We start from the raw sequence: 57,671 nt of genomic DNA, 5'->3' as shown, positions 1-57,671 counted from the left end.
GGCCCGATCACTCCGGCCAGCGCCTGACCGGACGAAGCGCCGTAGGTGGCGATCGCGACCGCGATCGCAAGTTCGAAGTTGTTGCCCGCGGCGGTGAACGCCAATGTGGTGGTGCGCGCATAGCCCAGGCCCATCACCGCGCCGAGGACGAAACCGCCGCCCCACATCACCGCGAAGTAGATCAACAACGGCACCGCGATTCGCACCACATCCCACGGCTGGGAGGTGATCTGTTCGCCCTGCAATGCGAACAGGATGACGATCGTGAACAGCAGTCCGTACAGTGCCCACGGTCCCAGTCGCGGCAGGAACGTGCTCTCGTACCATTCCCGGCCCTTGGCGCGTTCCCCTAGACGGCGGGTCACGAAGCCGGCGAGCAGCGGGATGCCGAGGAAGATCAGTACCGATTTGGCGATCTGCCAAGGGGAGGTATCGATCGTGGTCTGCTCCAGTCCGAGCCATCCGGGCAGCACCGAGAGATAGAACCAGCCGAGGACGGCGAACATGATGACCTGGAAGATCGAGTTCAACGCGACGAGGACGGCGGCCGCCTCGCGATCGCCGCAGGCGAGGTCGTTCCAGATGATGACCATCGCGATACATCTCGCGAGCCCCACGATGATCAAACCCGTGCGGTACTCCGGGAGATCCGGTAACAGCAGCCACGCCAACGTGAACATCAGCGCCGGGCCGATTACCCAGTTCAACACCAGAGAGCCGATCAGAAGGCGCCGGTCTCCGGTCACCGAGTCCAGTCGGTCGTACCGGACCTTGGCCAGGACCGGGTACATCATGATCAGCAAGCCGAGGGCGATCGGCAGTGATATTCCGTCGATCTCCACCGCTGCGAGCGCGTCGCCGAGACCGGGGACGCCCCGACCGAGCAGCAGGCCGGCCACCATCGCCGCCCCGATCCAGACCGGCAGAAATCGATCCACGACCGACAACCGTCCGGCGACTGCGGTGTCTGTCGCGCTCACTCGGCAACCTCACACGATGTCGGCTCTCCCACCACGGCCGCGAGGTCGCTCAGCACGGCGGCGAGCTGTGCCAAAGCGTCGGAGTTGACGCGGTAGTACACCCACGTGGCGCGTCGTTCGCTGGTCACCAGTCCGGCTTCCCGCAGCACCTTGAGGTGATGTGAGATCGTCGGCTGCGACAGATCGAAAGGACCCGAGATGTCACAGACGCACGCTTCGCCACCGGGCGAGGCGGCGACCTCGCCGAGGAGGCGCAGCCGCACGGGATCCCCGAGCGCCTTCAGCGCCGGCGCCCACGACCCCGCCCGTTCCGGGGTCATACCGCCCCCGATGGCGGTCAGGACAAGCTCTTGATTCGACATGCGTCAATATTCACATACGTCGAAGTAAGGGGTCAATGTGCTGAACCCAAAGTTCATCATGACGTCATTCGCGCAGCTGCGGTCACCCCCATTGAGTAGCCGTCGTAGTGGGCGGCCCGCCCGGTAGGACGCGCGGGCCGAGAAAATGGACGATGTCGAGCGCGGTCATGACCGCCAATCGGCGTTCGCCGGGCGGGTGCCCGAGCAATTCGGTCGCCTTGCCGACGCGTTGCAAGATGGTGTTGCGATGCGTGTGCAGGCGTTCCGCCGTTGTCGACGCGTTGTCGGCCTCGGACAGATACACCCGCAGCGTTGTGCGCAGACGGTCGGCACGCTCGCCGTCGGCGGCGAGTGCACCCAGCGTGTCGGAGACGAGCTGACTGGCGGCCCGTTCGTCACGCGCCAGAGCCGCGATGGGTGCGATGTCACCGAAGGTGACCAGACGGTCGCCACCCGCATTCTCGGCGACCAGTTGCTCGACGACCAGGGCGTCCGCGTGCGACGACCGGAATCCCGCTAGCCCCCAGCGGGTGGGCCCGACGGCAACTCGTACGCCCGTGGGTGCCGCATTTGCCGCATCGCGGAGGCGATCGACGGTTGCGTCGCCTTCCCTCGGTAACCACGCCCACATCGTGCGAACGCCTGCGGAGATGTTCAGCGGTGGTCGAGCCCCCAAGGCACGGGCCAGAGATGCCGCAACCGATTCCAGGGTGCCGTCATCTCCGACCGGATCGTCGAGCCACAACACCACTGCGGTGTGGTCACGTGCGACCTCGTAGCCCAGCCGTCCCGTCGCGACCCGCTCGTCGATCGGTGCGCCGTCCAAGATCAGCCGGACGGTCTCGGTCCGCCGGGCGAGTGCGCCCCCGAGCATCTCTTCGCGCAGTCGTTGCGCCTCGGCCACCAGATCGAGCAGGACCCGGTCGACATAGGTGAACATCGCCTCGGCGAATCGCTCGATGACGGCGACGAGTTCCGGGCCCGGGGGCACGACCATCGGCGCGATCTGCATGAAACGCTGCCACACCGCGGTCTGTCCACGCCGGTACGACTGAAACATCACATCGAGCTCCAGCCCACGGCGCACAACTGTGCGCAGGATCTCGCGAGCCTCGGTCGGCGGTGTGTCCGGCAGTGGGCCGCTCGGGTCGTCACGCAGGTTTCGCAGTACATTCTCGATGTTGGCCCGATTGCTCGCAGACATCTCCTCGGTGATGGCACGATCTGCGGCGAGACTGGGCACGATCTCGGAAACGGACTCATTCATCGCGTCGACCAGATCGTCGAGTTCCTCGAGCATGCGCCCGGCGATGTCGCTGATCAGTGAGACGTCGACATCAGCCATCAACCCAGCATATGTCGGATCTTCCATAGAGGGACGCAATCAATGTGTGAACCACCATAGATCGCGGTCCTTGGTTCCCATACCGTGATGACGGTCACGATCGACGGAGATCACAAAGGAGCCTTGCGATGGTCCCCACCACACCGCCCACCGACACCGACTTTGACGTCGTCATCATCGGCGCCGGTATCTCCGGCATCGGAGCCGCCTACCATCTCAAGACAAAGCGTCCGTCCACGTCGTTTGCGATCCTCGAGGGTCGTTCGGCACTCGGTGGTACCTGGGACCTCTTCCGGTACCCCGGCATCCGCTCCGATTCGGACATGCCATCCTTCGGATTCGGTTTCAAGCCGTGGACACACCGACAGTCCATCGCCGACGCGCACGTCATTCTCGATTACCTGAACGAGGCCGTCGACGAGAACGGCATCCGCGCGCACATCCGCTACAACGCCAAGGTTGACGGCGCCGACTTCGACTCGGCCACCGGACGTTGGACGATCCGCACCACCGACGCCGAGACCGGCGACCCCATAACGTACACAGCGCGATTCATCTACTCCGGGACCGGTTACTACAACTACGAGGCGGGCTACACACCTGAGTTCCCGGGCCGTGACACCTTCCGCGGCCAGGTCATCCACCCCCAGCACTGGCCCGACGATCTCGATTACACAGGTAAGAAGGTGGTGGTGATCGGCAGCGGCGCCACCGCGGTCACCCTGATCCCGGCGATGGCCGCACAGGCCGCCCACGTCACGATGTTGCAGCGCTCCCCGAGTTATGTCCTGTCCCTGCCCGGCGAAGACGTGATCGCGAACACGATGAACAAGCTGGTCGGGCCCGACAAGGCCTACCGAATCATCCGGCGCAAGAACATCGCACTCAACCGGGGCATCTTCAAGGCGAGCAAGCGCGCGCCGAAGGTCGTTCGCAAGCTGCTGATGGCCGACGTGAAGCGGCGCCTACCCAAGGGCTACGACGTCGACACACATTTCAACCCGAGCTACGACCCGTGGGATCAGCGCCTGTGCATGGTGCCCAACGGTGATCTGTTCACTGCGATCTCATCCGGTAAGGCCTCGGTGGTCACCGACCACATCGATGCCTTCACCGAGACCGGCATCGCGCTGACATCGGGACAGCACCTCGACGCCGACATCATCGTCACCGCCACCGGTCTCGACATCATGCCGTTCGGCGGCATCGACCTGAGCGTCGACGGCGAGCAGGTCGATGTGTCCGACACGGTCGTGTACAAGGCGATGATGCTCAGTGGTGTCCCCAATTTCGTGTTCGCGATCGGATACACCAACATCGCCTGGACCTTGAAGGTGGACCTCATCTGCACCCATATGATGCGGCTCCTCGCTCACATGGACGAGCACGGTATGGACGTCGTGACCCCCGTGCTGACCGACTCGACGATGGAGCGTACTCCGCTGCTCGACATGAGCTCGGGATACGTGCAGCGGCGTATCGGGACGTTTCCGAAGGCCGGAACCGCCGGACCGTGGACCGTCAAGATGGCTTACGAGGCCGACATCGAGCGTCTCGAGCACGGCCCGGTCGCCGACCCCGCGCTGAAGTTCGAGTCGACTCGGCTCGAGACCGCCGCTGTCGCATCATGAGTGCCCTGCGTTCCGACATCACGTTCACCAGCCATGGGGTGCGCTGTGCCGCATGGCATGTGCGAGCCACCTCCGATGGCCTCGCCAGGAAAGGGAGGCGGCCGTGTGTGGTGATCGGACACGGCTTCGGCGGAACGCGTGACACCGCCTTGCTCGATTTCGCGGAGGGTTTCGCCGACGCCGGCATCGACTCGCTCGTATTCGACTACCGCGGCTTCGGCGCGTCCGACGGCACATCTCGCCAAGCCGTGTCCTACCGGAGGCAGCGTCAGGACTACCACGCCGCCGTCGACGCGGCCCGCCGGCTGCGGAGTGTCGACCCCGACCGGATCGCGCTCTGGGGCACCTCCTACTCAGGTGGCCACGTCCTTGCCGTCGCGGCAGTCGACCCGCGGGTCGCCGCGGTGGTGTCACTCGTGCCTGCACCTGACGGCGCGGCGGCGGTGTGGCAGATCGCTCGCTGCGCCGGACCGGTTGCGCCGCTCAAGCTGATCGGCCACGGACTGCGGGACGTGCTTCAGACGCTGACCGGCGGCTCGCCGCATCAGATCCCGCTGGCTGCGCAGCCGGGCTCGCTCGCTGTGCTCGCCGCTCCCGGCGCGCTGGAGGGTTATGAGGCCATCGGTGGCCCCACTTGGCGCAATGAGGTGTGTGCGCGAACCTCGCTGGAGGTTGCGTTCAACCGGCCGGTCACACACGCGCCGAAGATCACCTGTCCGACGCTCGTGCAGATCGGCAGCGAGGACCGAGTGGCTCCCCCACACGCCGCCCGCAGGGCGGCCCGTCGCGCCGGCGGCCCAACCACCGTGCTGGAGTATCCCGTCGACCACTTCGATGTGTATCTCGGTCCGTGGCAGCAGAAGGCGCTCGCAGACGAAGTCGATTTCTTGGTCGGTGCATTGGCGTGACGCCGGCGATCGCGCTTGACAGTGATGCTGCAACAAGTGATAAGCGACGCGTGCGAAGTCGCAGACGCCTTGGGGTTCATGCGAGAAGCTGGAGCTGGCGGCCCACCTGCTCATCGAGTTCACACATCGGCAGCCGCACCGGCGCACGACCCGGGAGGTGCGGTCAGGCGTTGATCGGCTCTACCCGAGACACTCGGCGTGTGCCGTGCGTCGACATAGTGAAGGACATACACTCACCGCAGCGGAGCCGCCCGGCGTAACGAACCAGCCGACCGGATCAGGTCTCTGGGTTCGACGAAAGGTGGCGCAGGGTGTCGGTGGCGGCGCGCATCGACGGCTTCCAGCGTCGCTACCCCAAGACGGGGTATCCCCTCGCTGTCGCGTACAAATTCTTCGACGATCAGGGCGGCTACCTTGCCGCACTGATCACCTACTACGGTTTCATCTCGCTGTTCCCGCTGATGCTGGTGTTCACCTCGGTGCTCGGTTTTGTCCTCGAGGGCAATCCTGAACTCCAGAGGCAGATTGTCGATTCGGCGCTCTCGCAGATCCCGGTGGTCGGTGAACAGTTGGGCGAGCAGGGCCAACTCAGCGGGTCGGCGACCGCGGTGACCATCGGTGTGGTGAGTGCGATCTATGGCGCGCTCGGGGTGTCCGTCGCCATCCAGAATGCGATGAACATCGTGTGGGCGGTGCCGCGCAACGAACGACCCAATCCGATCCAGGCGCGACTCAAAGGTGCGATGTTGCTGTCGACGGTGGGGCTGGCAGTCATCGGACTGACCGTCCTCAACGGTGTCATTGCCTCCATCGACCTCGTCGGTAACGGTCGTGTGCTGGCGATCGTGGGGCCAGTGATCCTGTATGCGGGGGTCTTCGTGGTCGGATTCCGGTTCGGCACCGCCCGCGACGTGAGTGTTCGTGACGTGCTGCCCGGCGCGATCGTCGCCGCGATCGGATGGCAGGCGTTGCAGACCTTTGGCAGCGTGTTCGTCCAACGCGTCATCGCAAACGCCAGCGCCACCAACGGGGTGTTCGCCGTTGTGCTGGGTCTGCTCGCCTTTCTGTACCTGGCATCGGTGATGGCCGTGGTGTGCATGGAGATCAACGCAGTGCGCGTGGATCGCCTGTACCCGCGGTCGCTGTTGACGCCGTTCACCGACAACGTGGTACTGACCCGGGGTGATCGAGCCGCGTATCAGGCACAAGCGCAGGCGCAGCGCCACAAAGGATTCCAGGAGATCGATGTGAAGTTCGGTCGGCACGAGCGTGACGACGCGCGATCCCACGACGACTCGCCGCCGGAGGAACCGTGACGTGAGTTCGGCGCGGCGGAGACGACTCGACCCGGTTACGCCGCACTGTGGTGTGGCACGCTGTGACATTCTGGGAATGTGACGACATCTGACGACATCGGCGGCGTACGGTACGACACTTTCCACGGGCTCGACGCGGTCGTGGTGGAGACACCGCAGGCGGTCGCCGTGATCTCCCTGTTCGGTGGGCAGGTCGTGTCATTCCTCCCGGCGGACGCTACCGCCGACGTCATCTGGCTGTCTCCCCTGCTCGCCGCACCGCCCACCCCGATTCGAGGCGGCGTGCCACTGTGTTGGCCGTACTTCGCGCGCGAGGGACAGCCCGACGATGCGCCGTCACACGGATACGCCCGCACCGCGCGGTGGGATGTGATCGGTGGGCGGGCAAACGGATCCGAGGGTGTCGAGCTCGTATTGGCACCGCAGGAGATCCCCGAAACACTTCTGCAGGCGCAGCTGACCGTGCGAGTGGGTGCCGCCCTGGAGCACGAACTACGCACGCACAATCCGAGTTCCGAACCGGTGACGATGACCGAGGCCTTCCACAACTACTTCCGGGTGGCAGACGTCGGGTCGGTACGGGTCGGCGGCCTGGACGGGCTGAGCTACCTCGACAAGTTCGATGGTATGAGATCGCATGCTCAGCAAGGCGATTGGGTGCTACCTGGCGATGACCCGCGTAGCGACCGGGTTTACCCCGCAGCGGGCGGGCGGTACCGGCTCATAGATCCCGGGCTGGGACGGGTGATCGAGGTGACCGTACGCGGTGGTCGGAGCGCGGTGGTGTGGAACCCCGGTGAGTACGGCGCTGCGGGTATGACCGACGTCGGTCCGCACTGGCATGAGTTTCTGTGTGTCGAGGCGGCCAACGCCGGTCCGGACTCGATCGTCGTGCCGGCCGGCGGCACCCACACACTGAGCCAGACGATCTCGGTCAGTGCCCGATGACGCCGCGGCTACTGCGGGACATCACACTCCTTGGTGTAGGACACGTCGATGATCACCTGGACCTCGTCGGCGACCTTGAGTGAACCCATCATCAGAGAGTATGGGCGCACGCCGAAGTCGGTCTGCGCGAGGATGGTCTCCGACCTGATGTCCCATCGATCATCGGTCTCCGTGACCAGCAGTTCGACGGCCTGGGCGCGGCGTCTTCCGTGGACGGTTAGGGTCCCGTGGGCACGGAAACCCTCATCGGTCGCGGTGATCGCCTCCGCGACAAAATTGATCTCGCCGAACTTGTCCGCTTCCAACGACTTCAGCGCATTGACCCGGGCCACCGCTCGCTCGGCGCCCGTCATTGGCGTCAGTCCGCCGGTGCCGGAGACGACCGTGAGCGAGTCGACCAGCACGACCGCCTCGAGCCCGACCGGCACCCCGGCCGCCCAGGTGACGTCGGCCGACCACTCGCGCATCTCGATGATCAGGCGGTGGCCGGCACGGGCCGCACGACCGGCGACATCGGTGTACACGGTTACCGAACCCGAGGACGCGGTCAGATGCCAGGTCGTGTCCGTCACGGGTGCCAGCCTACGGGTCGACCATGGGTCTGCGGGGCCACAAACCTGCGCACCCGGCCAATATGGGCGTCTGGCCACACGCGCCTCGGCGGGCCCCGTAGCATCGCGCCGATGAATGAAGACAGGATCACGCTCTCCATCGATGATGCCGGCGTCGCGCAGGTCACCCTGAATCGGGCGGACAAGCACAATGCGCTCGACGGGGCGATGTTCGACGCCCTGCTGGAGGTCACGTCCACTCTGCGCGACGAGCGGCGGGTGCGTGCGGTCGTTGTGCACGGAGCCGGCAAGAGCTTTTGTTCGGGACTCGACATCACCAGTCTCGGTCAGGGCGGTGGTGCGTCGTCATTGCTGGACCGCGACGACGACAGCATCGCCAATCGGGCACAGCGCGTGTCCGTCGACTGGGCGTCGGTACCCGCCCCGGTCATCGCGGCGATCACCGGCAACTGTTTCGGTGGTGGGCTGCAGATCGCGCTCGGTGCCGACATCCGGTACTCGGCCCCCGACGCCCGGCTGTCGATCATGGAGATCAAGTGGGGGCTGGTCCCCGACATGGGTATCACCCAGGCCCTCCCGCGGCTTCTCCCGGCGGATGTTGCGAAGGAGCTGACCTTCACCGGTCGGATCGTCTCGGGAACCGAGGCGCAGGCGATGGGGCTGGTGACGCGCGCTGTCTCCGATCCGCTGACCGTGGCACTCGAACTCGCCCACGAGATCGCGGCGAAGTCGCCCCACGCGATCCGTGCCGCGAAGAACCTCTACGACCGCACGTGGTCGGGGGCTGATTCGGCGGCCGCACTGAGACTCGAGAGCGAGCTGCAAGTGGGTCTGATGGGTTCGCCCAATCAGCTCGAAGCGGTGCATGCCGGTATGGCGCGGCACGCGCCGGTCTTTGCCGACCCGGACTGACGGATCCGTTGTGGCCGAAGACGGCTCGTCACGCCGATCCGCCACCCAGCCGTGCCAGACGATCCAGGCCGTCCGGTGAGCACTCGGCGAGCAGGGCGAGTGCCGCACGGATCTCCGGGGTGTCGCGCACCGACGGGTCGATGCGCGACGGGTTCAACGCGCATCGGTCGGCCCACGCGGCGATATCGGTTTCGGCGGTGAAGGTCCGGCTGGCGATGCTGCCGCGTGACTGCATGTGAATCCAGTCACGCGGGTTGTCGGACAGGCGATTCGGCGGACACAGTCGGTTGCGTTCGCGGTCGTCGTCGCGGGTGGCCGCGACATAGCCGGCGAGGGCCGCGTTGAAGCACGGGAAACCGGCCCGGATCGGTTGCAGTCGGATCCGGTCGGTGCCGAAGATCGGAACGAGTGGCGGATAACGCAGGCCCGACGCCGCGCAGTGCACCACCACGGAATCCGGCGGCAGGTTCACCGACCCACGCTCCAGAACGATCTCGTGCGCGGTGACCGCGCGGATGTGTCCGAGCCGCACCACCCGTTCGATGGTCCGCAGCAGGTCCAGTTCCCATTCGGCGAGCGTCGGAGCCTTCGCCATCGTCGGGATCACTCCCTGGTCGATCCGAAGCATCACACCGGCGTCCTCGAGCCGCGCAAACAGGTCGTCGCTGGAGGCGGCCTGCGCGGCAGCTGTCATCATGTCCGTGGCCAAGCGCAGTGCCACCAGCGGATCGGGCTGCACCACAGACCGATTCAACATCCACGGTTCGCGCGGGCGGACCCACATGATGCGGTCGGGATCGACATCGTGGCCGAGCAACCACACGATGGCGTCGGTGGCCGTCTTCCCCGCACCCGCGATGACGAAGTGACCGGGCGCCTCGGACAGTCGTGCCAGTTCGCCGACCGGGATGACCGGCACATCGTCGGCGACGGTGAACGGGGCCGCAGTGGTGGCCGGGATCGTCGGCGCGGAGTACGTCGCATCCACCACCCGGCGGCGGACATCGATCGAGCACGTGCGACCGGAGACCCGCGACGTGACCAGTTGGGTGCCGTCAGCACAGTGATGGTCACTGGTCGGGAGAAAGGTGACCTGCCCCGAAGCGACCAGTCGTCGCACGACGTCGTCGAAGTAGGCGACTATTTCGGACTGTCGAGCGCGTTCGCCGAGGCCCCGCTCCGGACCGCCCTGCTGGACGGCGCCGGTGCCCAATACCGTGGATGCCACCCCGTAGAAGACCGACGCCTGATGCACTTGCACGAAGGGGTAAGCGTCGAGCCAATGCCCGCCGGCCGTGTGCCGGCGATCGACGAGGGTGACGTGTACGTCGGAATGAGCCACCAGCGCGTCGGTGAACGCCATCCCCATCGCGCCCGCACCGACGACCAGGTAGTCGGTGCTCAGTGTTGCGTCCACCATGGTGTGCCTTCCTGCCACCCGACACGAGCGCTGGTCTGTGCGGATCGTATCCGAGAACGTCCATGTGACGCCGACGCTTGACCTTGACACCGTGACAACCTGTTGGATGGTCGGTGAAGGAGGTGATCGTGATGATCACGAACGACCAGTACCACCAGGTGAGCGGCGCGTTTGACGCTGCGAGCGCGTCCACGCGGCTGAAGGCTGCGCTGACGGCGGGAACGAGTGCCGACGAGCGATTTCTGGACATCCTCGTGGCGCGCAGCGGGGTGGAGCCGGATTTCTTTGTCCGCGACATGATGACGTGGGCGTTGTGCAGGTTGCCATCCGGACCGGTGCGCGTCCGGCTTGTCGGCGAGCTGACCTCCGACAATCCGCGCGCACGCGCTCAGGCCCTGCATACGCTGTCCAAGATCGGTGATCCACAGGTGTTCTCGAACGTCGCCGCGATGATCCACGACCGCGACGACGAGGTGGCACGGACCGCCTGGCGGGCCGCGGTCTCGTTGGTCGACCACGGTCACGATGACGACGACGCACGCGCACTCGCCGCGCAGCTGGGCATCGAGTTGGGGCGGGGAGATGACCAACTGCAACTGAGTCTGTCGAGGGCGTTGTTGGCCCTGGGCGAGGCCGCGCAGCAGGTCGTGGCCGACGCCGCATCCCACGCGGACGAGCACGTCCGCGCGCACGCTGCGGCAACCGAACGCCTGATCCGTGATCCGGATTCGGCATTCGTTCTGTCGGTCGACGCAGCCCGGCGGGTGTCGGTGGGTGCGCAAGCGTAGGCTGCGCAGATGCTGATCGGCGAGGTGGCGCAGCGCTGCGGTGTCAGTGCGCGGATGCTGCGCCACTATCACCGGTTGGGGCTGGTGACCCCCACCGGCCGCACGACTGGCGGCTACCGCCAGTACTCGGCGGACGACGTGCGCCGGCTCTTCCACGTGGAGAGTCTGCGCACGCTGGGGCTGACGCTCGAGGAGGTGAAAGAGGCTCTCGCCGAACCCGATTTCTCCCCGGACGACCTCATTGACGACGTGATCTCCCGGACGCGCGAGCGGATCGAGGCCGAACGCCAGTTGCTGGCCCGCCTGGAACGGGTGCAACACCATGCACCGAACGACTGGGCGGACGTCGTACGTGTCGTCACCCAGGCCCGCGCATTGGAGTCCGACTCCGGTGCCCGACGTCAGCAGGCCGTGCTCGCACCCACCGACGACATCGCGATCGCGGTCGACGATCTGGTGGCCGCGGTCCTCGCCGAGGCAGACGTGAATGTCTCCGGTGCTCTTCGTTGGGCCCTGGCGCGCACCGGTGTTCGTGCCCTCGACGGGTTGGTCACCGGCCTCCGATCGACCGAGGTGACCATCCGACGCCGTGCGGTCCTGGCCATCTCGGGCATCGACGTCGCGGAAGCGACGGCACCATTGCGCAGCGCTCTCGACGACGTCGATGTCGACGTTCGCGACCGCGCGGCTATCGCGCTGGCCCAGCGCGGCGATCCCGCCGGGGCGTCAGTGTTGGTCGCGATGGTGAACGCCGGGCGACGCGATGTCGAAGCGGCCGAGGCGCTGGGCCGTCTCAGCGCTCACGGTTGCACCAACGCCGCCCGGCTCCTCGGAGATGCCCTGGCGGCGGCGGACGCCGGATCACGACTGCGGATCACTCAGGCGCTCGGTGAGATTGACTCCCCGACGGCCGACGGGCTGCTCGTCGCGTTGACCACGGACCCGGACCGAACCGTCAGGGCGACCGCTGCGGTGATCCTCGACGCGCGCCCGCGTCGGTGACTACCTGTCTGCGCCGGCCACGAATGCGTCGATCTGGTTGATCGCGCTGGATGCACCTTCGACCATTCCCATCTCGAGGACTTTCTGCAGTCCCTCGGCGGTTTCGTAGGTGCTGGTGTAGGTGGCCACCGTACGACCGTCCTCGTCGCGGAATCGATAGACGTTTCGCGAGACCGGCAATGACTCGACCGGATTGAATTCGTCGTCGGCGAACCCGTCGTCGAAGGTCAGCTCGGTGGGTTCGTCGACGGTCCGGATCACCCAATAACCGGCGAACTTCTCCCCTTCCGGACTGGTCATGTAGTAGGTGACGCGGGCTCCGGGTTGCAGGCTGTGCTCGACGAAGGTCGCCGGATACGACGGCGGACCCCAGATCTTCTCCAACTGACGAGGATCGGCATAGATCTGCCAGATCCGCTCGACCGGAGCGGCGAACTCCGCCGTGATGGTCAGGGTGCGGGTGTCGATGTCGTGAGACACATTGGTGACAGGCATGATTCAGTCCTTCGATGGTGTTTCGGTTTCGATCAGTTCGTCGATTCGCGCCACTCGGCCCCGCCATACCTGTTCGAGGTCGGTCAACAGGTCCGATACCGCGCGCACCGCTGACACGTCGCCGGATGCCAACTGTTCCCGGCCACTGCGCCGTTTGACCAGCAGGCCTGCTCGTTCGAGCACGGCGACGTGCTTCTGCACCGCGGCGAAACTCATGTCGTACTTCGCCGCGAGCACCGAGACCGAATGCTCTCCTGCCAGCACCCGACGCATGATGTCGCGACGGGTGCGGTCGGAGAGCGCATGGAAGAGGGCGTCTGCTCGTTCCTCGTCCTCGTCGGTCACCTCTCAAACATACAACCAATTGGTTGTATGTCAAGGGTGGAACGGGACGATTGCACACGCTGAGAGCCCCTCCACATGTCGGAGGGGCCGGCCCTGGGCGCTTGGTGCCGCGCGGTGAGGCGCTGCGGAGTCAGGAAACCGTCGTCGAGACCCGTTCGGCCTCGAGCGATGTCGCCGCCGGCGTGGCGGTCCGATGTGCGGCGATCCGCAGGAGCCACACGGTCAGACCGAGTTCACCGACCACTGACGGCACCGCGACGATCACCAGGAAGGTGTCGGCATAGGACGCGTAGTCGGCCAGCAGGATGTGTGCACCGGTGTCGACGATGTAGGCGACACCGGCCACTGTGAGCGCAACGGTCAGCCACCGGGGTGCGCCGGCGGAAACCGACATCAGACGGGCCAACACGATCAGGTGGACACCGAACGCGGTCAACCCGATCAGCCACGTCATCTCGAACGAGCGCATTGCGAGCTGCACGTCCGCGGCCGTCGCTTCGGTGGAGTTCTCCGCTATCAGCAGGGCGGCCACCGCGAAGACCAGTCCGACACCGAGAAACACGGTGTAGGTGAGCCGCGCCCATGCGGCGAGGAGGGACAGATCTCGGTGGACCGGGCGGAACAGCACGTACAAAGCCCACGCAACGACGATGTCGACGAGGAACACGGCCGCAAACGCGATGATCCCCCACCTCAGCAGGCCTCCGTTCGCAGCGACTCCGTCGAGTGTCGCCTGCGCATCGGCGGGATCGAACACGCGCTCTAGCACGAAGAAGTTGGCGAACATGGCCAGGGCGAAGATGGCCAGATACCCCAGACCGGCCCAGCGGGCCGCCGAACGTACGGAGGTTTCGTGGCGAGGTGTGCTCGGTGCGGTCATGGCGTGACTCCGATCGATGGGCGGCGAATCAACCTTACGGTGTATGGCTGAAGTCTGGATGACTGTACCCTTACGTTGTAAGTCTCGTCAAGGGTGAACTATACGAACCAGTGCCGGGTCGGAGGATTTCCCCTGACCCGGCACTGGTTCGTTGTGGCCGCGATAGCCACGCACCTATTGAATTATGTTGGAGCCCTTTGTGACACTCGGCTAGCGCCTCGTTCCTCAGGGGGCAGGTGGCACACCTCAGGACATCGCGGCGTGCGCTCCCCGCGCCGACCAGTTCGGGCTGGCCTCGATGGCGCCGATGATGCGCGGGCGTAACTCGTCGGCGCGGATCACCGCATCCACCGAACCGACCTCGACGGCACGGCGGATGCTGTGCACCTTGTCGAATTCGGCCGCGATCTCACTGATCTTCTCCGCCCGCACCGATTGCCGAATGTCGGCCACTTCGGCGTTGAGCGCGGAGCGGTCGGGACCGGTGGCCTCGGCTGCCCGTGACTCCAGATCGCGCACCCGTGGATCGGCGCCCACTCGTTTGGCGACCTCGCCGGCGAACACCACAGCCGCCGCCGGGGCGCCACCGAGCACTGACGCGAAGGAGCCGTCGATGGCCAGGACGGTCATGTTCGGATTGAGTGCCTTGGAGAACACCACGAAGGCACCACCGTGATAGCGCGAGATAACGCAGAACACGATCGGGCCGCGGAAGTTGACGATGGCCCGCCCGATCTCGGCGCCGTACTCCAACTGCAGTTTGCGCATCGACTCCGGTGACCCGTCGAATCCGGACAGGTTGGCCAGCACCACCAGCGGCCGATTGCCGCTGGCCACGTTGATGGCCCTCGCCGCCTTCTTCGACGACTGTGGGAACAGCGTTCCGGCAGTGTAGGTGTCGGGACCGTCGGTGGGCTTGTACCCGCGACGCTGCACCTCACGCGACTCGATACCCAACAGGCACACCGGGATGCCGCCCAGATGCACGTCGCAGACCACGGCGGTCTCGGCGTCGGCCATGCCTGCCCAGCGTTCGAGTACCGGATGGTCCTGGTCGGCGAGGGCGCGCATGACGGTTCGGATGTCGAAGGGCTTCTTGCGATCCGGGTTGCTCTCGGCCGAGAAGATCTGTCCGACCGTGGTGAAGTCGCTGCCGGCCAATACATGCGGGAAGTCGGAAACGTCGCGGTCGCTGGGGTCGCTGGTGACAGCGCGCCGCGGCGACTGCTCGCCCGGTGCGACGTAGGTGTGGTCGTAATGCGACATCAACACATCGCGCGCTGCGCCGAGGTTCGGTGCCCAGTACTGCGCCTGCCCGTTGGGGCCCATCACGCGGTCGTAGCCACCGATGCCGAAGTTGTCCTCGGCCGAAACACCGCCGGAGAAGTCCAACGACTGCTTGCCGGTCAGCACCATCGCCGAGTCCGGGGTCATCACCAGAATGCCCTTGGTGTGCATGAGCATCGTCGCCTCGGCATTCCAGTACGGCTGCGCACCGACGTTGATACCGGCGACGACGATGTTGATCTCCCCACCTGCCTGGGTGTATTCAACGACACGTTTGAGTGCCCGCGCCACCCAGTCCATGTTCTCGGTGCCCGAGTCCATCGAAATACGCGCGCCCGACGACAGCGCGTACCACTCGAGCGGGACCTGCATCTGCTCAGCCAGATCCAGTGCGGCGATGACCCGCGCACACTCCGGCTCCGACAGCGCACCCAGGGATTTCGTCGGGTCGCCGAGCAACACCACCCGCGTCACGCCGTCCGGATGCTTCTCGGTGGCGGTGGTGACCACACCCGCCACCATCGCTGCGCTGTTGCGCCCGCGCGGACGATCCACGGGCACCAGTCGCTGCTCTGCGTCGAGGTCGTATTCGGCGAAGTCACCGAGCAGACCGGCCAACTCGTACGGGTAGACGGTGTTGCGTTTGGCTGCCCGCAGCACCTTCTGCCGGTACTCGTCGACCGGTTCGATCGGTTCGTCGGCCGGCTCGCCGACCGCGACGTCGAATCCACCGGTGGCGTTGACCGAGAAGCGGATGGCGACCTTGGTCAGCTCGCCTGTGTCGCGCTCGCGCCGCCGTGCAATGAGCAGCACCTCTTCGAGCCCGACTCCGGTGGCCGCGCCTCGGAAGTAGTCGGCGATCGTGTTCAGGTCGTCGTCGAGTGCGTCGATCGGCGGCCACACGTACATGACGATCCGATTGGTGGACGACGTCAAACGCGACCCACGCTGGGCCCGCCGGATCGAATCGACACACGAGGCCAGCGTGGTCTCCGCGGTCGGCAGGGTCAGCAGCCGCCCGTCGTGCTCGCGCATGGCGGTCAGGTCACGCACCTGAGCGAAGGCGATCAGCCGCTCGTCGGCGGGGTTCTCCTTGGCCACACACCGGAACAGGTAGACCTCTTCATCATCGGAGGACGGCAACTGGGTGAGGTCGAACTTGCGTAGCCGTTCCATCTGCATGCGCTGCGCGATGTACGGGTGCAGTCCCCGAATGAGGCGTTCCTCCGACATGCCGGTTGCCGACGGTCGGAAGGTGAAGTGGTTGTGCATCCGAGCGTCGCCGCTGCCCGCGACAGTCACCGTGATCCGGTGGACCTGGGTGGGCATCGCCGTGGCGGAGATGATCTCGTGCAGCGTGGCGGCCATCGCATCGAAGGCGTCCGGCTGCTGTTCCCAGCTCAGGTAAATGTCGGCGTCGACCGACGCGGTGTCGCGGGCGAGCTCGGCGAGACCGTCCATGGTTGCGGGCAAATCGTCGAACCCGACCGCCGCCGACACGAGATTCGCGCCGTGGCGTTCGGCGACCACGAAGCTCGCGCCACCGGAGGGCTGGATGCGGATGTCGCTGAGCCCCTTGTTGCCGTAGTAGCGCCGCGTCAGCACCTCGAGCATCACCGAATTGTCGAGGTTGCCCCGCACGATGCGCTGACCGAGCAGCCGGACCAGCGGCTCGGTGCTGCGCACCATGTCCGCGATCCGCTCGGCGCGGTCGGTCGCCGTCGGGTTCTCATCGAGGTAGCGCAACTGCTTGCGCACGTTGTTGTACACCCGGGCCCTATCCCGGCGCAGCAACGGTTGGCCGTACCAGGCGTAGATGACACCGCGGGCCAGATCGGCGATGGCCGGGAAGCGTACCTGCGTCGCTGCGACCAGACGGTCCAGCGCGCTGCCAACAGCGTCCTGGAGTTCGTCGCGCGGTGTGGGTTCGCGCAGCCACTCGCGCAGGAGTGTGCTGATCACGGTGACCGAGTCGGCCGGGTTCTGCAGCGCCAGGAAGATCCGGAAGACCGCGGCCTCCAACTCCGGGCTGCGCTCGAGATCGGGCACCCCGTAGTGGCCAAGTGCCCGACCGAGCTGGGTGTGGAAGGTCTCCGGGAGCCCGTCCCGTTCGACGTCGAGGCTCTGCAGGTACGTGTGGAAGTTCTCGCGGGCGCTGTGGACGTGTTCGACACCCAGCACCTCGCCGGACGGACGATTCTGGCTGAGCTCGGCCAGATCGGCGAACACGGTGATCAGTTCCAGCTCGTCGGCCAGCGGGCGGCGGCCGCTCTCCATCGCGTCGTGGCGGACGGCGAGGTAATCGTTGAGCAGGCGCGTCCGATCGTGCGGGTCGACGTCGAAGCCCAGCAGTTGACTGCGGAGATCCTCCTGCGTGCGAGTGGTGCGCTCGTGCGCCTGCACATCGGTGCGCTGCGCGGGCAGTTCGAGGTCGACCGCTTCGGTGGTCTCCTCGGCCGCCTCGGCGTCGTCGTCGTCGGCGAGTGGCTCCAGACGCAACAGGGTCGCGCCGGTCTCGACCTGGGTGCCGACCGAGACCATGGACTCCTTGAGTCGGGAGCGCACCGGGGCACGTAGCACCGTCTCCATCTTCATGCTCTCCAGCACCAGCACCGGCGCGCCGGCCTCGACCTCGGCTCCGACCTCCAGCGGTGTGGCCACCACCAGGGCCGGCGCCGGTGATCGCAGGACACCGCCTTCGTCGCGACTCACCCGGTGGGTGACGCCGTCGACGTCGACGAGGTGGATGGGGCCGTGAGTGTCGGTGACCAAGCGGTACCGGACATGGTTGACCACCATCTGGGCGGTGTGATCGTCGAAGCGTTCGAGGTCGACATCGGCGGTGTGGGTCTCGACGCCTGCCTCGATCCCGACCCGGAAGCGGTGTGCACCGATGCGGGCGACGCGCACCCGGTAGCCGACACCACGCAGTTTGAGATCCAGCGGACGACCACTGTCGTGCTGTACCTGCGGGCGCCCACCCGACGCGGTCGACAGCAAGCGCTGCCGCTCGACGAGTTCCTCCTCCTCGTAGGCATCGATGGCGGCGGCGGCCAGTGCGATGGCCGAGTGCCGGTTGGCCACCAGCCCGCCGTCGGCGCGAACGCGGTCGATCCAGCCGGTGTCGGCGCTGCCGTCGATCACCTCGGGTCGACTGAGCAGTTCGAGGACGAAACTCTTGTTGGTGGCGCCGCCGGCGATGATGACGCGGGTTTCACGCATGGCGCGGCGCAATCGGCCGAGCGCCTCCTCGCGGTCACGTCCGTAGGCGATGATCTTGGCGATCATCGAATCGAAGTCCGCCGGAATCGTGTCGCCCTCGCTGACGCCGGTGTCGACACGGATGCCGGGGCCGGCCGGCAGTTCGAGCAGCGCGATGCGGCCGGGTGCCGGCGCGAAGTCGCGGTCGGGATCTTCGGCGTTGAGCCGGGCCTCGATGGCGTGGCCCCGTTCGGCCGGCGGCTCGCCCTCCAGGCGGCCACCGGAGGCCACGTGCAGTTGGGCGCGGACCAGGTCGAAACCGGTGGTGGTCTCGGTGATCGGGTGCTCGACCTGCAGTCGGGTGTTGACCTCGAGGAAGGCCAGCAGGTTCTCGCCCGGGTGGTAGAGGAACTCCACGGTGGCCGCGCCGCGATAGCCGACGGCGACGGCGAGACGCTCAGCGGAGGCCTTGAGATTGGCGACCTGGTCGGCGGGCAGCACCGGTGACGCCGATTCCTCGATGATCTTCTGGTTGCGTCGCTGCACCGAACAGTCACGCACGCCCAACGCCCACGCCGTGCCCTGGCCGTCGGCGATCACCTGGACCTCGACGTGGCGTGCACCGGTGACCAGGCGTTCCAAGAACACCACACCGCTGCCGAAGGCGCGCTCGGCCTCGTCACGGGTGCGGGTGTAGGCATCGCGGAGTTCGGCATCGCTGGTCACCTTACGAATACCACGGCCGCCACCGCCGGCTGTGGCCTTCAGCATCAGCGGGTAGCCGATATCGGCCGCCGCGGCCACCGCATCGTCGAGGGTGTCGACGCCACCACGGCTCCATGCCGCGACGGGCACACCCACCTCTTCGGCGATGAGCTTGGCGCCGATCTTGTCGCCGAGTTTGCGCATCGCCTCGGCCGACGGTCCGACGAAGGTCACGCCGATGCGTTCGCAGAGTTCGGCGAACAACGGGTCCTCGGCGACGAAGCCCCACCCGACCCAGGCGGCTTCGGCGCCGGTCTCGAGTAGCGCACGTTCGAGGATCTTGAGATTGAGATAGGGGCGCGACGCGGCCGGGCCCAAATCGTAGGTGACGTCAGCTGCCCGCACGAATGAGGCGTTGCGGTCGACGTCGGTATGCAGGGCGATCACCTCGATCGGCTGTCCGGTCTCGGCGGACAGTCCGCGCACGGCGTGGATGAGCCGCATCGCGGACTCTCCCCGGTTCACGATGGCAATGCGAGTGAACATCACCGACTCCCTTCTCTGTGGTCGTGTCGGTCGGTCCGCGCGGGTGTCGCGCTCCCCGCCGAGCGGGTCGTGACGATTACCAGGTCGGGTGGCTCCGGCCGACGTTTCGGGTACATCGGCGACGGACACCGCTCGATTGTTGCGAATCGATTCCCTACGCGCGAGTACGTTGCGTGAGTCCGCGTGGCAGACCGCGCGAACACGTCGCCCGTGGGACGCCGAACCGGACCGCCGCCGCACCGAAAACAGGCCCGCAGCGGCGGGAATCCCGGCGAACGTGAACTCGTTGAGCGTCGGATCAATGCCAAAGATGAGGGATTGCTCACATTTCTTGCCGGGTGGTCGGTTGATCGCCGATGTGGTCGTCCCGGTCGCCACGTCTATCCTGACCACGACCCGTCCTCGAGATCTGGAGAGAATGCATGACACAGCTGGGAGTGGTCGGCGGCGGCACCATGGGCGCCGGGATCGCCGAGGTCGCGATCCGCGCCGGTGATGACGTCCTCGTCCTCGAACGCGACGACGCCGCGGCCGACGCCGCCCGTGCGCGCATCGACAAGTCGCTCGCACGTGGCGTGGCAAAGGGCAAGATCAGCGAAGACGACGCGCAGCAGGCCCTCGACCGGCTACGTCTCACCACGGCGGTCAAGGACTTCGGTGATCGCGAACTCGTCATCGAGGCTCTACCGGAGGTCGAATCGCTCAAGGTCGGGTTCTTCGCCGAACTCGACAAGGTGACCGCACCCGAGGCGATCCTGGCGACCAACACCTCGTCGATCCCGATCATCCGGGTCGCCAAGGACGTCGCCGATCCCTCGCGCGTGGTCGGTGTGCACTTCTTCAACCCGGTCCCCGTGATGCCACTGGTGGAGATCATCAGCAGCCTCGCGAGTTCATCGGAGGCCGTCGAGACCGTCACCGCCTACGCCCGCGACCACCTCGGCAAGAAGACCATCCAGGCCGGTGACCGCGGCGGTTTCGTCGTCAACGCGCTGCTCGTCCCCTACCTGGTGAGTGCCATCCGAATGTACGAGAGCGGTTATGCGTCCAAGGAGGACATCGACACCGGCATGATCAACGGTTGTGCCCACCCGATGGGGCCGTTGACCCTGACCGACACCATCGGCCTCGACGTGATCCTCGACGTCACCGAGTCGCTCTATCAGGAATTCCGCGAGCCGCACCTCGCGCCGCCGCCGCTGCTGCAGCGCATGGTGGAGGCCGGCTACCTCGGCAAGAAGAGCGGTAAGGGCTTCTACGACTACGCGAAGTAGACCCCCCTTCGTGACGCTCGCAAGCTCGCTCCTCAGGGGTCGGGCCGCTGGTCCCTGAGGAGGCCGGAGCTTGCGGAGGCCGTCACGAAGGGCAGTCGCCGCGACGATCATCCGCTCAGTGCGCGAGACCTTCGTCCTTGCTGCCATAGGCATCGCGCAGCTTCGGCTTGACCACCTTGCCGCCGGCGTTGCGTGGCAGTTCGTCGATGATGACGAGGTCCTTGGGCTGTTTGAAGCGGGCCAGGTTCTCGTTGAGAAACGGCTCGAGTTCGGCCAACGTCAGGTCGTCGACGCCTTCGGCGAGCACCACCACTGCGACCGGCACCTCTCCCCACTTCTCGTGGGCGCGCCCGATCACCGCGGCCTCGGTGATCTTGGGATGGGAGAACAACACGTTCTCCACCTCGGCGCAGTAGACGTTCTCACCGCCGGAGATGATCATGTCCTTCGCACGGTCGACGACGTAGAGGAAGCCCTCCTCGTCCTCGCGCACCAGGTCGCCGGAGTGGAACCAACCACCGCGGAACGCATCCGCGGTGCCCTGCGGATTCTGCCAGTACCCCTTCATCATGTTGGGTCCGCGGTAGACGATCTCACCGACCTCGCCGCGCTTGACGTCATTCATCATGGGATCGACGATGCGTGCGGTCACCGCCGGCACAACCTTGCCGACCGAACCGATCTTGCGCAGCGCGTCCTTGCCTTCGAGGATGCAGGTGATCGGCGACATCTCTGTCTGTCCGAAAGCGGTCATGTTCATCGCTTGTGGGAAGTTCTCGTTCATCGCGTTGAGGACCGTGTCCGACGCAGGCGCGGCGCCCCAACTGATGGTCCGCAGTTTGAGATCGCGCGGACGCGCCTGCTGCGCGGCACATACCGCCTGCCACTGGGCGGGCACCATGAACACCGAGGTCGTCCCCTCGCGTTCCAGCGTGTCCAGCATGTCGTCGGGATCGAAGGCGCCCAACGGGTGGATCACCGATCGGACACCGCGATAGAAGACCGGCGCGAACGCCGCGACTCCCGCGATGTGGAAGATGGGCGGCACCACGGATGCGACGTCATCCGCGCCGCTCTCCCCCGACGTGGCGATCACCGTCATCGCCTGCGCCTGGAGGTTCTGGTGAGTCAACATGGCGCCCTTGGGTTTACCGGTTGTGCCAGAGGTGTACATGATGAGGGCCACGGCATCCTCGGGTACATCGATCTCGGGCAGATCCGACGGGTCCTCGGTCAGCAGCGCCGCATAGTCGAGGTGGTCGGAGTCGGCCGGCCGATCGACCACGATGATGCCCTCGACGCCCCCGGCCGACGCGACGGCAGCGTCGATCAGCGGCGCCAGCATCGCCTCGGTCACCACCATCTTCGAACCGCTGTCGGTCAGCAAGAACGCGACCTCGGCCGGGCTCATCCGGATGTTCACCGGTACCGGGATCGCGCCGATCAGGTTGGCACCGAGAACAGCCTCGATGTACTCCGTGCGATTCAGCATCGCCATGAGCACGCGATCCCCGAATCGGACGCCGCGCCGGTGCAGGGCGGCCGCAAACGCGTGGGTTCGTTCCTCGAGTTGCCGCCACGTGGTCGCCCGGTCGAGGTACTTCACCGCGACCTGATCGGGCACCATGAACGAGTGTCGGCGGATCTGGTTGTTCCAATGGTTACGCCGTGAACGCATCGGCTCGGTGGTCAGTTCGCTGGTCTGTCCGCTGGCGGTGGCAGTCATCCTCGTCTGTTCCCCTGTCGTGAAAGTGTGGGGCCATCGGGCACCCCGGCATTGTGGCCTCGACCACACAGTAGGTCGGGCTGCCGGTGTTCCGAGGGCGAATCGGCGATTCGCCGGGCGCCCGAAGCCCCATGGTCGTCAGCCTTGGATCGACTTCACTTCCAAAAACTCCTCAAGCCCGAATTGTCCTGCCTCGCGGCCGATTCCGGACTGCTTGTACCCGCCGAAAGGCGCGTCGAGATTCATCCCGGCGTCGTTGACGGCGATCTGGCCGGCGCGGATCTTGCGCGCGACCTGCTGGGCGCGCTCCGTCGAGCCCGACCACACCCCACCGGCCAGTCCGTAGATCGTGTCGTTGGCGATCGCGACGGCCTCCTCCTCGGTGTCGTATGGCTCGATCGCCAATACCGGGCCGAAGATCTCCTCGCGGTGGATCGTCATCTCCGGTGTGACATCGGAGAACACCGTCGGCGACACGTAGGCACCCCCGCCCTCCGCGGGCTCGGTCTGGCCGCCGGTCACCACCCGGGCGCCCTCGTCGATGCCCTTGCGGATGTAGCCGAGCACGCGTTCCTGCTGGGTGCGCGAGGACAACGGGCCCAGGACGGTGGTCTCGTCCGTCGGGTCACCCACCGTGATCGATTCGGTGACCGCCTTGGCGATGCCCTCGACCTCGGCCAGCTTGGCGCGGGGCACCAGCAGGCGGGTCAACGCCGAACACGTCTGGCCGGAGTTGATCATCGCCGCCTGCACTGCGGCCGGCACTGCGGCGTTCAGGTCGGCATCGTCGAGTAGGATGTTGGGGCTCTTGCCGCCGAGCTCGAGGGAGACCCGCTTCACGGTCCCCGATGCCAGTTCGCTGACTCGCCGTCCGGCGCGGGTGGATCCGGTGAAGCTCACCAGGTCGACGTCGGGATGAGACGCGATCGCCTCCCCCACCTCGGGTCCGGTGCCGAACACGACGTTGAAGACACCGGCCGGAAGGCCAGCCGCCTCGACGATCTCGGCGAGAATGATCGCGTTGAGCGGAGTGTTCTCACTCGGTTTCACGACGACGGTGTTGCCCGCGGCCATGCCGTAGGCGGCTTTGAGGGCGATCTGATGCAGCGGGTAGTTCCACGGCGTGATCGCTCCGATGACGCCGTAGGGTTCGCGGACGATCGTCGAGCCCCGGTAGCTCTGTTCGAATTCGAACTCGGTGACGATCGTGGCCGATTGGGCAAAGCTGTTGATCGGCAACGGAACCTGAGCGGCCCGAGCGAACGAGAGGGGTGAGCCCATCTCGCTGGAGATCACTTCTGCCAGTTCATCGGCCCGCTCGGTGAGTCCTTGTGCGATGGCACCGAGGTAGCGGGCGCGCTCGGACACCGGCGTGGCCGCCCAGCTGTCGAATGCCGCACGCGCGGCGGCGACGGCGCGGTCGACGTCGTCGGCGGAGCCGGCCCCGACCTCAGCGATGATCTCGTCGGTCGCGGGGTTGGTCACCGGCAGCAACGAACTTCCCGTCGCGGGAACCCATTGTCCGTTGATGTAGTGGTCCTTGTGTGTCCGCATGTGGTTCTCCTCAGTAGTCCTGATCGGTGTAGACGACGACTCCGCGCAGGTTCTTGCCCTCGGCCATGTCGCGATAGCCCTGATTGATGTCCTCGAGCCGATACGTCGTGGTCACGAGCTCGTCGAGCTTGAGGTGTCCGGTCCGATACAGGTGCAACAGCTTGGGGATCTGCGTGCGCGGACCGACCCCGCCGAAGATGGCCCCCTGCACCCGCTTCTGCAGCAAGGTCAACTCGAACAGATTGAGATCGACCTGCCCGTCCTGGAAATCGCCCATGCCGGTGACCACGACCTGCCCGCCCTTGGCGGTCAGTCCCAGGGCCTGCTGGACGTGCTCACCGGAGATCACCCCGACGGTGATGATCACGACGTCGGCCATGTGCCCCCAGGTGAGGTCCGGCAACTCGGCGATCGCCTCGTCCACCGTGGAGTAGGTGTGTGTCGCACCGAACTCCATGGCCTTCTTCTGCTTGAACTCGACCGGATCGATGGCGATGACGTAGCGGGCACCGGCGAACGCTGCGCCCTGGACGGCGTTGATCCCGACGCCGCCCACGCCCATCACCACGACGACGTCGCCGGGACGGGTGTCACCGATCTCGGTCGCCGACCCCCAGCCGGTCGAGACGCCGCAGCCGAGCAGCGCAGCCTTGTCGAGCGGGATGTCCTGCTCGATCTTGACCACTGAGGCCTGGTGGACGGTGACATAGGGCGCGAAGGTGCCCAGCAGGCACATCTGTAGCACCGGCTGCCCGTTGCGGCTGACCCGGTAGCTCTTGTCCGAGATGGCCTGACCCGACAGCAGTCCCGCGCCTTCGTCGCACAGGTTCTGCCGACCGGTGGCACACGCCGGACACGTGCCACAGGCGGGGATGAACGCCAAAACGACGTGATCGCCCTCCTCCAGCCCGGTGACACCCGGCCCGACCTTGGTGATGACCCCCGCTCCTTCGTGGCCGCCTAGGACGGGCATGAACGGCACTGGGCTCGAGCCGCTCTGCAGATGTGCGTCAGAGTGGCAGAGGCCAGACGCTGCCAGTTTGACCTGTACCTCCCCCGCAACCGGCTCGCCCAGCTCGACGTCGTCGATCTTCCATTCGGCGCCGACATCCTCGAGGATCGCTGCCTTGGTCTTCATTTGTCTGCTCCTTAGAACTCGGTGGGAACTCGGGCAAAAGCTCCGGCGCACGCACAGGTGCGCAGGACAGACGCACCGGTGACCCGCTTCGCACCGAAACCCAGCGTGTGACACCTGTCACTTCGGTCGTGGATGAGCGTATGGTCGGACTCTCGGGTGACAACAGGCCATCCGCGGCCAGAACCACTGCAATTGCGGCCATCTTCGAGCTGGACACTTGTCCCACAAAGGTGCAGGTCACAACGGTGGGGTCGTTGCCGTGATCTGGATGAGGCGTGATACTGCTCACAGGGCAGGGTGTGCGTCTGAGGAGAGGATGACAGCGTGACGATGATCGTCGAAGCCGGCGGGGGGCTGGACGACTCCGATCCTGCGGACCCCGTGTTCGCCCGCATGCCGGATCCGTGGGACCACCCCCGCACGACGGCCGGCGTGGCCATCATCTGCGACTGGGCACAGCGGCACGGGAGTGCGATCGAGCGTCTACTCGACGGCAGTGGGCTGACCCGCGCATCGCTGGGTGACGCCACCGTCCTGATCGAGGCGCAGCAGGAGATCGTCGTCATCCGAAACCTGCTCGATGCCCTCGGGCACCGACCGGCAATCGGGGCGCAGATCGGTCGGGAGTATCACCTGACGTCCTACGGTTACTACGGCTACCTGCTCCAGGCATGTGAGATCGTCGCCGACATGGTGCGCTGCGGGCTGCGGTACTCGCCGCTGACGTTCGCTTTCGCCACCATGACCGGTGAGTTACTCGCCGGCGAGCGGTGGTCGCTCGCCGCGCACACCGACGGTGTGCCCGACGACATCGCCGCATTCGTGATCGAACGCGATCTGAGCGCCAGCGTGCAAATGCAACGTGAACTGTTCGCCGGGACCGGCGTCACGCCGCTGCAGGAAGTGCGGTTCGCCCATCGCGTCGAGGATGCTGCGGTGCGTCGGGCCTACACCGAGGTCTTCAACGCTCCGGTTCGATTCGGTTGTACGCGTGACGAATTGATTTTCGAGCGGTCCTACCTGGACCTTCCGTTGCCGATGGCCAACCCGCACACCGCTGCGGTGATCATCGAGCAGTGCGAGCGGATTCGAGCAGAAAGGCTGCATGCCAACGGGATCGCCGGACGCGTGCGTGCCTACCTGCTCGATAGGCCGTCGCTGGACTGCACTCTCGAAGAGTGCGCTGCCGACCTGCACTACTCCGCACGGACCCTGCGTCGCGGCCTGACGCGTGAGGGCACGTCGTACCGCGCCATCCATGACGATGTGCGTCGAAGCCTCGCCCATGACCTCATGCGGGACACGAATCTGCCGCGTACGCAGATCGCCGAACGTTTGGGATATCGCGATTGGTCGAGTTTCTCGCGTGCGATGCGCCGGTGGGCGGGCACGGCACACGCACAATGACGTCGACGTCGGTTCCCCGCAGGAGCACCCACGGGGAACCGACGTCGCGCAGGGCCGGCCTCAGACCAGTTCGAACCCATGGTACCCGGTCACTGCGATCCCGTCGAGGATCTGCTGGTAAGTGCCCACCCCACCGACGAACGGCAACGCGGCACGAGGTTTTCCGGGCACGTTGGCGCCCATGTACCACGACGGAGCCTGCTTGAGCAGCGTCATGTCGGCGGCGTCATTGGTCGTGTTGACCCAGTTGTCCTCGGCCGCCACGTCCGGCTCGATGCGTGTCAGGCCGTGTTCGCGCAGGTGGCTCAACGCGGCACTGATCCACTCCACGTGGGTCTCGATGGACGTCACCATGTTCGACAGCACCGACGGGCTCTGCGGTCCGGTCACGGTGAACAGGTTCGGGAAACCGGCCGACATCAGTCCGAGGTACGTCCGCGGTCCGTCGGACCACTTGTCGCGCAGCGTTTGTGCGCCGTGGCGGATGTCGATCGCCGCCAGCGCCCCGGTCATCGCGTCGAAACCGGTGGCCAGGATGATCACGTCGAACTCGTGGTCGGTCCCCCCGGCCCGGATCCCGTGTTCGGTGATGCGTTCGATCGGTTGTTCGTTGACGTCGACCAGCGTCACATTGGGTTGGTTGTAGACCTCGTAGTAGCCGGTGTCCACGCACATCCGTTTGGCCGCGATCGGGTACGACCGAGGAGTCAGCTTCTCGGCCACCGCCGGATCGTGCACCTTGTCCTTGATGCGGTTGCGCACATACTCGGCGGCCCGGGCATTCGCCTCCTCGTTCTGCAGGAGATCGCGGAAGGACTGCTGGAAGCACAGGCCACCATCGTCGTAGCGCATATGCAGTTCCGAACGGATGCGCCCATCGTCGAGGTCGTCGAAGAACGGCGGAAGTTCATCGCCACAAGGTATTCCGCCGACCGAGAGTCGGCTCTCCGCCCGGAAGTCGTCGTAGTGGGTCTTCAGTTCCGCCAGTTCTTCGGCGATGAGCCGGTTCTGCGCGGGGACGGCGTAGGTTGGGGTCCGTTGGAACACCGTCAGCGAACCAACCGTGGGTGCGATGGCCGTGATTGTCTGAATTCCCGACGATCCGGTGCCGATGACCGCGACCCGTTTGTCGGCGAAATCCACCTCGTCGGTGGGCCAGTCCCAGGTCCAGTACACGTCTCCGGCGAAGTCGTCGAGGCCGGGGAACTCGGGAAGCAGCGGTTTGGACAGACATCCGGTCGCGGCGACGACGTAGCGCGCGGTGATCGTCGCCCCGCTGTCGGTGGTTGCGGTCCACATGTCCTGCGGATCGTCGAAATCGAGTGATACGACCCGAGTGTCGAATGAGATGTCCGTGCGAAGGTTGAGCTTGTCCGCAACGTGTTCGAGGTAGGCGAGAATCTCGGGTTGCGCCGCATAGCGCTCGGTCCAGTTCCACTCCTGCTGCAATTCGGGATCGAAAGAGTAGGAGTAACCGATCGATTCGATGTCGCATCGCGCGCCGGGATATCGATTCCAGTACCAGGTGCCGCCCACCTGCGGCCCGGCCTCGACGACATGGGCATCGAATCCCAGTTCGCGGAGTTTGTGAAGTTGATACAGGCCGGAGAAACCGGCGCCGATGATCAGTACGTCCCGGTCAGGCATCGCTGGTGGCCTCTTCCTGTGGCGCGCTGGTGTGCGCGTGATTACTGATGAAGGTGGTGATGTGGTCGGCGACGAGCGCTATGCCGGTCTGATAGCCCGGCAAGATGTTCGCCATCTGGAAGTAGATGTGCATCTGTCCTTCTGCCTCGGCGAGGGTGACCGGTACACCGGCCTTCTCCAGCGCCCGGGCGTAGGCCACCCCCTCGTCATGCAGCGGGTCGTATTGGCAGACATAGACCAACGCGGGTGGCAGGCCCGACAGGTCGGCGGCGCGCAGTGGTGATGCGTCGGGGTGGGTTCGGGCCGCGACGTCGGGCAAATAGTGGTCCCAGAACCAGATCATCGTGTCCCGGCTGAGCATCAGTTGGTTCTCGGGGTCCACGTAGGACGGCGTGTCGACATCGCAGTCGGTGACCGGATACACCAGGGCCTGATAGTCGATCTGTGGGCCACGGCGGTCGCGCGCCCAGTGGGTCATCACCGCGGCGATGTTGCCGCCGGCGCTGTCGCCCGCGACGATCAGCGGCGCGCCGGTTGTGGCGAGTTCGGCGAGATGTTCGGCAGCCCAGCACAAGCCGAGGTAGCTGTCCTCGATCGCGGTCGGGAACCGATGCTCCGGCGCCTTCCGATAATTGACGAGGACGACCGTCGACCGCGTGCGGTTCGCCAGATCGCGCCCGACATGGTCGTACTGCAGATCGATGTCACCCAGCACCCAACCGCCGCCGTGGAAGTAGACGATCACCGCTTCGGGTTCTCCCTCGGGAATGAGTGCGCGCACCCGGAACAGGCCGCCGTCAGCACCCTTGAGCTTGACGTTGCGGACCGCACCGACCTCCGGTCCCCGACCACTCATGCCGGCGAAGATGGGTCCGGTCATCCTGGCCAGTGCCGGTGTCTGTTCGCTGATCGGTGGCTGGCGTTCCTCGGCGAGTTGCTGCAACAGCCCCTGTGATACCGGTTCGAGCGGCATTCTTGTCCCCTTCTGCCTCGGCGGGGGTCGGATGACTCCCGCAGCCGAACTGTGATGTCGATCACCATCAACATAGAGCGCCGTTGGGTGCCGACAACAGCACCATTCGGGCCAACACTCGGCAATTCGGGCCACTCGGCACACCCCGGTAGGGTCGGGTCATGGAACTGAACGGGGTTGGTATCTGGAGTTCACCGCTGCGTTATGGCGATTCCGCGGAGGCCGCCGAGGCGGCGGCCGAGCTCGACGAGCTCGGGTTCACCGCGCTGTGGGTGCCCGATGTCGGTGGGCCGCTGATGGATTCGGTGGAGAACCTACTTGGGGCGACCACCAAGGCGGTCATCGCCACCGGCATCCTGAACATGTGGATGCATGAGCCGGCAGACGTCGCAGCGGCGCACGCGCGCCTCACCGCAGAACACGGACCTCGGTTCCTGGTGGGACTGGGGATCAGCCACGCGCCGTTGATCGATGCCCAGGAGGCCGGTCGGTACCGGAAGCCGTTGGCCACCACCAAAGCCTTTCTCGACGGTCTTGACGCGGCGGCCGATCCGGTTCCGGTCGACAGTCGCGTCCTTGCCGCGTTGGGTCCCAAGATGCTCGCGTTGGCATCTGAACGCAGCCGCGGAGCGCACCCGTATCTGGTGGCACCTGAGCACACCGCGATTGCGCGTGCGGCCGTGGGCGAGGGACCGTTGGTCGCTCCCGAGCAGACGGCGATCCTGGCGTCGGACCGCGATGAGGCGCGCGCTATCGGCACCAAGTGGCTCACCGGCTACCTCGCAATGCCCAACTACGCCAACAACCTCCTGCGCCTGGGCTTTTCCGAAGACGATCTGCAGACGGTCAGCGACCGACTGTTCGACGCACTGATCGCCTGGGGTGACGAAGCGGTCGTGCTCGACCGGATCGAGGCACATCGTGCGGCGGGCGCCGATCATGTCTGCGTCCAGGTCCTCCAGGCCGACCATCGCGCGATGCCCCGCGAGCAGTGGCGGAGATTGGCTGCCGCCCTGAGGTAGCGGGCGTCGGATGGAGCATTGCACGGAATGTGCGTAGCGTGGAACGCGGACTGCACCCGAGGAATATACCCGTAGGGGTATGCATTGGAAGTGTCATGAGCACTCGTGAGATCACCATCGACAATCTGCAAGAGACCATCGGCCAGGACGGCATCGTCCTGCTGGACTTCTGGGCGGGATGGTGCGGACCGTGCCGCCAGTTCGCGCCAGTGTTCGAGAAGGCGTCCGAGACGAACGACGACATCGTGTTCGGCAAGGTCGACACCGAGGCAGAGCAGCAGCTCGCCGGCGGGTTCGGCATCCGATCGATTCCCACCCTGATGGCCTTCCGAGATGGTGTCCTGGTTTTCAACCAGCCGGGAGCACTGCCTGCTGCGCAGCTCGACGAATTGATCGGCGCGGTCCGCGACCTCGACATGGATCAGGTGCGCGCCGAGATCGCCGCCGCCGAGAAGGAACAAACCAACAGCTGAGCGCTGGGGCGGGCCAGCCCGACGACGTGTGAGGTGAACGTGCCGATTGTCGGCACGTTCACCTCACTTTCGACGTCGAGTCGAAACGCGACCGTGGTCTGTCGGGCGAATCCGTAGGGTGGAGTCGTGGACGACTCTCGACGGTGTCTGGTGACCGGAGCCACGGGCTACGTCGGTGGCCGCTTGGCGCCCCGCCTGCTGGCCCGCGGACATCGGGTGCGGGCGCTGGCCCGCACCCCGGCCAAGATCGCCGATGCGCCCTGGGCCGCCAACTCCCGTGCAGAGGTGGTGCGTGGCGACCTGTCCGACCGTGATTCCCTGCTCGAAGCTTTCGTCGACATCGACGTTGTCTATCACCTGGTGCATTCAATGAGCACCGACGCCGACTTCGCCGACGAGGAGCGGCGGTCCGCACAGAACGTGGTGGCCGCGGCGTCTGCCTGTGGGGTGTCGCGCATCGTGTATCTGGGCGGTCTGCATCCCGAGGGTGTGGAGTTGTCCGAGCATCTGGCATCACGCGCCGAGGTCGGCGAGATCCTGATCGATTCGGGGATCGAGACGGTCGCGCTGCAGGCGGGCACCCTGATCGGATCGGGGTCGGCATCCTTCGAGCTGATCCGGCACCTCACCGAGCGATTGCCGGTGATGACCACACCACGGTGGGTGCACAACAAGATCCAGCCGATCGCCGTCGGCGACGCGTTGCACTATCTGGTCGAGGCAGCCACCGCTGACGTGCCGACGTCACGGACGTGGGATCTCGGCGGACCGGATGTCCTGGAATACGGCGACATGATGCAGCGATACGCCGAGGTCGCCGGCCTGCCCCCACGACGGATGATCGTCCTGCCCTACCTCACCCCCACCATCGCGAGTCGCTGGGTGCGCCTGGTGACCCCGATCAGGGGCAAGATCGCCCGCCCACTGATCGAGTCACTGGAATGCGATGCGATCTGCCACGAACACGACATCGACGATGTGATCGCCCCGCCGACCGGCGGACTCATGACCTATCGCGCGGCGCTGGCCGCGACGCTGCAGCGGGTGGCCCGCGGCGACAACTCGGTGGAGTGGTCGAACGCGACCGCCGACACATGCGCTGCCGAACCTCTACCCACCGACCCGCCATGGGCCGGAGAGGTTTCGTTCGGCACCGTCGATCGACGCGTCGAGGACCGGTCAGCCCCCGATCTGTGGCGGCGCCTGCGATCGCGCACGGGCACGCGCTGGGAGGTCGTGGCGGCCACCGAGCCGACGCATCTGCGGATGGGGACCGAGCGCGGACAGCCCGGCCGCGCGTTCGTCGATCATGCGATCACCGACAGATCCGCCGACGGACACGTCGGCGCCGAACTCGTCACGACCTCGACGTTCTTTCCACGGGGACTCGGCGGTCTCCTCTACTGGCGGATCGGCGTAGCGTTACGAGCGCTCGGGGCTTCGCGCTGGGACCCGTTCCGATGACAGGTTGTGCTCTGCCAACAGGCGGGGGTGAACCGGTCGGTGCACACAACGCCCGCTCCGACGTGATACTGGTAACGCCGAGACAAAATCTCGCACCACTTGCATACGCGACCAAGAACTGGAGTTGAGAAGAGAACATGAGCGCGGAGAAGCCGACCATCATCTACACGCTGACCGACGAGGCGCCGATGCTCGCGACCTACGCCTTCTTGCCGGTGATACGCGCGTTCGCCGATGCCGCCGACATCAACATCGAGACCAGTGACATCTCGGTCGCCGCGCGCATCCTCGCCGAGTTCTCCGATCTGCTTCCCGAGGACCAGAAGGTGCCCGACAACCTCGGCGAGTTGGGCCGGCTGACCCAGCTTCCCGAGACCAACATCATCAAGCTGCCCAACATCAGTGCGTCGGTCCCCCAATTGCTGGCGGCCATCAAGGAGTTGCAGGAGAAGGGCTACGACCTGCCGGAGTTCCCGGGCAATCCCAAGACCGACGAAGAGAAGGCGATCCGCGACCGCTACACCAAGTGCCTGGGCAGCGCGGTCAACCCGGTTCTGCGTGAGGGCAACTCCGACCGGCGAGCCCCCAAGGCCGTCAAGGAATACGCCCGCAAGCACCCGCACAGCATGGGTGAGTGGTCGATGGCGTCGCGGACCCACGTCGCGCACATGACCGAGGGCGACTTCTATCACGGCGAGAAATCGATGACCGTCTCCGGCGACCGCGAGGTCAAGATGGAGCTCATCACCTCCGACGGCGAGACCCTCGTTCTCAAGCCGAAGGTGTCGCTGACCGACGGCGACGTCATCGACAGCATGTACATGTCCAAGAAGGCGCTCGTCGAATTCTACGAAGAGCAGATCGAGGACGCCTACAAGACCGGCGTGATGTTCTCGCTGCACGTCAAGGCCACGATGATGCGGGTGTCGCACCCGATCGTGTTCGGACACGCGGTCAAGGTGTTCTACAAGGATGCATTTGCCAAGCACGGCGAACTGTTCGACGAACTCGGCGTGAACGTCAACAACGGTCTGTCCGACCTCTACAGCAAGATCGAGTCGTTGCCGAGCGCGCAGCGCGAGGAGATCATCGACGACCTGCACAAGTGCCACGAACACCGGCCCGAACTGGCGATGGTCGATTCGGCCCGCGGCATTTCGAACTTCCACTCCCCCAGCGATGTCATCGTCGATGCGTCTATGCCGGCGATGATCCGTGCCGGCGGCAAGATGTATGGCGCCGACGGGCGGCTCAAGGACACCAAGGCCGTCAACCCGGAGTCGACCTTCTCGCGGATCTACCAGGAGATGATCAACTTCTGTAAGACCAACGGGCAGTTCGATCCGACCACCATGGGCACCGTGCCCAACGTCGGGCTGATGGCGCAGAAAGCCGAAGAGTACGGATCGCACGACAAGACGTTCGAGGTGCCGGCCGCGGGGGTAGCCAACATCACCGACCTGGCCACCGGCGAGGTGCTGCTGACCCAGAACGTCGAGGAGGGCGACATCTGGCGGTTGTGCATCGTCAAGGACGCCCCGATCCAGGATTGGGTGAAGCTGGCCGTCACGCGTTGCCGCGATTCCGGGATGCCGGTGCTGTTCTGGCTGGATCCGTACCGCCCGCACGAAAACGAGCTGATCAAGAAGGTGCACAAGTACCTGCCCGATCACGACACCGAGGGTCTCGACATCCAGATCATGTCGCAGGTCCGAGCGATGCGGTACACGCTGGAGCGGGTCATCCGCGGGATGGACACCATCGCTGCGACCGGCAACATCCTGCGTGACTACCTCACCGACCTGTTCCCCATCCTCGAACTCGGCACCAGCGCCAAGATGCTGTCCATCGTGCCGCTGATGGCCGGGGGTGGTCTGTACGAGACCGGTGCGGGTGGATCGGCACCCAAGCACGTCAAGCAGCTCATCGAAGAGAACCACTTGCGGTGGGACTCGCTCGGCGAATTCCTGGCGCTCGCGGTGAGCCTCGAGGAACTGGGCAAGAAGACCGACGACAAGCGTGCGGTGCTGCTGGCCAAGGCGCTCGACGCGGCGACCGGCAAGCTGTTGGAGAACGACAAGGGACCGTCGCGGGCCGCCGGTGAGCTCGACAACCGGGGCAGCCAGTTCTATCTGGCGATGTACTGGGCTCAGGAACTCGCCGAGCAGACCGAGGATCCCGACCTCGCCAAGCGTTTCACGTCGCTCGCGCAAGCCCTCGCCCAGAATGAGGACGCGATCGTCGGCGAACTGAACGGAGCGCAGGGAGATCACGTCGACCTCGGCGGCTATTACTACCCGGACCCGGAGATGACCGCCTCGGTGATGCGCCCGAGCAAGACGTTCAACGACGCGCTGGCCGCCGCGCGAGACTGAGCCGAACGGGAACCACAAGCAGAACTGACATCCGCGGCGGTTACGACCGCCGTGGATGTCAGTTCTCGATGTGGTTGGAGACCGGGCGGGCCGTTCGACGCTGAGCGTTCGGCCCAACGTCAGACGGGCAGCTGCCCGCCGCTCGAGCGCCGCAGGTCCGAGAATGCCCGGATCGTCGTCGACAGTGCGGTGGCCACCGGCCGGGTGTCTGCGCTCCCCTCCTGGCCGACCTCGGACTTCGACACCATGACCACGTTGTCGATGTACGGCTGGATAGTGCTGGTGTTCTGCACGGTCGCGACGATGATGAGCTGGAAGCCGAACTTGCGGAACGCCGAGAGCGCCTGTTGCGCGAACTGCGGATCGGACTTCGAGAACGCCTCGTCGAGCATGAGCTGCGCGAAGATCGGGCGGTTGTCGGTACCGTCCGGACTCGCCAGGTTGAAGCTGAGCGCGCCGGCCAGGCAGAACGCCATCAGCTTCTCCTGTTCGCCGCCGGAGTTGTCGCCCGCGTTGCTGTAGGTGCGGATGGTCTCGCCGGTCACCGCGTCGTGTTCCTCGCAGTAGAAGTCAAAGCGGTTGCGCACGTCGAGGGCGTCGCGGGTCCACTGACGATCCTCCGGCGTCACCCCGGCCAGCCGCTCGCGCAGCAGCAGGATGTCCGCATACTGCTCCAGGATCGCCTGTTCGTCGCCGAAACTCACCGCAGTGGTGCGCTGAGAGATCTGCCTGGCCCGCTCGCTGAGATCGGCCACCGCAGCCAGATGCTTGCGTCCCGGGTGCAATCGCAGCCGGGTCCCGCGGTTGAACGCCACCGCGCCCAGGCCGGTGTTGACACGCTCGATCTGTTCGACGATGCGACGCTCCTCGGCGTCGGCGGCCATGTGCAGGTTGAGAATTGCGCCCGGGGCCTGTTCGGTGATCAGGCGACGCATCCGTTCATAGGCGGCCGGCAGTTCACGCTCGTCGATCCGGCGGCTCACCGCGACGTAATCATGGATGCGTTCGTCGAAGTCGTCGCTGTCGTTCGGGACCGCGTCGGGGAACTCCTCGTCGTAGGTGTCGAGGATGCGGGCCAGTTCGTCGCGGGACCGTCGCGCGTCTGCGCGCATCCGATCGCGGTCCTTGGCCACCAGCTTCAGCAGGTCTTGCCGATACGGCTCCGGCGCCAGCACATCGAGGCTCGCCCCGGATTCTTCGCGGAAGCCGTCCAGCGTCTGCTCGGCCTGGGTGGAGATGTCCTCGATGTCGAGCCGGTCGACGAGGTCGAGCAGCTGGGTGCGCCGTCGATCATGTCCGGCGATCTTGTCGCGCACCAACGCCGCCTGCGAGATCGCCCCGCGTACCTGGTCCCAGATGTCATCGGCCTTGCGCTGCAAGGCTTCCACATCGGGGTGCTCGTCCATCAACAACTCGTACTGTTCGGTGAGCTGCTCCACCCGTTCATCGGCCGAGTCGGTGTCGATCTCACTCCACTGGGTGAACTGTTCGCACACCCGGCGGTAGGAGTCGCGCCGGTGTTGCTTCTCGGTACGTTCGCGGTCGAGCGCCGAACTGGCCTCCCGCGCAGCGTTGTACGCGCGTTGTTCGTCGTCGAACTCGGCCTGCAGCGCGGCGATCTTCGCGTCGACGTCCCCGACGAAGATGTGCTGGGACGGACGCAGCGACTGCCGGTCGTCCTTGACCGCGAGCTTGGCCGAATCCTTGCGCAGACCGCGGTCGGTGACGGCCTTGGCGTGCTCGGTGAATTCCGTCGGCGATTCGACACACACGTAGTTGCCGAGTCGGGTGAGGATGGCCATCGCCTCGGCCGCACACGGGTGGCCCGGGTCCACCGACCGCAACGTTGCACCGAGCGTGCCGGGTTCGGGCGCCGGTGCAGTGCGATTCTCCGCGTGGTGCAGCTGGATCCGACCACGCATGTCGTGGGTGTTGACGAAACGCAACGCGGCTCGGAAATGCTCCGCGGGAACCAGGAGTCGTAACCCGGCCGAGCGCAGCACCTTCTCGACCGCCAGACGCCAGCGTTCGTGCTCGGGTCGGAGTTCGACGAGTTCGGCGACATAACGGAGTTCGGCTTCGTCGACCTGCAGGGCCTGGGCGATCACCCGGCGCATCTCGTGCTCGGCCCGCGGAAGCGCCGAACCGGCCTGCGTCACCCGTTGCAGTTCGTCGTGGGCGGCGTCGCGCTGGGATCGAGCGGCGACTTCGCGTGCCAGGGCATCGGCGTAGTGAGCCTTGCCGGCGTCGAGCTGCCCGTCGATCCGGGTGGCCTCCTCCATCAGATGCTCGCGCAGCGTCCAGAACTCCTCGGCATCGTCGGGGAGGTCGAAATCGAGCGCCGAGACCTTGGTGTCATACGAACTGCGCCGCGCCGCGACGTCGTTGCCGGCGCGCTGCGCGGTGGTCAGTTGTTCCTGTAGCGGTGCGAGGTCACCGGTCGATGTGGCGATCCGCGACAGCAGATGACTGTGGTCCTGGCGGAGCTGATCGTGTTGCGCGGTCAACGCGGCCAGATCGGTGTCGAGGCGGGCTATCTGGTCGTCGAGATCGGAGATCTCGGGCTCCGCGGTCCGACGTCGCAGGTTGTTGAGATACGCGCGGATCGACGCAGTGTCGATCGTGTCGAGCACCGAAAACGTGGCCGATTCGGCGGCGTAACGTTCGTGCACGGTCTCGATGCTGCCGAGGATGGTGCGCTTGCGCCGCGCTACGTCGAGTAGCTCACGAGCTTCGACCAAGGGGTCGATCTGTTCGAGGGCGTCGGTGATACCCACGATGCTGCTCGGTTCGTCAAGCATGAATTCCCGCACGAATTGCGCGAGGCCGCCGACGCTCTTGAGTGATTTGGCCTTTCCCAACAATTGTTGCGCGGCATCCGAACCGCGGATACCGATCAGCGAGTAGAGCGAGGACAGGTACTTGCCCTCTCCCGGCCCGCCTCGCCAGCCGAGATCCCGGAAGATGGCGGAATTGTGGTTGGCCCGGGCCCACTCGTTGCACACGTCGACGATGTCGATGTCGCCGTCATGGATGAAGTAGGTGCTCGAGGCGTCGGTCATCTTGCCCGCCGCCAGCCATTTCAGGACCAGGCCGGTGATGGCCTCGCCCGAGGTCGAGGTGTACGTCACCGCGATCGCGGCCCATGCCGGTCCCGAGCCACGCAGGTACATGATCTCGCGCTGCCCGCCGGCGCCGCTGCGGCGTTCACCCCACGCACCGCGGATGTATTTGCCGACTGTCCGGCGGCCACTGGACGAGCCGGCCGCGGTCGCGTCGCCGGATGCGTTGAAGTTGCGTCGGTGATCGGGTAGGAACGCCAATGAAATAGCATCCAGCAGTGAGGATTTGCCGCTCCCCGACGATCCGGTGATGAGGGATCCGCCGGCGCTGAACGGAATCGAGTGATAGCCGTCGAACACCCCCCAGTTGATCAGCTGTAGTCGCGACAGGTGGTACTGGTCCACAGCTCCGTTCACCACTCGTCTCCTTCGTCGTCCCCGTCGTGAATGTCCTCGCCGTGAATGTCCTCGCCGTGAACGTCCCTCTCATCGCCGGTGTACGCACTCCGGATGGCCGCATCGGCCTGATCCGGCGATTCGCCGATGTCGTCGCCGAGGTCGCCGGCACCGATGAACTGTTCGAACTGCCGCTGCAGGTCGGTGATCACCGACGCGGTCATCACCGCCGAGATGACCGGGCTCACCGTGAAGGTGTCCGGGTCGTCGCGGTGCTTGCGCAGGAAGTCCATCTCCTCGAGCTTGTCGATCGCACGCCCGATCCGCTTGTCGAACAACGCCAGATCGCGATCGATGGTGTTGGTGACGCCGGCGAAGAGCTCGTGGATCTCCTCCCGGGTGATCAGTACATGTTCGTCGCGGGATGCCCGCACGTACTTGGCCAGGTGCAACGCGAGGATGGCGTCGTAGGTGTGGATGGTCTCACGTTTGAGGATTTTTCGTCCCCACCGCGAGTCGTAACCGGCCTGTTCCACGAAGGCCACCTCGACTTCGTCGACGACCCGTAGCCGCAGGTCGAGTTCGGAGAGCCGAACTCGCAGTGCGTCTTGGTATTCGATCACCCATGCCCACAGCTGGGGCTGACGGTCGCCGCTCACGTAGCGACGGGTCAGCAGGTTCTGCAGCGCCCAGCAGGCCCGGTCCGGTAGGGCGCTGACGTCGCCTTCGAAACGCGGGGCGCCGGGTGTGTCGTCCGGTCGACTTTTTTCGACGGCGGGCAATTCGTCGAATCCGGTGTAGTCCTCGGACCGCTGGTCGCCGCGGTCGTCCCGAATGTCGGTGCTGTTACTCACGATGCTGCGTCGACCTCCGCGGTGGGGATGGGTTCGGTGAACGACAATGCGGGAACCTCGATGGCCTGATCCTCGCCTTCCAATGATCGGAACCGGATGATGGTCGACTCGGGACCCGCTGTGCCGGGCTGACGCAGTGCCCAGGACCACAGCACGATCACATGTGCCAGATAGGGTTCGTCGAGCCGGGCGAGGACGTCGGACAGTGTCGCGGGGCCGTCGGCGAGGGCCGCGTTGACGGTCTCGGTCAGCTCGACGGTGTCGACCTGCCCGGCGAGCGACGCAAACGAACTCAGATCGGCGCCGGCGGTGGCCGGGGTGGCCTGCGCCGGTGGCGTCCGATCGCGGATCTCGAAAGCGAGCCGGCCGATCGAGGTGACCGATGGTGTCGCCAACGGCAGCTCGTACGCGATGCGGCGGTCGGCCAGTGATGACTTGAGCAACTCATGCGCCGATGCGAGCGCGTCGTTGAGTTGTCGGGCGACGCCACGGCTCTGCTCCAGCGTGCCGGCGGCGACGAAGCGACGGATACGGCGGGCGCACCGCTGCCGGGTCCGGCCGACCTCCCCCATCTGTTGGGTCACCAATTCGAAGAAGTTGTCCATCACCGATCGGAGCCCGGGTTCGATGTCGGGCAGCTGGTCGGTCACCGTGGAGATATCGGCGACGAGTCGTTCGCGCTGGGTCGGATCCTGGATCATCTGGGTGAACGCGTGATACGAGGTGCTCTGCGACGACTCGAGCAGGGCCTCGTAGTCGTCGAACAGCCGGCGTTGCCGATCGCGATAGGCCAGGTCGGAGTCGTGCGGGTCATCGAGGAGCTGGGTCGTGATGCGGTCGAGCATGGCGCCGTACTGTCCGATGTCGGAGACGATCTGCTCCATCTGGTAGGCGATCGCACGAGCCTCGTCCTCGGCGCTACGCAGATCGGGTCGGCGTCGGCGACCGGCATCGAGGTCGGCGAGCTCGGCGTCGAGTTCACTGATCTGGTGTTCGATTTCCTCGCGGATCTGGCCCGGATCGTCGGAGACCTGGCCCGCCACGCGTCGTAGTCCCGCCGCGATGCCGTTGATGGACCCACCCGTGGCGACACTGTCGGCTCGCCGCAGGCGTCGCATGTAGTCGAGGACCGAACGCGCTTCGGCGGTCAGGTGGCAGATGTTGTGTCCCGTCGCCGCTGCCGGCTCGGTGACCCGGTGCACCCATCCTTGTTTGGCCCACAGTTTGATCAGCTCGAGACCGTCGGGCTGATCACTGACCCCGAGTTCGGCGAGATCGCGTTCGAGGCGCACCGTGAGTTCGGGTTCCGTGCGCCGGGCGCCGAAGTCGAGGTGACGTTCCATCAGCGTCACATACAGCGCCGAGTTGGTCGCGGAGAACAGTCGCACCGCCGCCGATCGCTGAATCGAGCGGTTGGCGTCCCACGCCTGCGCCAACGTCGGCTGCTCTGAGTTGTCCATCGCCGCCTCACCGGGTCGCAGGGAAAGAGGGCCCGAGGTAGTGTGCCACGTCCGCGCTCGGCACTCGCACGGTGCAGGGGGCTGTATGGCCATCGGCCGAGGTTGTCAGTGTGGTGCCGATGACCATTCGGACCGTCACCAGCTGTCTCGCAGGATGGCGGGTGCCCAGTCGGGCCAGCGCGCGTCGCCGACCAGCGTGCCGCCGGTGAACTCGGCCACGATGGCCGGCGCAACGCCGCTCGCGTTGTCGTAGACCGTCGCCTCGTCGGTGCACCCGATGGCCTCAACGGCCAACGGCCACACCCGTCGGTGGCGCGCGCGGATCTTGTCCTCGGGAACCGCGTGGCCACCCGCATCGACCCGATGTCGCACGCGCAGGACCGAGATGGTCTCCGGCACCAGGAGAACGTGCAGGACGACGACGTATCCCGCCGCGTGGGCGCGGCCGATGAGATCGAGCTTCGCGGGATGGGAGAACACCGTCTCGGCGATGAATGACCGCCCGTCGGTGATCAACCGATCGCGAGTGGCCGCCGCGACCTCGGCCGCCTCATACGATCGCGCCGCGGAGTCGCCGGGCCAGCGCTGCCGCGCGATCAGATCGGCATTGACGAAGACACTGCGCGCCAACAGTGGCGCGAGCGTGAGTTCGACGAAGGTCGATTTACCGGCCCCGTTGGGGCCGATGACCAGGTCGAGACGTCTCACTCGTCGGCCACGTGGTGCACACTGCCGTCCGGACGGTATTCGACGATGCGGCCGGCGTCGTCGAGGGCCACCGTCGTGACACCGCGGGCCACCTGCGTGGCGCGATAGTCTGCGTTCGCGAGATCTTCAGCGACCCGCGCCCGGATCTCGGCGTTGAACACCCGACCCTCATCGACCGTGAGGTCATCGACCGGGTGCGCCCCGCGTAGTGCTGCGCGCACCCTACTCAGTGCAGCCGACTCGTAGGCGGTCACCGCGCGTCCGACCCGCGCCCAGTGTTCGAGCTGTTGTCTGCCGGTTCGTTGTTGTCGGCGGCCCTCGCTGATCGCGCTGTCGATCAACTCGGCGTCAAACCGGGTCACCTTGTCGGCGGAGCGAGGCATGTGTGTACTCCCGTGTATCTGCGCTGGGCCGTCGCGGCTTTGACCATCGTGAGCCGAGCCGTTCGTGAGCCGCCCTCGCGCGGTAGCAATATGAAACAAGTGTAGCCAATGGCTACCGCGAGCGTCTCGCGTCGGGAGTACCGCCGCTGCACACGCACACCGCTGCGGTACGTACAGATCTCACTACGATGAGCGTCATGGTGATGGCAGATCGTCGCGAGGTGCAGACGGCGGCAGGTCCGATCACGGCGCTGACGGTCGTGGGGCTCGCCGAGAGTCTGGTCAACGGTCTGGCGCGGGTACCGCTGCGACGACCCTGGCAGGGGCCCGGTGGGTTGTTGGACAACCTCGGGCAGTCGGTGACCCGGCAGGTCGTCCGGTCGTTCATGGGCTACTCGATGGGTTTGCCGATCGAAGAGTTCCGGTCCATGGAGAAGGTGCTCGACGACATCTGCCGAGTGGTGATGCCGCCGGTCGTCGCGGTGAGCAACGGCGTCGAGATCACCGCCGACACCATCGGCGGAGTGCCCGGCCTCTGGTGTCGCGCCAAGGCCAGCTCGGACGCCTATGTGGACGACCAGGAGGACAAGCAGACGATCGGCGCCACCATCCTGTACCTCCACGGTGGCGGCTACATCGGGACGTCGCCGATCATGTATACCGCGTTCGCCGCTGCGCTCGTAAGACACACCGGCTTCGAGGTATTCATCGCCGATTATCGGATGGCTCCGGAATTCCCCTTCCCGGCCGGCGTACATGACGCGGCCGACGTCTACCGTGGCCTGCTCGACCGCGGGGTTGCGCCGGAGCACCTCGTGGTGGCCGGCGATTCCGGCGGTGGCGGCCTGGCCACCTCGCTGATCTCTCACCTGCACGATCACTCGATGCCCATGCCGGCGGCGGCCGCGCTGTTCTCGCCGGAGGTCGATCTCGATCTGGACCGCCCGTCCATCACCGAGAACGCGCAGCTCGACATCCTGCCGTGGAATGTACCGGTCACCCCGTATCTGCATGGTGTGCAGCCCAACGACTCCCGCGTCTCGGTCATCTACGCCGATGTCGACGCGGAGTGGTTTCCGCCGACCTTCGTGTGCTGGGGAGCCGACGAGATGTTCCGCGACGGCATCCGGGAGTTCGTCGACGTCTTGGAGAAGGCGGGCGTGCGAGTTGCCGCGATGGAGGAATTCGGCATGTTCCACGTGTTCCCGATCCTGATGCCGTGGGCCGAACCGGCCAAACGAGTGTTCCGCGCACTGCACGAACTCGCCGCTGCACACGTCGCCCCCGACCCCGACGCCGAACAAACCCACTGAGGCGGTCTGGGGCGTCGGCGATACCCGACCACCGTCGCCGGTGGTTATCCCGCCGTTACCGAGGTCGCAACCGGGTTGCGGTGGACTCGAGCTGCGCGATCGCGTCCCGCGCACCGATTAGCGTCGGTGTCGTAGGAGGTGGTCACGTGGCGCATGCGGCATCGACAGACCCGTTGTGGCTGTTCGGAGATCAACTCGGCCGACATATCTTCTCGGCCGCCGAGCACGACGATCGCGAGGTGGTGTTGATCGAGTCGTCGACGGCCTTTCGCCGTCGTAGCGGCCACCGACAGAAAGCGCACGTTCTACTGTCCGGGATGCGACATCTCGCCGACGAGCTCGGTGATCGCGCCCAACTCTGGCAGGCCGAGACCTACCGTGACGCGCTCGCTGCGCTCGGCCGCCCCGTGGTGGTGCATGAACCGAGTTCGCGAGCCGCAGCGCGATTCGTGCACCGACTCTCGGCCGAGGGACTGGTGTCGGAGATCCTGCCGAACCCATCTTTTGCGCTGTCCCGCAGTGACTTCCGCCAATGGGCAGGCGATTGCGAACGATTCCGCATGGAAGAGTTCTACCGAGACCAGCGTCGGCGGTTCGAGGTGCTGATGGACGGTGACGAACCATTCGGCGGCACATGGAATTTCGATCGCGACAACCGCGAGCCGCCGCCGCGTCGGCGGACCCTCGGGATCGACGATCCGTGGTGGCCCACCGAGGATGACATCGACGAACAGGTACGTGCCGACCTCGACACCATGGATGTCGCGTTCACCGGCGACGACGGCCCGCGACTGTTCGCAGTCACCCATGACGAGGCGCAGCGAGCGCTGACCCATTTCGTCGGCCACCGGCTGGCCACGTTCGGCCGATGGGAGGACGCCATCATGGGCGAGGACTGGGCGATGTCGCATTCGCTGTTGTCGGTGCCGCTGAACCTCTCGTTACTCCATCCGCTCGACGTCGTCGGCGCCGCGGAGGACGCCACCCGGGCCGGCGACATCGAGCTGGCGTCGGCGGAAGGATTCATCCGGCAGATCCTCGGGTGGCGCGAGTTCGTGTGGCACCTCTACTGGCACTTTGGATCCGACTACCCGTCCAGCAATCACCTGGATGCGCATCGATCGTTGCCGCGCTGGTTCCGTGAACTCGACGACGCCGCGGTCACCGCGCGATGCTTGTCCGATGCGTTGGCCGGAGTTCGTGAGCGGGGTTGGGTGCACCACATCCCCCGCCTGATGGTGCTGGGTAGCCACGCTTTGCAGCGCGGATACGATCCGGCCGAGCTCACCGAATGGTTTCGCGCCAACTTCGTCGATGGATTCGACTGGGTCATGCCGGTGAACGTGATCGGCATGAGTCAGCACGCCGATGGCGGGCTGATGGCCACCAAGCCATACACGTCCGGGGGCGCCTACATCTCCCGGATGTCCGATCTCTGCGCCGGCTGTGCTTTCGACCCCAGGACGCGAGTCGGCGAGAAGGCCTGCCCCTTCACCGCCGGCTACTGGGCGTTCACCCATCGCCACCGGGAGATGCTGCGGTCCAATCATCGCACCGCACGTGCCGTGGCCTCGATGGGACGCCTCGACGATCTCGATGCATTACTCGAGCAGGAGCGACATCGGGATTCGTTCTGAGTTCTCACACCAGCGGTCGCCCGAAGCGGTTGCGCAACCGCACATCCCACAGCAGCGCACGGAACATCAGTTGCGACAGCCACAACGGCTTGCGTCGTTCGCGCTGCACCTGACGATCGACATAGGAATCGAACCACTGTTGGTCGGTTGCGGACCAGGAGACCCGGAGTGCCGTCCGGAAACGTTCGGGCAGGTAGCCGATCGTGCGCCGATACTTCGTCGGCCCGTGGCGCCGCTGGATCCGCGGGTGCGCATAGCCGAAATGGGCGATGTCGAGCAGAAACTCACGGACCTCGTCGCCGATCTCGATGTCCTCGACCTGCCGATCCCAGTACACCTGGAACTGCTCGCGGTCGGCGGGCCACATCTCGGCCGGCATCTGCAGGGTGGTGCCGACGACCATGCCCTGACGGTAGAAGGTGTCGCGCTCGACACCGGTCAATGGTCCGTGCACGCGCTCGTAAATGTCTTCCCAACCGTAGTAAAGACAGGCCGCAACCCACAGCTGCAGTTCGGGATTCATGGCGTTGTACTCGACCGGACTGTCCCCGTGCGAGCGAACCTGGGCGTGCTGCCGATTGACGGCCTGGCGATAGCGACGTCGATCCTCGGCGGTGCCCATCGCGGCCACCGCGAGGTAGGACGCGGTGGTGCGAGCTCGTTTGATCGGATGTCGGTCGAGACGACCGCTCTCGACGGTGCTGTGTGCCACGCCGTATCCGACCGCGGGGTTGGCCAACTGCATGATCACGTTGGCGGTGCTCATCGTCTGCCCCATCAACAGCAGCGACCGTGCGAACATGCTGCTGTCCATCTGGTCCATCTCGGCGCGTGACATGCGCTGTGTACTGGTCATTGCCATACCCTATCTGACTACGTCTGTGTTCAGACTAGCGCCTGAGCATGCCGGAGTCGAGCCACCCGCGGTGATGAGAACCGCGATGGTGGCGAAAACCACCACCTGGCGGCAGATGGGCGGCGGTACACTCGGGTATGTCGATGATGACAACCGGACGAGGTGCGCCGTACCCGGACAGCGACAAGACGGCGCCTGGAGGTCCGGAAGTCGATGTCATGGCTGATATTGGTGTTGTCTGGTGTGCTGGAGGCCGTCTGGGCCACCGCACTCGGTCGGTCGGAAGGATTCAGCAAGCCGACACCCACGATCATTTTCTTTATGGCACTGGTCGTTTCGATGGCGGGTCTGGCGTATGCGATGCGCGATCTGCCCACCGGCACCGCGTATGCGGTGTGGGTGGGTATCGGTGCCTCGCTGACCGTCGTCATCGCGATGGTCACCGGCGCCGAGGCGGCTTCATGGCTCAAAGTGGGCCTCATCCTGACGATCGTCGCATCGGTGGTCGGGTTGAAGTTGGCACACTGATGAATCGGGCTGGACCGCGTAAGGACGTGCATTCGTGAGTGTTCGAGTGTTGATCGCCGACGTGTCGGTGTCCTTCCACGCCCCGTGTGAGGCGGTTTTCGATTACCTCAGCGACCCGGAGAACCGCCCGGACTGGCAGGCGAGTCTGCGTGCTGTGAACAACCTGACGACGCCGAGTGGCCGGGCCGGTGACGTCGGAACCAGTTGGACCGATGTCACCGTTGCCCCCTGGGTCGCCCCGCGGCTGGAGGTCACCGAGTGCGTGGCGGGTCGACGTTGGGCGGAGATCGGTGCCTGGCATACGGTCGACGCCCATCTGTCTCTGGAGTTCTGCGAGACCTCCGGGCCCGGCACAGATGTCCGCGCACTCGCCCATCTGACCGTCCCGGTGTTCCTCGCGCCGCTGCTGCCGATGCTGCGCCTGCTGACGCCGCCGGCGCTGCGCAGCGACCTGCGACGCGCAGCGGAACTGGTCGGTGCGACCGCCTCCTCGGGTCAGTCGGCTGCAGACGCGTAACTGATCCGGATGGGCCGGATCACGGCACGGTGCGTGCTCCCGTCGGGGTCGAGAACCCAGACGGCTGCTGCGATGTGGCCGGTCGACACGAGACGTCCGGTCACATGGAGCACGGTCGGTTCGTCGCCGACACACACCGGCCGGACGAACCGCGTCTCGCAACCGGTGATCATCGCCCGGTGATCGCGAGCCCACCGCTGGGCATACTTCAGCACAATGGAAACCAGCAGCAGTCCATGTGCCACCGGCGCATCGAGTCCGGCTGCGCGCGCGGCGGCCGGTTCGATGTGGATGGCGTTGTCGTCGCCCGATGCCGCGGCGTAGCGTCGGACGCGGTCGAGTGTGAGGTGCTCCTCGGCGTCCCACAGCGGGGCGTCGAGGTCGGTGTGAGACGCCACGTGACTCATCCGTCGGCCTCTTCTGATCGAAAGACCAGCGTGGAAGTGCTGTCGGCGATCGGCAGGGTCTCGTCGGCGGCATGGATGTCGCTGCGGACCGTGAGTTGGGTTGTGCCGGCGCGATGTCGCACGCTCGTGACGGTGAGCAGGCCGGTGAGCAGATCCCCGCGCCGAGGCGGTCGACGCACATGCAGCGCCTCGGATGTGTGCACGATGCCATCGCGCGGGACCACTCCGGCATCCATGGCCTGGTGGGCGAGTTCGACGCTCACTCGGAAGACGACGGACACGGGGGTCTCGGCCTCCGAAACGTCCACCACCTCGGCAAAAGAAGCGATCAGGGCGTCATCGACGGCCACCGCTACCGGTGTCCGGAAGACCATTCCCTCGACCAGCTTCGTGGCCATGCTTAACGCTAGCGAATCCGAATGCGCGGCACCAGGTGCGTTGCCGGCGAATGTCCCCGTCGCCGATGTTGTGGCTGGGCTGATGGCTGATGGCTGGGGACGAGGGTGGGTCACCCCTCGTCGGGGCCGTTCGGGACCACCAGTGAATGGTCGAAGGCGTAGACGATCGCGGCGGCACGGTCGCGCAGATCGAGTTTGGTGAAGATGTGGTTGACGTGACTCTTGACCGTGACCTCGGAGATGAACAGGCGGGCGCCTATCTCGCCGTTCGTGCGTCCACGTGCCATCAGCTTCAACACCTCGAGCTCGCGGTCGGTGAGTCGGTGGCTCGGGGACCGCCCGTGGTCGGGAGCAGAACGTCGAAACCCATGCAGGACACGAGCAGTCACCGCAGGATCGAGAAAAGCGCCGTCGGCGACGACCGCGCGCACGGCCCAGATCAGCGACTCCGCAGGCGAATCCTTGAGGATGAAGCCCGCCGCCCCGGCGCGCAGGGCCCCCGAGAGGAGTTGGTCGTCGTCGAAGGTGGTCAAGACCAGCACCGGCGGCGGTGCGGCCATGCGCCGGACCGCCGCGGTGGCGGTGATGCCGTCGACGTGGCGCATCCGCAGATCCATCAGGATGATGTCGGGGGTACAGGCGGAGACGCTGGTGACCACCTCGCTGCCGTCACCGCACTCCCCGACGATGTCGAACCCGTCACGGGCTCGAAGTATTCGGCGCAGGCCGGTACGAACCAGTTCCTGGTCGTCGACGAGCAGAACACGGATCGGGTCGGCGTCGACCGCGACGGGATGCGTCGATGACATCAGACCGCCGTCCGCTCGACCGCCGCCGATTCGGGAGAGGCGGCCGTCGGGAAGACCGCGCGTACCACCCATTCATCGGCGTCCGGACGGACATCCACCTCGCCGCCCAACAATCGCGCCCGCTGCTTCATCCCTTCGATCCCCGATCCGTCGGTTCCTGGCCGCGCGCCCGGCGCATAGGGGTTGCGCACGCACAGTGACACCTGGTCGTCGGCGCGCAGTGTGATCGACGCCGACGGCGTGGAAGCGTGTTTCACCACGTTCGCGAGTGATTCCTGGGTGATCCGGTAGAGAGCCGAGCCAATCGGGCCGGGGACGGTGGTGAGGTCACCGCTGCGATCGACGGACACTGTCAGACCGGCCTTCCGGTATTCGTCGATCAGATGCTCCACATCGCAGGCGCCCGGGGTGGGCGCGGCTTCTGCGCCGTCGGTGCCGAGGACCTTGACGATGAATCGGATCTCGGTCATCGCCTGGCGGCCGAGTCGCTCGGCGTCCTCGAGGGCCTCGAGGGCGTCGGCGCGATCACCATCCTGCAGGGCGCGCCGCGCGCCGGTGACGTTGAGCATGGTGATCGACAACGAATGTGCGATGACGTCATGGACCTCGCGGGCGATCCGCCGGCGCTCGTCGCCGGCCGCGCGATCGGCTCGCACGCGTTGGGCGCGCACCTCGTTCTCCGACAACAATTTCTGATACAGCATCATGTATCCGACCAGCCATCCGCACAGGATCGCGAGCAGGTACGCGGCGGGTGACTGCAAATGATCGGTGACCCCCGCGATGACGATCACGGTGATCGACAGCGCCAGGACGGCGACGCTCGCGCGCAACGACTCCATCGCGGCGGCGATCGCCGTGGTCAAGGCCAAGAACAGCGGCGCGATGTCCAGTGACACCGGGTCCATCAGCATCAGCCCGGTCGACACGGCCGCCAAGATGTTGCATGGCAGTTTGCTCTGCAACCACAGGTCGAGCAGGAGCGATATCAGGGCGACGCCCGCACCCATCAGGGCCCACCAAGGAGGATCGATCGGCACACGCTGCGCGGTGGCACCGATGATGATCGTGAACGAACCGAGCAGCGTCACCGCGGTGAAGAGCGGCGGGTATCCCTCGCCGGCCAACTCCAGTCGGCTGCGTATCCACCTGATCGATGACCTCACCGCCACAAGGATAAGCGGTCGGCGGCCGGGGGCATCGCATTCTGGGTGGAAACCGACTCCACCCTCGGGTGGAGAACGGTTCCGACTTCGGGATGCAGATCGGCGATCGGCTGCCGCCTAGCGTCATCGGTACCGGCAGCGACCCAACCCCAGACCCGAGGTGAGAGCAATGTCCATGTGCGCCCGCGACTACCTGAACCGATGGTTTACCGAGACCACTTCTGTTCTCCCGCAGGGAATTGTGGTGGTCGGATTCAGCGATACGCAGAGATCGTGGACCGCGGCAATCACTGCGGCCGCCGCTCTCGACCGACGTAGTCGGATCGTACTGGCGATGGCCACCACCCGTCCACGACCGCCGAGGTCGGATACTTTCGGCTACGACGCGCTGCGCGCCGATTCATACCTGCTGTCGGAACGGGCGATTCTGGATGAGAAGCTTCGCGAGGCAAAGGAAGTGGTGCTGGGCCGAACGTCGGCGACGGTGACGACCGAGACCGTGGTCGCCGACCCGGTCCACGGGCTCGCCGAGGTCGCCGCGCGCGTGCGCGCGACTGCCGTGGTGGTGGGTATGGGCCACGACCATCCCACACCGCAGGTGCGTCGTATGGCTCGCGCGCTACCCGATGGTGTCTCGCTCTTCGCCACGGACGGTCGAGATCACGTGCGGGTCATACCTCGGGCCGCCGCGCGGTCGGCGAACCGCCGTCCGGTGCTTTCTCCGGTACCGCATGCGGCCGGGGCGTAAGGGCTGGACCGGACATCCCGACGGGCTCCGATGAGTATCCCCAGGTGACCGACGACCCGGCCCCGGCCTCCGGCAGCTGCCGGCCCTAGCCGGACGTGGTGGCGACCCCCTTCGGCGCCCCCGCAGACATGAAGCCGAAGAGATACCCGGCGATCCGGCGCATCTGGATCTCGTCGGCGCCCTCGGTGATCCGGTAACGACGATGGTGCCGGTAGATGTGCTCGAACGGCTCATGGCGCGAGTAGCCTCGACCGCCGAAGACCTGCATCGCCTGATCGGCGGCGTCGCAACAGAGTCGGTTGGCCTGGTAGTTGCACATGGAGACCTCCTGAGAGGCCGCGAACGGACCGTAGGTGTCCATCCTCCATGCTGTCTCCCGGATCAACGATCGCAGCATCGCCGCACGAGTGTGCAGTTCCACCAACGGGAACTGGATCGCTTGATTGGTCGACAGCTTCTTGCCGAACGGGGATCGCTCGTTGGCGTGTCCTACCGCCCGATCGATGCAGTACTGCGCCGCGCCGAGGCTCGAGGCTGCCTGACGGATTCGGTTCTCGTTGAAGAAGTGCTGGACGATCTGCAGGCCGCGGCCCTCCTCACCCATGATCGCCGAGTGGGGCACACGGACGTCCCGCAAGGTGATGTGGGCGTGATCGGTGGGCATGTTGAAGGTCCACAGGTACTCTTCGACAGCGAATCCGGCGGCCTGCGGGTCCACCAGGAACGCCGTGATGCCGCGAGCATCGCCGGCTTCGCCGCTGGTTCGGGCGAAGATGATGTCGCGGTGCGCGACGTGGATGCCGGTGTTCCAAGTCTTCTCACCGTTGATCACCCACGTATCGCCGTCGCGAACCGCGGTGGTCTCCATGTGGGTGGCATCCGAGCCGTGTTCGGGCTCGGTGATACCGAAGGCGAAAAACCGCTCTCCGGCCGCCAACGCCTCGACCCATTCCTCTTTCTGTTCGGGCGAACCGTACTCGAGCATCAGCAGCAAACCGACGTTGTTGCCCACGATCGCGTGTTCGTTCTGCAGGTCGCAGTGCAGGCCGAGCCCCTTGGCCGCCAGGTGCTCCCGGATGACGGCCATCGACAGATTCGAACCGTCGCGACCGCCGTACGCGGCCGGGAACGGATATCGGAAGTGTCCGGCTGCATCGGCACGACGACGTGCCTCCCGCAGCAGTGCCTCCCACTCGGCGCTGGGCAGACCACCACGGTCCCAGTCGGTGCGCGCATCCTCACGACGGTGGTCGAAGAACCGTATGTTGTCGTCGGTCTGCTCGAGCGGCACGATCTCGGCGGCGATGAACGCATCGAGTTCGGCCAGGTAGTCCGTCAGGGATTCGGGCAGTGCGAAGTCCACGGGTGAAACGCCTCTCGGTCGGCAATCGGGTTGGTCAGCAATCGGGCTGGGTGAGATGTTTGGGGTTGGCGACCGTGAGACGGTCGATCACCTCGGCGGCGACCACGGCGCGTACCGTGTCGTCGCCGGCGGCCAGCGAACCGCCGCGCAGTGCGTCGGCGAGTTCGGCGCTGCTGTACACGCCGAGTGGGGCCAGTCGTCGACGGCTCGCTTCGGCCTGCTGGGCACCGAGCAGTACCTGTCGGCGGACCGTGGCCAGCACGTTACCCGCCACCCGGGTCCGAAAACGCACCTGCGGAGAGATTCCGCTGTCGGCGGCGACCTCGTCGGTCAGGAAACCCGACACGGCGTCGAGCAGATCGAGCAACGCGGGCGCGGTGTGTGGACCCCCGTCGGCAGCAAGCGCGGTTTCCTCGGTGTTCAGCGGGTCGGGTATCGAGACAGGTGTGGTGATGCCGAGAGAGAGCAACGCATCGAATTCCTGCTCGGCACTGCGTCGTCCGATGGCGGCGAGTTCCATCGAACGTTCGGTACCGTCGAGATACCGATTGGCCTGCGAGCCGCAGATGAGGCCCCACCGCACCGTGGCGTAGAGCTCCCACCACCGCAGGGCGTCCTCCGTCGGACGCCAGCCCGCCACCTGCGCGTAGGCGTCGAGTAGATCTGCGCGCGCACCCATCCCGGCGACCGGGCGTGGTACACCGAACCGCCAGGCCTTGGCGCACAACCAGCCGAGATCCTCCATCGGGTCCCCGAGATGGGCCAGCTCCCAGTCGAGTACGGCCGAGATCCGATCCGGCGTGATCAACAAGTTGCCCAGCCGGAAGTCGCCGTGTACCACAGTGTCACTCGGAGCGGATTCGGGCCGGTGGCGATCGAGCCAGTCGATGGCGAGCACGAGTCCCGCCGGTGCGTGAGCGTACTCACGAGCGAACAGGGTGTGCAGCGCCTCGATCGGGTCGCCGATGTGGTCGAGGCCGGTCGAGGTCGACTTCATCGCGTGAATGCGGGCGAGTACGGTGCCTGCTTGTCGCGCGAAGTCATCGCGCACCGAACCGTAGGCGTCGTCACGCAGGATTCGTCGAGCGATGGACTCACCATCGACGAAACGCATGACCGCATAAGGGAACCCGAGGACGCTCTGCTCGTCGGCGGAGTCGCTGAGGTCGAGGACCTCGGGGACGGGTACACTGGCGACGTATGCGGCCCGGAGCACATCGACCTCGCTGCGCAACCCGCCTGCGCCGGGCGCGGCGGCCGGTGCGGCTCGCACGATGATTGCTTCGTCGCCGCGTTCGTCCCCGACCGTGACCGCGTACGTGGTACGGCTGGCGCCAGCAGGTACGACGCGAGCGTCCCGCAGCGTCACCGGTCGATCCCACACGGTGCTCAACCGTTCCGCGATACGCTCGCCCACCTCGGTCGGGTCGGTCGACCTCATCATGCTCATCCCGGTCACTGCTCGTGCCCCCTCACCCTTCGCGGTCCGACGATGCGACGCTACCCGAACCGACCGAGGGCTCCGTCGGTTACTCGAGAATCAACTGAACGGAAGCCATTCCGGCCGCGAGGAACCCCGGGGGACGAGAATCGTGCGGTACTCCCCCGGCGTGCGTGTCATCTGCACCTGGTCGGTGACGCCTTGGTAGCGCCCGAGCGGCGTATCGGCCGTGAACACTTCCGGATCGAGGTAGACGTGACGGTCGTCGTCGCCGGAGCGCCCCGCCACCTGATGGGCGTACTCGCGGTCGAACACGCCCATGCCCACGATCCACAGCGCGGCCCGGGTCAGCGACACGTGCACGCGATAGCTCCCGCCCTCCTGTGCGCGTCGAGACAGCGCCTCCACGATCCCCGCGGTCATCAACCACGACACGATGTAGTCGTTGACGACCAGGATCGGGGGGAGCGCCGGACGGTCGCCTCCGCCTTCGTACAACATCATCCCGGCCAGGCTTCCGGCAGTTTGGTCGAAGCCTACCCAGGACGACCACGGCCCCGTCTCACCGTTGAGTGAGGCTGTCGCGTAGACGATGCCGCGGTGACCGGCGGCCACGTCGGCCGCCGACAGCCCGATCCCGTCGAGATAGCCCGGTCGCCGGTTGGCGTAGAAGATGTCAGCATCGGCGAGGAGATGGCGAAGGCGTTGCGCTCCTTCGCCTTTGTAAGGATTCAGCAGCGTGGAGCGCACTCCGACGTTGGCGCTGACGTAGGTTGCGTCGTGCTCGAGTTCATTGGGGCGCCACACGTTGAGCACGTCGGCTCCGTGCAGGGCCAAGGCCCGTCCGACTCCGGCGCCGGCGATCACATGGCCCATGCCCAGGGCGCGCAGGCCGTCCAGTGGCCCGGTGGCGCCGGCCGGGACGACGACCGGGTCTCCATCGGAGATCTTGGTGACTTCCACGAGCGGCATGTCGGCGAGAACGTCACGGAAATGCGGCTCGTCCAGGATGTCGGGGACCGTGCGCAACATCGGCATCACCACGCCCGCGTCGGCGCCGGCTGCCTCGAGTTCGATTCCCTTCCAGGACGCTATCGCCTCGGCGACGGCTTCCTCGTCGTCCGGCACACCGAGCAGCTTCTGCGCTGCGACCTTGATCTTGGGATAGGGGTTGAGCGGCATCATCCAGCGGTCGTCGGCGGTCCGATAGAAGCGGAATCCCAAGGCATTCGAGGGGTTCGACGGGGTGCCTGCAGGATAACCGTTGACCAGTTCCCAGCGACGATCGTAGAAGGGGCACAGGCGATGCGGGGCACTGCGCAGATCGACGGTGATGTCCTGCCCGTCACCACCGCGAACCTGCCATAGTTTGGCGATCGCAGCCGACTTCGCGGCCAGTGCGATCGCCGCCGCACCGCCCAGACGTAACGTACTGGGCACCACGGGATCGGCCCCTATGAACCTGATGGTGCCCCCGGTGTCGGTGGCGCGCATACCGATGGAGCCGAGCACATCCTCGAGTTCGGTCCGCGGATCGAAAGTGTCGTCAGTGGCAGGGTTCTCGGCGGCGGTGCGGAGCCGATCGGTCAGGCTGGTCAACGCTGCTCCTCGGTCGTCGGGTCGCGGTCGGAGTCATCACCGGCGAGCAGGTCGTCGGGGATCAACACCTGGCGTGAGCGCAGGTACTCCCCGATGGCCTTGCCGACCTGGTCGACGCGTGTGTTCGACGACCCGCCGGTACCCAACAGCCCTCGGATCACGAAATGCACCGCTTGCAGTTCCGGGAACTCGTGGCGGTCCACGTCGAGGTCCTTGGCCTCGGGAAGCAGCCTGCGAAGCTCATCGCTACTCAGAAAACCTCTCAGCCACAACCACACCCGCGGATCACGCGTCCAGATGCCGACATTGCTGTTGCCGCCCTTGTCGCCGCTTCGGGCGTGCGCCACCAGGCCCAGAGGGGCGCGGGTGACCCGATCCGGGAGCGGCGCCTCCCTGGGTTCGGGGTGAACGGGCTGCGCCACCACGTCGGTGGTCGGCGGAATCGCGGCCGCGACCCTCCGACCGTCGTCGAGAACGGCGCGATGATCGAGAACTGTCAACGGGAGCAGGCCCGGCCAGTAGTCGATGCGAGGTCGAGGGCTCGAATGCAGACCGGCCGCGCCGTCGTGATAGTAGCCGGGGATGCCCTGCAGATAGAGGCTCCCCAGACGGCGGGCGAGATCGGCCTCGGCGAGGGCGTCGGCGGTCGGCGCGGTGGCCATCACGCGAAGCGCCACGGTGGCCGCCCACTGCGACTCCGGGTCGGCTGCCGGAGTGCCGATGGGCGTCAGGTCCAGCGTCACGCCGTCGGGCAGACCGGGCATGAGCTGATCGCGGATCAGCGCGATCTTCTCCTCGATATGCGGTGAGGTCACGAACACGGTGTTGACGACGGAGAATCCGATGGGTCCGAAGATCGCGACCTTCGTGGTGTGTGGTGGGGGGCCGCCGAGCGCACCGGACACCGCAACGCGGTCGGGTCCGACGTCGCGGACCCGGAGATCGTCGAGGCGAACGGTGACGTCGGGATTGAGATACACCGGCCCCTGGATCTCGTACATGATCTGCGCGGTCACCGTGTCGCGGGTGACCGCCCCGCCGTCGCGTGCGTGTTTGGTCACGACACAACTGCCGTCCGCGGCGATCTCGGCGATGGGAAAGCCCGGCACGGTGCGGTGTGGGATGTCGAGGAATCCGGAGAAGTTGCCGCCGACGGCGTGCGGGCCGCATTCGATGATGTGTCCGGCCACGACCGCGCCCGCCAACGCGTCGAAGTCCGACGCATGCCACCCGTGCCACCACGCGGCCGGACCCACGGTCAGCGATGCGTCGGTCACACGACCACAGACCACGATGTCAGCGCCGGAGTCGAGCGCTGCGGCCACTCCCCAACCGCCGAGGTAGGCGTTGGCGGCGAACGGGGTGGCCGCCCAGTCGGCCAGCGGTGCGCCGCCATCGAGATTGTCGAACCGGTGCCCGTCGCGCCGCAGCCGCGGCAATTCGTCGAGGATGTTGTCCCCGTCGACGTGAGCCACCCGCAGTTCGACCCCTGCGGCGGCGATCTCGTCGCGCAGCGCGGCCGCGAGGCCCGCGGGATGGAACCCGCCGGCGTTGGTCACCACTTTGATCCCGCGGTCGGCGATCGCCGCCAGGTGTGGGCGTACCTGGTCGACGAAGTAGTCGACGTAGCCGCGGCGGGGGTCGCGCTGGTAGGCCGCCGACAGCGCGGCCAGCGTGATCTCGGCGAGGTAGTCACCGACCAGTACGTCGAACCGATCGCCCGCCATCGCCTCGTCGACGGCGCTACGCCGGTCTCCGAAGTATCCGGAGAAGTTCGCGACCCGAATCGGCTCGCGTGTCATGTTCGGCCCTCTTTCTCGTTGTGTGTGCCTGCTTGCCACGCTAGGTCGATCGAGCTGTCGATCACCATCATCAATGTGGACAGTGGCGTGTGACCGGATCGGTCATGGCCCTGGCGGCGTCGATAAGGTATGCGGTGTGGACCTGATCGGACTGCGCTACTTCGTCGCGGTCGCCGAAGAACGCAATTTCACCCGGGCGGCGGCGCGGCTGCACATGGCGGCATCGCCGCTGAGCCGGCGGATCAAGGACCTCGAGCGCGAGTTCGGTGCGGCGTTGTTCGTCCGAGCGCACCATCACATCGAACTGACCCGAGCGGGCGCGGCGCTGCTGCCGCGGGCACTCGATGTGCTCGAGCGGGTCGACGGCCTGGCCGACGTCGTGCGTGAGGCGGACGCGACGACGCCGCGACAAGCGGTGATCGGCATCGCCCCCGAGGTGTCGGCGACGGTGCGGGACACCTTTCTGGCCGATCTCGCCGCGGCCCATCCAGACATCGTCCCGCGCCTGTACCCGGCCAGTACCGAGCCCCTGCTGCGGGATCTGCGCGCTGGTCAGGTCGATCTCGCGCTCGTGCACGGCCCGGTCGGTGGTGCCGAGGTGGACAGCAGATTTCTCGAGCGGCAGCCGGTGGGTGTCGCCGTCGGTTCCGATCTCATCTCCGCCGGCCGTACCTCGATCACGCTGGCCGACCTGACCGACATCCCGTTCGCCTCGATCAACCACGACTCCGCGCCGGAGATCTATCGCAACCTCGATGATCTGCTCGACCGCCACGGGATTCGCAAGCGGATCACCTTGACCGGGGACAACTTTGCCGGACTGGCGCACCTGGTCGCGAGCGGTCAGGCATTCACCTTGGTCGGGTTGGGCAATGGCATGGCCAACCGGCTCTTCTACGGTGAGCCTGTTGCCATTCTGCCGATCGACGGGCTGCGCGCGGCGATCACCACGGTTGCGGCCTGGCGGTCCAACCGCGCGGGAGCAGAACGTCTGGTGGCCGATCTCGTCACGACCGCCGAGGCACTGGATCTCCAGGCGGCCGCATCCGGGATGGCGCCGCCTGCGGCGCGCTGAGATGGGGTTGTGAACTGTTCCTTACGTTGTGAGTAAACGTGATCGAATGTGTGTTTTGTTGAGTGGGTGAAGTTGGCTGAGTGGGCGCGGTCGCAGGGGGGTGCATCCGCAGACTGCGTATCGGTGGTTTCGGGAGGATCGGATGCCGGTGTCTGCTCGTCGTCTGGAGTCGGGCACGGTCTGGGTCGACGTTGCTGAGGTCGGTGGTGGTGGCCGGGTGGTGGTGTATGCGTGGGTGTCGTTCCATGATCAGCGCGCGGACTTGGATCGTCAGGTGGCTCGGCTCACCGAGTGGGCGACTGCGAATGGCCACGAGGTTGGTGAGGTGGTGTGAGGTCGGGTCCGGGGCTGAATGGGAAGCGTCCGAAACTGCGGCGGGTGTTGTCGGACCCGTCTGTCAGTGTGGTGGTTGTGGAGCATCGTGATCGTCTGGCGCGGTTCGGGGTGGAGTAT

Annotated in this window: 47 protein-coding genes, 1 pseudogene and 1 riboswitch (1 of these 49 running past the window's edge); of the genes and pseudogenes, 20 read left to right on the top strand and 28 right to left on the bottom strand. The window is 66.0% G+C overall.

Annotated features, from left to right (window positions below):
- From arsB to OSB52_RS20440, 3 genes are all read right to left on the bottom strand, one after another.
- Positions 1–980, bottom strand: partial view of an ACR3 family arsenite efflux transporter gene (gene arsB, locus OSB52_RS20450; protein WP_235726103.1) — the 5' portion only. The gene continues 121 nt to the left of window position 1, outside the view; the window shows 980 of its 1,101 coding nt (coding positions 1–980); its start codon is at positions 978–980; the stop codon falls past the left edge of the window.
- Positions 977–1,342, bottom strand: coding sequence for an ArsR/SmtB family transcription factor (locus tag OSB52_RS20445; protein ID WP_235726102.1), 366 nt, complete (start codon positions 1,340–1,342; stop codon positions 977–979). Before OSB52_RS20445 ends, arsB begins: the two co-directional genes overlap by 4 nt.
- An 82-nt stretch (positions 1,343–1,424) precedes the next feature.
- Entirely contained in the window at positions 1,425–2,687 is a 1,263-nt protein-coding gene (locus tag OSB52_RS20440) for a PucR family transcriptional regulator (RefSeq protein ID WP_235726101.1), read from the bottom strand.
- 128 nt (positions 2,688–2,815) lie between these two features.
- Between OSB52_RS20440 and OSB52_RS20435 the strand changes: the two genes are divergently transcribed.
- The 4 genes from OSB52_RS20435 to OSB52_RS20420 all read left to right on the top strand — a co-directional run bounded on the left by OSB52_RS20435 (position 2,816) and on the right by OSB52_RS20420 (position 7,490).
- Complete coding sequence (locus tag OSB52_RS20435) at positions 2,816–4,318, top strand: flavin-containing monooxygenase (RefSeq protein ID WP_235726100.1); 1,503 nt, start codon at positions 2,816–2,818, stop codon at positions 4,316–4,318.
- Positions 4,319–4,323: 5 nt separating this feature from the next.
- Complete coding sequence (locus tag OSB52_RS20430; protein ID WP_235726121.1) at positions 4,324–5,226, top strand: alpha/beta hydrolase; 903 nt, start codon at positions 4,324–4,326, stop codon at positions 5,224–5,226.
- A 311-nt stretch (positions 5,227–5,537) separates the two neighbouring features.
- Positions 5,538–6,542: a YihY/virulence factor BrkB family protein gene (locus OSB52_RS20425; protein WP_235726099.1), complete on the top strand. Its 1,005-nt coding sequence runs from the start codon at positions 5,538–5,540 to the stop codon at positions 6,540–6,542.
- 78 nt (positions 6,543–6,620) lie between these two features.
- Complete coding sequence (locus tag OSB52_RS20420) at positions 6,621–7,490, top strand: D-hexose-6-phosphate mutarotase (RefSeq protein ID WP_235726098.1); 870 nt, start codon at positions 6,621–6,623, stop codon at positions 7,488–7,490.
- Between the two features lie 8 nt (positions 7,491–7,498).
- On the opposite strand, the gene OSB52_RS20415 is transcribed toward OSB52_RS20420, so the two are convergent.
- Positions 7,499–8,062, bottom strand: a complete 564-nt coding sequence (locus OSB52_RS20415) for a YceI family protein (RefSeq protein WP_235726097.1) — start codon at positions 8,060–8,062, stop codon at positions 7,499–7,501.
- Positions 8,063–8,173: 111 nt separating this feature from the next.
- Here OSB52_RS20415 and OSB52_RS20410 point away from each other — a divergent pair, with 111 nt between their 5' ends.
- Positions 8,174–8,974, top strand: a complete 801-nt coding sequence (locus OSB52_RS20410) for a crotonase/enoyl-CoA hydratase family protein (RefSeq protein ID WP_235726096.1) — start codon at positions 8,174–8,176, stop codon at positions 8,972–8,974.
- A 28-nt stretch (positions 8,975–9,002) separates the two neighbouring features.
- Here OSB52_RS20410 and OSB52_RS20405 read toward each other — a convergent pair whose 3' ends face one another.
- Complete coding sequence (locus tag OSB52_RS20405) at positions 9,003–10,394, bottom strand: NAD(P)-binding protein (protein ID WP_266063335.1); 1,392 nt, start codon at positions 10,392–10,394, stop codon at positions 9,003–9,005.
- A 131-nt stretch (positions 10,395–10,525) separates the two neighbouring features.
- On the opposite strand from OSB52_RS20405, the gene OSB52_RS20400 reads away from it, so the two are divergent.
- Both OSB52_RS20400 and OSB52_RS20395 read left to right on the top strand, forming a co-directional pair.
- Complete coding sequence (locus OSB52_RS20400) at positions 10,526–11,182, top strand: HEAT repeat domain-containing protein (RefSeq protein ID WP_266063343.1); 657 nt, start codon at positions 10,526–10,528, stop codon at positions 11,180–11,182.
- A 9-nt stretch (positions 11,183–11,191) separates the two neighbouring features.
- Positions 11,192–12,184 carry a MerR family transcriptional regulator gene (locus tag OSB52_RS20395; protein ID WP_266063334.1) on the top strand — a complete coding sequence of 331 codons (993 nt, stop codon included), beginning with the start codon at positions 11,192–11,194 and terminating at the stop codon, positions 12,182–12,184.
- On the opposite strand, the gene OSB52_RS20390 is transcribed toward OSB52_RS20395, so the two are convergent.
- The 4 genes from OSB52_RS20390 to OSB52_RS20375 all read right to left on the bottom strand — a co-directional run bounded on the left by OSB52_RS20390 (position 12,185) and on the right by OSB52_RS20375 (position 19,643).
- Complete coding sequence (locus OSB52_RS20390) at positions 12,185–12,679, bottom strand: SRPBCC family protein (RefSeq protein WP_266063333.1); 495 nt, start codon at positions 12,677–12,679, stop codon at positions 12,185–12,187. It abuts the gene before it with no gap.
- 3 nt (positions 12,680–12,682) lie between these two features.
- Positions 12,683–13,024: an ArsR/SmtB family transcription factor gene (locus OSB52_RS20385; protein WP_266063332.1), complete on the bottom strand. Its 342-nt coding sequence runs from the start codon at positions 13,022–13,024 to the stop codon at positions 12,683–12,685.
- 130 nt (positions 13,025–13,154) lie between these two features.
- On the bottom strand, positions 13,155–13,904 hold the full coding sequence (locus OSB52_RS20380; RefSeq protein WP_266063331.1) for a DUF4386 domain-containing protein: 750 nt from the start codon (positions 13,902–13,904) through the stop codon (positions 13,155–13,157).
- Positions 13,905–14,150: 246 nt separating this feature from the next.
- Entirely contained in the window at positions 14,151–19,643 is a 5,493-nt protein-coding gene (locus OSB52_RS20375; RefSeq protein WP_266063330.1) for an ATP-binding protein, read from the bottom strand.
- A gap of 422 nt (positions 19,644–20,065) precedes the next feature.
- Here OSB52_RS20375 and OSB52_RS20370 point away from each other — a divergent pair, with 422 nt between their 5' ends.
- Positions 20,066–20,917 (top strand): 3-hydroxybutyryl-CoA dehydrogenase, encoded by an 852-nt coding sequence (locus OSB52_RS20370; RefSeq protein ID WP_266063329.1) that lies wholly within the window; start codon positions 20,066–20,068, stop codon positions 20,915–20,917.
- Positions 20,918–21,032: 115 nt separating this feature from the next.
- On the opposite strand, the gene fadD5 is transcribed toward OSB52_RS20370, so the two are convergent.
- From fadD5 to OSB52_RS20355, 3 genes are all read right to left on the bottom strand, one after another.
- Positions 21,033–22,643: a fatty-acid--CoA ligase FadD5 gene (fadD5, locus tag OSB52_RS20365; protein WP_266063328.1), complete on the bottom strand. Its 1,611-nt coding sequence runs from the start codon at positions 22,641–22,643 to the stop codon at positions 21,033–21,035.
- Positions 22,644–22,781: 138 nt separating this feature from the next.
- Positions 22,782–24,197, bottom strand: a complete 1,416-nt coding sequence (locus OSB52_RS20360) for an aldehyde dehydrogenase family protein (RefSeq protein WP_266063327.1) — start codon at positions 24,195–24,197, stop codon at positions 22,782–22,784.
- Between the two features lie 10 nt (positions 24,198–24,207).
- Entirely contained in the window at positions 24,208–25,335 is a 1,128-nt protein-coding gene (locus OSB52_RS20355) for an NDMA-dependent alcohol dehydrogenase (protein WP_266063326.1), read from the bottom strand.
- A gap of 330 nt (positions 25,336–25,665) precedes the next feature.
- Here OSB52_RS20355 and OSB52_RS20350 point away from each other — a divergent pair, with 330 nt between their 5' ends.
- Positions 25,666–26,742 (top strand): AraC family transcriptional regulator, encoded by a 1,077-nt coding sequence (locus OSB52_RS20350; RefSeq protein ID WP_235726023.1) that lies wholly within the window; start codon positions 25,666–25,668, stop codon positions 26,740–26,742.
- Between the two features lie 60 nt (positions 26,743–26,802).
- Here OSB52_RS20350 and OSB52_RS20345 read toward each other — a convergent pair whose 3' ends face one another.
- Together OSB52_RS20345 and OSB52_RS20340 are read right to left on the bottom strand one after the other, a co-directional pair.
- Complete coding sequence (locus OSB52_RS20345) at positions 26,803–28,389, bottom strand: flavin-containing monooxygenase (protein WP_235725998.1); 1,587 nt, start codon at positions 28,387–28,389, stop codon at positions 26,803–26,805.
- Positions 28,382–29,362 (bottom strand): alpha/beta hydrolase, encoded by a 981-nt coding sequence (locus OSB52_RS20340; protein WP_235725999.1) that lies wholly within the window; start codon positions 29,360–29,362, stop codon positions 28,382–28,384. Before OSB52_RS20340 ends, OSB52_RS20345 begins: the two co-directional genes overlap by 8 nt.
- A 161-nt stretch (positions 29,363–29,523) precedes the next feature.
- Between OSB52_RS20340 and OSB52_RS20335 the strand changes: the two genes are divergently transcribed.
- The 4 genes from OSB52_RS20335 (at position 29,524) to OSB52_RS20320 (ending at position 34,696) form a co-directional block, all read left to right on the top strand.
- Entirely contained in the window at positions 29,524–30,384 is an 861-nt protein-coding gene (locus OSB52_RS20335) for an LLM class F420-dependent oxidoreductase (protein WP_266063325.1), read from the top strand.
- Between the two features lie 95 nt (positions 30,385–30,479).
- A complete protein-coding gene (gene trxA / locus OSB52_RS20330; RefSeq protein WP_235726001.1) occupies positions 30,480–30,857 on the top strand; it encodes a thioredoxin in 378 nt (125 codons plus the stop codon).
- Between the two features lie 126 nt (positions 30,858–30,983).
- Positions 30,984–32,321: an NAD(P)H-binding protein gene (locus OSB52_RS20325; protein ID WP_235726002.1), complete on the top strand. Its 1,338-nt coding sequence runs from the start codon at positions 30,984–30,986 to the stop codon at positions 32,319–32,321.
- A 137-nt stretch (positions 32,322–32,458) separates the two neighbouring features.
- The gene (locus tag OSB52_RS20320; protein ID WP_235726003.1) at positions 32,459–34,696 is read left to right on the top strand and encodes an NADP-dependent isocitrate dehydrogenase; all 2,238 of its coding nucleotides are present in this window, start codon (positions 32,459–32,461) and stop codon (positions 34,694–34,696) included.
- Between the two features lie 119 nt (positions 34,697–34,815).
- Here OSB52_RS20320 and OSB52_RS20315 read toward each other — a convergent pair whose 3' ends face one another.
- The 5 genes from OSB52_RS20315 to OSB52_RS20295 form a co-directional block, all read right to left on the bottom strand.
- Entirely contained in the window at positions 34,816–38,175 is a 3,360-nt protein-coding gene (locus OSB52_RS20315; protein ID WP_235726004.1) for an ATP-binding protein, read from the bottom strand.
- Positions 38,172–39,008, bottom strand: coding sequence for a DUF4194 domain-containing protein (locus OSB52_RS20310; protein ID WP_235726005.1), 837 nt, complete (start codon positions 39,006–39,008; stop codon positions 38,172–38,174). The genes OSB52_RS20315 and OSB52_RS20310 overlap by 4 nt, the downstream gene beginning before the upstream one ends.
- On the bottom strand, positions 39,005–40,468 hold the full coding sequence (locus tag OSB52_RS20305) for a DUF3375 domain-containing protein (protein ID WP_235726006.1): 1,464 nt from the start codon (positions 40,466–40,468) through the stop codon (positions 39,005–39,007). The genes OSB52_RS20310 and OSB52_RS20305 overlap by 4 nt, the downstream gene beginning before the upstream one ends.
- Before the next feature lie 135 nt (positions 40,469–40,603).
- Positions 40,604–41,176 (bottom strand): ATPase, encoded by a 573-nt coding sequence (locus OSB52_RS20300; RefSeq protein ID WP_266063324.1) that lies wholly within the window; start codon positions 41,174–41,176, stop codon positions 40,604–40,606.
- On the bottom strand, positions 41,173–41,559 hold the full coding sequence (locus OSB52_RS20295) for a TA system antitoxin ParD family protein (protein ID WP_266063323.1): 387 nt from the start codon (positions 41,557–41,559) through the stop codon (positions 41,173–41,175). Before OSB52_RS20295 ends, OSB52_RS20300 begins: the two co-directional genes overlap by 4 nt.
- Before the next feature lie 197 nt (positions 41,560–41,756).
- Between OSB52_RS20295 and OSB52_RS20290 the strand changes: the two genes are divergently transcribed.
- Both OSB52_RS20290 and OSB52_RS20285 read left to right on the top strand, forming a co-directional pair.
- Positions 41,757–42,872 (top strand): alpha/beta hydrolase, encoded by a 1,116-nt coding sequence (locus OSB52_RS20290; RefSeq protein ID WP_266063322.1) that lies wholly within the window; start codon positions 41,757–41,759, stop codon positions 42,870–42,872.
- 146 nt (positions 42,873–43,018) lie between these two features.
- Positions 43,019–44,509, top strand: a complete 1,491-nt coding sequence (locus OSB52_RS20285; RefSeq protein WP_266063321.1) for a cryptochrome/photolyase family protein — start codon at positions 43,019–43,021, stop codon at positions 44,507–44,509.
- 4 nt (positions 44,510–44,513) lie between these two features.
- Here OSB52_RS20285 and OSB52_RS20280 read toward each other — a convergent pair whose 3' ends face one another.
- Positions 44,514–45,365, bottom strand: coding sequence for an oxygenase MpaB family protein (locus tag OSB52_RS20280; RefSeq protein WP_266063320.1), 852 nt, complete (start codon positions 45,363–45,365; stop codon positions 44,514–44,516).
- A gap of 134 nt (positions 45,366–45,499) precedes the next feature.
- Positions 45,500–45,563: riboswitch (guanidine-III (ykkC-III) riboswitch) on the top strand.
- A 15-nt stretch (positions 45,564–45,578) separates the two neighbouring features.
- On the opposite strand from OSB52_RS20280, the gene OSB52_RS20275 reads away from it, so the two are divergent.
- Together OSB52_RS20275 and OSB52_RS20270 are read left to right on the top strand one after the other, a co-directional pair.
- Entirely contained in the window at positions 45,579–45,893 is a 315-nt protein-coding gene (locus tag OSB52_RS20275) for a DMT family transporter (protein WP_235726012.1), read from the top strand.
- Positions 45,894–45,927: 34 nt separating this feature from the next.
- Positions 45,928–46,410, top strand: a complete 483-nt coding sequence (locus tag OSB52_RS20270; protein ID WP_266063319.1) for an SRPBCC family protein — start codon at positions 45,928–45,930, stop codon at positions 46,408–46,410.
- On the opposite strand, the gene OSB52_RS20265 is transcribed toward OSB52_RS20270, so the two are convergent.
- The 4 genes from OSB52_RS20265 to OSB52_RS25060 form a co-directional block, all read right to left on the bottom strand.
- A complete protein-coding gene (locus tag OSB52_RS20265; protein ID WP_266063318.1) occupies positions 46,389–46,808 on the bottom strand; it encodes a MaoC family dehydratase in 420 nt (139 codons plus the stop codon). The two genes, OSB52_RS20270 and OSB52_RS20265, sit on opposite strands and share 22 nt — an antisense overlap.
- Positions 46,809–46,813: 5 nt before the next feature.
- Complete coding sequence (locus OSB52_RS20260; RefSeq protein WP_235726015.1) at positions 46,814–47,215, bottom strand: hypothetical protein; 402 nt, start codon at positions 47,213–47,215, stop codon at positions 46,814–46,816.
- Positions 47,216–47,325: 110 nt separating this feature from the next.
- Complete coding sequence (locus tag OSB52_RS20255) at positions 47,326–48,024, bottom strand: response regulator (RefSeq protein ID WP_266063317.1); 699 nt, start codon at positions 48,022–48,024, stop codon at positions 47,326–47,328.
- Positions 48,024–49,190: a sensor histidine kinase gene (locus tag OSB52_RS25060; protein ID WP_266063316.1), complete on the bottom strand. Its 1,167-nt coding sequence runs from the start codon at positions 49,188–49,190 to the stop codon at positions 48,024–48,026. The genes OSB52_RS20255 and OSB52_RS25060 overlap by 1 nt, the downstream gene beginning before the upstream one ends.
- Before the next feature lie 169 nt (positions 49,191–49,359).
- Here OSB52_RS25060 and OSB52_RS20245 point away from each other — a divergent pair, with 169 nt between their 5' ends.
- Positions 49,360–49,938, top strand: coding sequence for a hypothetical protein (locus tag OSB52_RS20245; RefSeq protein ID WP_235726018.1), 579 nt, complete (start codon positions 49,360–49,362; stop codon positions 49,936–49,938).
- Positions 49,939–50,023: 85 nt separating this feature from the next.
- Here OSB52_RS20245 and OSB52_RS20240 read toward each other — a convergent pair whose 3' ends face one another.
- The 4 genes from OSB52_RS20240 to OSB52_RS20225 all read right to left on the bottom strand — a co-directional run bounded on the left by OSB52_RS20240 (position 50,024) and on the right by OSB52_RS20225 (position 56,143).
- The gene (locus OSB52_RS20240) at positions 50,024–51,301 is read right to left on the bottom strand and encodes an acyl-CoA dehydrogenase family protein (protein ID WP_235726019.1); all 1,278 of its coding nucleotides are present in this window, start codon (positions 51,299–51,301) and stop codon (positions 50,024–50,026) included.
- Positions 51,302–51,335: 34 nt separating this feature from the next.
- Positions 51,336–52,742, bottom strand: a complete 1,407-nt coding sequence (locus OSB52_RS20235) for a phosphotransferase family protein (protein ID WP_266063315.1) — start codon at positions 52,740–52,742, stop codon at positions 51,336–51,338.
- A 99-nt stretch (positions 52,743–52,841) separates the two neighbouring features.
- Positions 52,842–54,341, bottom strand: coding sequence for a CoA transferase (locus OSB52_RS20230; RefSeq protein ID WP_235726020.1), 1,500 nt, complete (start codon positions 54,339–54,341; stop codon positions 52,842–52,844).
- Positions 54,338–56,143: an acyclic terpene utilization AtuA family protein gene (locus OSB52_RS20225; RefSeq protein ID WP_235726021.1), complete on the bottom strand. Its 1,806-nt coding sequence runs from the start codon at positions 56,141–56,143 to the stop codon at positions 54,338–54,340. Before OSB52_RS20225 ends, OSB52_RS20230 begins: the two co-directional genes overlap by 4 nt.
- Positions 56,144–56,279: 136 nt before the next feature.
- On the opposite strand from OSB52_RS20225, the gene OSB52_RS20220 reads away from it, so the two are divergent.
- Both OSB52_RS20220 and OSB52_RS25055 read left to right on the top strand, forming a co-directional pair.
- Positions 56,280–57,218: a LysR family transcriptional regulator gene (locus tag OSB52_RS20220; protein WP_235726022.1), complete on the top strand. Its 939-nt coding sequence runs from the start codon at positions 56,280–56,282 to the stop codon at positions 57,216–57,218.
- Positions 57,219–57,284: 66 nt separating this feature from the next.
- Positions 57,285–57,671: pseudogene (locus OSB52_RS25055) on the top strand (IS607 family transposase); the annotation flags it as partial.

Origin of the sequence: Gordonia aquimaris (assembly GCF_026262595.1) — a bacterium.
Lineage (GTDB): Bacteria > Actinomycetota > Actinomycetes > Mycobacteriales > Mycobacteriaceae > Gordonia > Gordonia tangerina.
Note: the sequence above shows the minus strand (reverse complement) of the source record. Positions and strands in the feature narration are given on the sequence as shown.

What these genes read in the sequence shown, in the direction of transcription:
- OSB52_RS20445 (WP_235726102.1), bottom strand. Translation starts at nt 1,342, where the DNA reads ATGTCGAATCAAGAGCTTGTCCTGACCGCCATCGGGGGCGGTATGACC.
- OSB52_RS20440 (WP_235726101.1), bottom strand. Translation starts at nt 2,687, where the DNA reads ATGGCTGATGTCGACGTCTCACTGATCAGCGACATCGCCGGGCGCATG.
- OSB52_RS20435 (WP_235726100.1), top strand. Translation starts at nt 2,816, where the DNA reads ATGGTCCCCACCACACCGCCCACCGACACCGACTTTGACGTCGTCATC.
- OSB52_RS20410 (WP_235726096.1), top strand. Translation starts at nt 8,174, where the DNA reads ATGAATGAAGACAGGATCACGCTCTCCATCGATGATGCCGGCGTCGCG.
- OSB52_RS20405 (WP_266063335.1), bottom strand. Translation starts at nt 10,394, where the DNA reads ATGGTGGACGCAACACTGAGCACCGACTACCTGGTCGTCGGTGCGGGC.
- OSB52_RS20400 (WP_266063343.1), top strand. Translation starts at nt 10,526, where the DNA reads ATGATCACGAACGACCAGTACCACCAGGTGAGCGGCGCGTTTGACGCT.
- OSB52_RS20395 (WP_266063334.1), top strand. Translation starts at nt 11,192, where the DNA reads ATGCTGATCGGCGAGGTGGCGCAGCGCTGCGGTGTCAGTGCGCGGATG.
- OSB52_RS20390 (WP_266063333.1), bottom strand. Translation starts at nt 12,679, where the DNA reads ATGCCTGTCACCAATGTGTCTCACGACATCGACACCCGCACCCTGACC.
- OSB52_RS20380 (WP_266063331.1), bottom strand. Translation starts at nt 13,904, where the DNA reads ATGACCGCACCGAGCACACCTCGCCACGAAACCTCCGTACGTTCGGCG.
- OSB52_RS20375 (WP_266063330.1), bottom strand. Translation starts at nt 19,643, where the DNA reads ATGTTCACTCGCATTGCCATCGTGAACCGGGGAGAGTCCGCGATGCGG.
- OSB52_RS20370 (WP_266063329.1), top strand. Translation starts at nt 20,066, where the DNA reads ATGACACAGCTGGGAGTGGTCGGCGGCGGCACCATGGGCGCCGGGATC.
- fadD5 (WP_266063328.1), bottom strand. Translation starts at nt 22,643, where the DNA reads ATGACTGCCACCGCCAGCGGACAGACCAGCGAACTGACCACCGAGCCG.
- OSB52_RS20360 (WP_266063327.1), bottom strand. Translation starts at nt 24,197, where the DNA reads ATGCGGACACACAAGGACCACTACATCAACGGACAATGGGTTCCCGCG.
- OSB52_RS20355 (WP_266063326.1), bottom strand. Translation starts at nt 25,335, where the DNA reads ATGAAGACCAAGGCAGCGATCCTCGAGGATGTCGGCGCCGAATGGAAG.
- OSB52_RS20350 (WP_235726023.1), top strand. Translation starts at nt 25,666, where the DNA reads ATGATCGTCGAAGCCGGCGGGGGGCTGGACGACTCCGATCCTGCGGAC.
- OSB52_RS20345 (WP_235725998.1), bottom strand. Translation starts at nt 28,389, where the DNA reads ATGCCTGACCGGGACGTACTGATCATCGGCGCCGGTTTCTCCGGCCTG.
- OSB52_RS20340 (WP_235725999.1), bottom strand. Translation starts at nt 29,362, where the DNA reads ATGCCGCTCGAACCGGTATCACAGGGGCTGTTGCAGCAACTCGCCGAG.
- OSB52_RS20335 (WP_266063325.1), top strand. Translation starts at nt 29,524, where the DNA reads ATGGAACTGAACGGGGTTGGTATCTGGAGTTCACCGCTGCGTTATGGC.
- trxA (WP_235726001.1), top strand. Translation starts at nt 30,480, where the DNA reads ATGAGCACTCGTGAGATCACCATCGACAATCTGCAAGAGACCATCGGC.
- OSB52_RS20320 (WP_235726003.1), top strand. Translation starts at nt 32,459, where the DNA reads ATGAGCGCGGAGAAGCCGACCATCATCTACACGCTGACCGACGAGGCG.
- OSB52_RS20305 (WP_235726006.1), bottom strand. Translation starts at nt 40,468, where the DNA reads ATGGACAACTCAGAGCAGCCGACGTTGGCGCAGGCGTGGGACGCCAAC.
- OSB52_RS20295 (WP_266063323.1), bottom strand. Translation starts at nt 41,559, where the DNA reads ATGCCTCGCTCCGCCGACAAGGTGACCCGGTTTGACGCCGAGTTGATC.
- OSB52_RS20290 (WP_266063322.1), top strand. Translation starts at nt 41,757, where the DNA reads ATGGTGATGGCAGATCGTCGCGAGGTGCAGACGGCGGCAGGTCCGATC.
- OSB52_RS20280 (WP_266063320.1), bottom strand. Translation starts at nt 45,365, where the DNA reads ATGACCAGTACACAGCGCATGTCACGCGCCGAGATGGACCAGATGGAC.
- OSB52_RS20275 (WP_235726012.1), top strand. Translation starts at nt 45,579, where the DNA reads ATGTCATGGCTGATATTGGTGTTGTCTGGTGTGCTGGAGGCCGTCTGG.
- OSB52_RS20260 (WP_235726015.1), bottom strand. Translation starts at nt 47,215, where the DNA reads ATGGCCACGAAGCTGGTCGAGGGAATGGTCTTCCGGACACCGGTAGCG.
- OSB52_RS20255 (WP_266063317.1), bottom strand. Translation starts at nt 48,024, where the DNA reads ATGTCATCGACGCATCCCGTCGCGGTCGACGCCGACCCGATCCGTGTT.
- OSB52_RS20245 (WP_235726018.1), top strand. Translation starts at nt 49,360, where the DNA reads ATGTCCATGTGCGCCCGCGACTACCTGAACCGATGGTTTACCGAGACC.
- OSB52_RS20235 (WP_266063315.1), bottom strand. Translation starts at nt 52,742, where the DNA reads ATGAGGTCGACCGACCCGACCGAGGTGGGCGAGCGTATCGCGGAACGG.
- OSB52_RS20225 (WP_235726021.1), bottom strand. Translation starts at nt 56,143, where the DNA reads ATGACACGCGAGCCGATTCGGGTCGCGAACTTCTCCGGATACTTCGGA.